Origin of the sequence: Rhodococcus chondri, assembly GCF_036327435.1 — a bacterium.
Lineage (GTDB): Bacteria > Actinomycetota > Actinomycetes > Mycobacteriales > Mycobacteriaceae > Rhodococcus > Rhodococcus chondri.
Genome location: NZ_JAUZMZ010000008.1, coordinates 1 through 57,143, shown reverse-complemented (window position 1 = coordinate 57,143; position 57,143 = coordinate 1). Strand labels below are relative to the sequence as shown.

General features: G+C 67.1%; 55 protein-coding genes and 2 pseudogenes (1 of these 57 running past the window's edge). 16 read left to right on the top strand and 41 right to left on the bottom strand.

From position 1 onward, the window contains the following. The 3 genes from hflX to miaA form a co-directional block, all read right to left on the bottom strand. On the bottom strand, window positions 1–969 hold the 5' portion of the coding sequence (gene hflX, locus Q8814_RS02955) for a GTPase HflX (protein ID WP_330150506.1). It extends 498 nt beyond the left edge of the window; 969 of the gene's 1,467 nt are visible here — the first part of the coding sequence; the start codon lies at window positions 967–969; its stop codon lies off the left edge, out of view. A gap of 70 nt (window positions 970–1,039) precedes the next feature. Then, complete coding sequence (gene dapF / locus Q8814_RS02950; protein WP_330150505.1) at window positions 1,040–1,906, bottom strand: diaminopimelate epimerase; 867 nt, start codon at window positions 1,904–1,906, stop codon at window positions 1,040–1,042. A gap of 5 nt (window positions 1,907–1,911) precedes the next feature. Next, a complete protein-coding gene (gene miaA, locus Q8814_RS02945; protein ID WP_330150504.1) occupies window positions 1,912–2,859 on the bottom strand; it encodes a tRNA (adenosine(37)-N6)-dimethylallyltransferase MiaA in 948 nt (315 codons plus the stop codon). Between the two features lie 861 nt (window positions 2,860–3,720). On the opposite strand from miaA, the gene Q8814_RS02935 reads away from it, so the two are divergent. Beyond that, window positions 3,721–5,163 carry a DUF349 domain-containing protein gene (locus tag Q8814_RS02935; protein ID WP_330150503.1) on the top strand — a complete coding sequence of 481 codons (1,443 nt, stop codon included), beginning with the start codon at window positions 3,721–3,723 and terminating at the stop codon, window positions 5,161–5,163. Between the two features lie 102 nt (window positions 5,164–5,265). Here Q8814_RS02935 and Q8814_RS02930 read toward each other — a convergent pair whose 3' ends face one another. Together Q8814_RS02930 and miaB are read right to left on the bottom strand one after the other, a co-directional pair. Then, window positions 5,266–5,850 carry an Rv2732c family membrane protein gene (locus Q8814_RS02930; protein ID WP_408015810.1) on the bottom strand — a complete coding sequence of 195 codons (585 nt, stop codon included), beginning with the start codon at window positions 5,848–5,850 and terminating at the stop codon, window positions 5,266–5,268. After that, complete coding sequence (gene miaB / locus Q8814_RS02925) at window positions 5,838–7,361, bottom strand: tRNA (N6-isopentenyl adenosine(37)-C2)-methylthiotransferase MiaB (RefSeq protein WP_330150513.1); 1,524 nt, start codon at window positions 7,359–7,361, stop codon at window positions 5,838–5,840. Before miaB ends, Q8814_RS02930 begins: the two co-directional genes overlap by 13 nt. A 225-nt stretch (window positions 7,362–7,586) precedes the next feature. Here miaB and Q8814_RS02920 point away from each other — a divergent pair, with 225 nt between their 5' ends. The 4 genes from Q8814_RS02920 (at window position 7,587) to Q8814_RS02905 (ending at window position 10,921) form a co-directional block, all read left to right on the top strand. Then, window positions 7,587–8,315, top strand: a complete 729-nt coding sequence (locus Q8814_RS02920) for an amino acid ABC transporter ATP-binding protein (RefSeq protein ID WP_330150512.1) — start codon at window positions 7,587–7,589, stop codon at window positions 8,313–8,315. A gap of 92 nt (window positions 8,316–8,407) precedes the next feature. Continuing rightward, the gene (locus Q8814_RS02915) at window positions 8,408–9,241 is read left to right on the top strand and encodes a glutamate ABC transporter substrate-binding protein (RefSeq protein ID WP_330150501.1); all 834 of its coding nucleotides are present in this window, start codon (window positions 8,408–8,410) and stop codon (window positions 9,239–9,241) included. Window positions 9,242–9,341: 100 nt separating this feature from the next. After that, window positions 9,342–10,022, top strand: a complete 681-nt coding sequence (locus Q8814_RS02910) for an amino acid ABC transporter permease (RefSeq protein WP_330150500.1) — start codon at window positions 9,342–9,344, stop codon at window positions 10,020–10,022. Continuing rightward, the gene (locus tag Q8814_RS02905; protein WP_330150499.1) at window positions 10,019–10,921 is read left to right on the top strand and encodes an amino acid ABC transporter permease; all 903 of its coding nucleotides are present in this window, start codon (window positions 10,019–10,021) and stop codon (window positions 10,919–10,921) included. The genes Q8814_RS02910 and Q8814_RS02905 overlap by 4 nt, the downstream gene beginning before the upstream one ends. A gap of 12 nt (window positions 10,922–10,933) precedes the next feature. On the opposite strand, the gene recX is transcribed toward Q8814_RS02905, so the two are convergent. The 6 genes from recX to Q8814_RS02875 all read right to left on the bottom strand — a co-directional run bounded on the left by recX (window position 10,934) and on the right by Q8814_RS02875 (window position 15,328). Continuing rightward, window positions 10,934–11,554, bottom strand: a complete 621-nt coding sequence (recX, locus tag Q8814_RS02900; RefSeq protein WP_330150498.1) for a recombination regulator RecX — start codon at window positions 11,552–11,554, stop codon at window positions 10,934–10,936. A gap of 106 nt (window positions 11,555–11,660) precedes the next feature. Continuing rightward, window positions 11,661–12,704 carry a recombinase RecA gene (gene recA / locus Q8814_RS02895; RefSeq protein ID WP_330150510.1) on the bottom strand — a complete coding sequence of 348 codons (1,044 nt, stop codon included), beginning with the start codon at window positions 12,702–12,704 and terminating at the stop codon, window positions 11,661–11,663. Window positions 12,705–12,907: 203 nt separating this feature from the next. Then, entirely contained in the window at window positions 12,908–13,102 is a 195-nt protein-coding gene (locus tag Q8814_RS02890) for a DUF3046 domain-containing protein (protein WP_330150497.1), read from the bottom strand. Window positions 13,103–13,149: 47 nt separating this feature from the next. Next, a complete protein-coding gene (locus Q8814_RS02885) occupies window positions 13,150–14,295 on the bottom strand; it encodes a glycosyltransferase (RefSeq protein ID WP_330150495.1) in 1,146 nt (381 codons plus the stop codon). A gap of 59 nt (window positions 14,296–14,354) precedes the next feature. Beyond that, a complete protein-coding gene (locus Q8814_RS02880; RefSeq protein WP_330150494.1) occupies window positions 14,355–15,074 on the bottom strand; it encodes a PIG-L deacetylase family protein in 720 nt (239 codons plus the stop codon). Window positions 15,075–15,151: 77 nt separating this feature from the next. Next, a complete protein-coding gene (locus Q8814_RS02875; RefSeq protein ID WP_330150493.1) occupies window positions 15,152–15,328 on the bottom strand; it encodes a hypothetical protein in 177 nt (58 codons plus the stop codon). A 234-nt stretch (window positions 15,329–15,562) separates the two neighbouring features. On the opposite strand from Q8814_RS02875, the gene Q8814_RS02870 reads away from it, so the two are divergent. Genes Q8814_RS02870 through Q8814_RS02860 form a run of 3 tightly spaced genes read left to right on the top strand, consistent with a single transcriptional unit; the run spans window position 15,563 to window position 17,458 of the window. Beyond that, window positions 15,563–16,159 (top strand): biotin transporter BioY, encoded by a 597-nt coding sequence (locus Q8814_RS02870; protein ID WP_330150492.1) that lies wholly within the window; start codon window positions 15,563–15,565, stop codon window positions 16,157–16,159. A gap of 16 nt (window positions 16,160–16,175) precedes the next feature. Beyond that, window positions 16,176–16,856, top strand: coding sequence for an energy-coupling factor ABC transporter ATP-binding protein (locus tag Q8814_RS02865; protein WP_330150491.1), 681 nt, complete (start codon window positions 16,176–16,178; stop codon window positions 16,854–16,856). After that, the gene (locus Q8814_RS02860) at window positions 16,853–17,458 is read left to right on the top strand and encodes an energy-coupling factor transporter transmembrane component T family protein (RefSeq protein ID WP_330150490.1); all 606 of its coding nucleotides are present in this window, start codon (window positions 16,853–16,855) and stop codon (window positions 17,456–17,458) included. The genes Q8814_RS02865 and Q8814_RS02860 overlap by 4 nt, the downstream gene beginning before the upstream one ends. A 34-nt stretch (window positions 17,459–17,492) precedes the next feature. Here the strand turns inward: Q8814_RS02860 and pspM are convergent, their stop codons facing one another. The 5 genes and pseudogenes from pspM to pgsA all read right to left on the bottom strand — a co-directional run bounded on the left by pspM (window position 17,493) and on the right by pgsA (window position 21,000). After that, window positions 17,493–18,338 carry a phage shock envelope stress response protein PspM gene (pspM, locus tag Q8814_RS02855; RefSeq protein WP_456239105.1) on the bottom strand — a complete coding sequence of 282 codons (846 nt, stop codon included), beginning with the start codon at window positions 18,336–18,338 and terminating at the stop codon, window positions 17,493–17,495. Next, window positions 18,335–19,147: a PspA/IM30 family protein gene (locus Q8814_RS02850; protein ID WP_330150488.1), complete on the bottom strand. Its 813-nt coding sequence runs from the start codon at window positions 19,145–19,147 to the stop codon at window positions 18,335–18,337. The genes pspM and Q8814_RS02850 overlap by 4 nt, the downstream gene beginning before the upstream one ends. 202 nt (window positions 19,148–19,349) lie before the next feature. Next, a pseudogene (locus tag Q8814_RS02845) lies at window positions 19,350–19,708 on the bottom strand (helix-turn-helix domain-containing protein). Between the two features lie 102 nt (window positions 19,709–19,810). Beyond that, window positions 19,811–20,317 (bottom strand): CinA family protein, encoded by a 507-nt coding sequence (locus Q8814_RS02840; protein WP_330150487.1) that lies wholly within the window; start codon window positions 20,315–20,317, stop codon window positions 19,811–19,813. Beyond that, window positions 20,314–21,000, bottom strand: coding sequence for a CDP-diacylglycerol--glycerol-3-phosphate 3-phosphatidyltransferase (gene pgsA / locus Q8814_RS02835; RefSeq protein ID WP_330150486.1), 687 nt, complete (start codon window positions 20,998–21,000; stop codon window positions 20,314–20,316). The genes Q8814_RS02840 and pgsA overlap by 4 nt, the downstream gene beginning before the upstream one ends. A gap of 43 nt (window positions 21,001–21,043) precedes the next feature. On the opposite strand from pgsA, the gene Q8814_RS02830 reads away from it, so the two are divergent. Both Q8814_RS02830 and Q8814_RS02825 read left to right on the top strand, forming a co-directional pair. Further along, window positions 21,044–21,571, top strand: coding sequence for an amino-acid N-acetyltransferase (locus Q8814_RS02830; protein ID WP_330150485.1), 528 nt, complete (start codon window positions 21,044–21,046; stop codon window positions 21,569–21,571). A gap of 34 nt (window positions 21,572–21,605) precedes the next feature. Beyond that, a complete protein-coding gene (locus Q8814_RS02825) occupies window positions 21,606–21,890 on the top strand; it encodes a YciI family protein (protein ID WP_330150484.1) in 285 nt (94 codons plus the stop codon). Here the strand turns inward: Q8814_RS02825 and Q8814_RS02820 are convergent. The 6 genes from Q8814_RS02820 to thyX form a co-directional block, all read right to left on the bottom strand. Then, window positions 21,880–22,863 (bottom strand): TerC family protein, encoded by a 984-nt coding sequence (locus tag Q8814_RS02820; RefSeq protein WP_330150483.1) that lies wholly within the window; start codon window positions 22,861–22,863, stop codon window positions 21,880–21,882. The two genes, Q8814_RS02825 and Q8814_RS02820, sit on opposite strands and share 11 nt — an antisense overlap. Window positions 22,864–23,031: 168 nt before the next feature. Continuing rightward, the gene (locus Q8814_RS02815; protein ID WP_330150482.1) at window positions 23,032–25,752 is read right to left on the bottom strand and encodes an FtsK/SpoIIIE family DNA translocase; all 2,721 of its coding nucleotides are present in this window, start codon (window positions 25,750–25,752) and stop codon (window positions 23,032–23,034) included. A 121-nt stretch (window positions 25,753–25,873) separates the two neighbouring features. Then, on the bottom strand, window positions 25,874–26,497 hold the full coding sequence (locus Q8814_RS02810; protein WP_330150481.1) for a TIGR03085 family metal-binding protein: 624 nt from the start codon (window positions 26,495–26,497) through the stop codon (window positions 25,874–25,876). 49 nt (window positions 26,498–26,546) lie between these two features. Next, window positions 26,547–28,352 (bottom strand): ribonuclease J, encoded by a 1,806-nt coding sequence (locus Q8814_RS02805; protein WP_330150480.1) that lies wholly within the window; start codon window positions 28,350–28,352, stop codon window positions 26,547–26,549. Further along, window positions 28,352–29,257, bottom strand: coding sequence for a 4-hydroxy-tetrahydrodipicolinate synthase (gene dapA, locus Q8814_RS02800; protein WP_330150479.1), 906 nt, complete (start codon window positions 29,255–29,257; stop codon window positions 28,352–28,354). Before dapA ends, Q8814_RS02805 begins: the two co-directional genes overlap by 1 nt. Before the next feature lie 60 nt (window positions 29,258–29,317). Beyond that, the gene (gene thyX, locus Q8814_RS02795; RefSeq protein ID WP_330150478.1) at window positions 29,318–30,073 is read right to left on the bottom strand and encodes an FAD-dependent thymidylate synthase; all 756 of its coding nucleotides are present in this window, start codon (window positions 30,071–30,073) and stop codon (window positions 29,318–29,320) included. Window positions 30,074–30,192: 119 nt separating this feature from the next. On the opposite strand from thyX, the gene Q8814_RS02790 reads away from it, so the two are divergent. Then, window positions 30,193–30,792: a toxin-antitoxin system HicB family antitoxin gene (locus tag Q8814_RS02790; RefSeq protein WP_330150477.1), complete on the top strand. Its 600-nt coding sequence runs from the start codon at window positions 30,193–30,195 to the stop codon at window positions 30,790–30,792. A gap of 65 nt (window positions 30,793–30,857) precedes the next feature. Then, window positions 30,858–31,298, top strand: coding sequence for an SRPBCC family protein (locus tag Q8814_RS02785; RefSeq protein ID WP_330150476.1), 441 nt, complete (start codon window positions 30,858–30,860; stop codon window positions 31,296–31,298). A gap of 22 nt (window positions 31,299–31,320) precedes the next feature. Here Q8814_RS02785 and Q8814_RS02780 read toward each other — a convergent pair whose 3' ends face one another. The 13 genes and pseudogenes from Q8814_RS02780 to Q8814_RS02720 form a co-directional block, all read right to left on the bottom strand. Beyond that, window positions 31,321–31,779, bottom strand: coding sequence for a flavodoxin family protein (locus Q8814_RS02780; protein WP_330150509.1), 459 nt, complete (start codon window positions 31,777–31,779; stop codon window positions 31,321–31,323). 52 nt (window positions 31,780–31,831) lie between these two features. After that, window positions 31,832–32,305: a hypothetical protein gene (locus Q8814_RS02775; RefSeq protein WP_330150475.1), complete on the bottom strand. Its 474-nt coding sequence runs from the start codon at window positions 32,303–32,305 to the stop codon at window positions 31,832–31,834. Then, a complete protein-coding gene (gene dapB / locus Q8814_RS02770; RefSeq protein WP_330150474.1) occupies window positions 32,302–33,057 on the bottom strand; it encodes a 4-hydroxy-tetrahydrodipicolinate reductase in 756 nt (251 codons plus the stop codon). The genes Q8814_RS02775 and dapB overlap by 4 nt, the downstream gene beginning before the upstream one ends. Window positions 33,058–33,156: 99 nt before the next feature. Then, on the bottom strand, window positions 33,157–34,503 hold the full coding sequence (locus Q8814_RS02765) for a M16 family metallopeptidase (RefSeq protein WP_330150473.1): 1,347 nt from the start codon (window positions 34,501–34,503) through the stop codon (window positions 33,157–33,159). A 144-nt stretch (window positions 34,504–34,647) separates the two neighbouring features. Next, window positions 34,648–35,382, bottom strand: coding sequence for a respiratory nitrate reductase subunit gamma (gene narI / locus Q8814_RS02760; protein ID WP_330150472.1), 735 nt, complete (start codon window positions 35,380–35,382; stop codon window positions 34,648–34,650). A 2-nt stretch (window positions 35,383–35,384) separates the two neighbouring features. Next, a complete protein-coding gene (narJ, locus tag Q8814_RS02755) occupies window positions 35,385–36,071 on the bottom strand; it encodes a nitrate reductase molybdenum cofactor assembly chaperone (protein WP_330150471.1) in 687 nt (228 codons plus the stop codon). Next, window positions 36,068–37,738: a nitrate reductase subunit beta gene (gene narH, locus Q8814_RS02750; protein ID WP_330150470.1), complete on the bottom strand. Its 1,671-nt coding sequence runs from the start codon at window positions 37,736–37,738 to the stop codon at window positions 36,068–36,070. Before narH ends, narJ begins: the two co-directional genes overlap by 4 nt. Before the next feature lie 34 nt (window positions 37,739–37,772). Next, entirely contained in the window at window positions 37,773–41,471 is a 3,699-nt protein-coding gene (locus tag Q8814_RS02745) for a nitrate reductase subunit alpha (RefSeq protein WP_330150469.1), read from the bottom strand. Next, window positions 41,468–42,664 (bottom strand): nitrate/nitrite transporter, encoded by a 1,197-nt coding sequence (locus tag Q8814_RS02740; protein ID WP_408015809.1) that lies wholly within the window; start codon window positions 42,662–42,664, stop codon window positions 41,468–41,470. The genes Q8814_RS02745 and Q8814_RS02740 overlap by 4 nt, the downstream gene beginning before the upstream one ends. A gap of 310 nt (window positions 42,665–42,974) precedes the next feature. Further along, window positions 42,975–45,264: pseudogene (locus tag Q8814_RS02735) on the bottom strand (polyribonucleotide nucleotidyltransferase). Window positions 45,265–45,590: 326 nt separating this feature from the next. Then, the gene (gene rpsO, locus Q8814_RS02730; protein ID WP_330150467.1) at window positions 45,591–45,860 is read right to left on the bottom strand and encodes a 30S ribosomal protein S15; all 270 of its coding nucleotides are present in this window, start codon (window positions 45,858–45,860) and stop codon (window positions 45,591–45,593) included. 169 nt (window positions 45,861–46,029) lie between these two features. Continuing rightward, window positions 46,030–47,421, bottom strand: coding sequence for a DUF1298 domain-containing protein (locus Q8814_RS02725; protein ID WP_330150466.1), 1,392 nt, complete (start codon window positions 47,419–47,421; stop codon window positions 46,030–46,032). 86 nt (window positions 47,422–47,507) lie between these two features. After that, on the bottom strand, window positions 47,508–48,473 hold the full coding sequence (locus Q8814_RS02720; RefSeq protein ID WP_330150465.1) for a bifunctional riboflavin kinase/FAD synthetase: 966 nt from the start codon (window positions 48,471–48,473) through the stop codon (window positions 47,508–47,510). A 130-nt stretch (window positions 48,474–48,603) separates the two neighbouring features. Between Q8814_RS02720 and Q8814_RS02715 the strand changes: the two genes are divergently transcribed. The 4 genes from Q8814_RS02715 to Q8814_RS02700 are packed head-to-tail and all read left to right on the top strand — an operon-like array spanning window position 48,604 to window position 51,843. Beyond that, window positions 48,604–49,482, top strand: a complete 879-nt coding sequence (locus tag Q8814_RS02715; RefSeq protein WP_330150464.1) for a metal ABC transporter substrate-binding protein — start codon at window positions 48,604–48,606, stop codon at window positions 49,480–49,482. Next, window positions 49,479–50,261 (top strand): metal ABC transporter ATP-binding protein, encoded by a 783-nt coding sequence (locus Q8814_RS02710; protein WP_330150463.1) that lies wholly within the window; start codon window positions 49,479–49,481, stop codon window positions 50,259–50,261. Before Q8814_RS02715 ends, Q8814_RS02710 begins: the two co-directional genes overlap by 4 nt. Next, on the top strand, window positions 50,261–51,130 hold the full coding sequence (locus Q8814_RS02705) for a metal ABC transporter permease (RefSeq protein WP_330150462.1): 870 nt from the start codon (window positions 50,261–50,263) through the stop codon (window positions 51,128–51,130). The genes Q8814_RS02710 and Q8814_RS02705 overlap by 1 nt, the downstream gene beginning before the upstream one ends. A 20-nt stretch (window positions 51,131–51,150) precedes the next feature. After that, window positions 51,151–51,843, top strand: a complete 693-nt coding sequence (locus Q8814_RS02700) for a metal-dependent transcriptional regulator (protein WP_330150461.1) — start codon at window positions 51,151–51,153, stop codon at window positions 51,841–51,843. A gap of 4 nt (window positions 51,844–51,847) precedes the next feature. On the opposite strand, the gene truB is transcribed toward Q8814_RS02700, so the two are convergent. The 6 genes from truB to Q8814_RS02670 form a co-directional block, all read right to left on the bottom strand. After that, the gene (truB, locus tag Q8814_RS02695; RefSeq protein ID WP_408015808.1) at window positions 51,848–52,759 is read right to left on the bottom strand and encodes a tRNA pseudouridine(55) synthase TruB; all 912 of its coding nucleotides are present in this window, start codon (window positions 52,757–52,759) and stop codon (window positions 51,848–51,850) included. A 25-nt stretch (window positions 52,760–52,784) separates the two neighbouring features. Continuing rightward, window positions 52,785–53,447, bottom strand: a complete 663-nt coding sequence (npt, locus tag Q8814_RS02690; protein ID WP_330150508.1) for a 4'-phosphopantetheinyl transferase Npt — start codon at window positions 53,445–53,447, stop codon at window positions 52,785–52,787. Between the two features lie 41 nt (window positions 53,448–53,488). Beyond that, window positions 53,489–54,442 carry a metallophosphoesterase family protein gene (locus Q8814_RS02685; RefSeq protein WP_330150459.1) on the bottom strand — a complete coding sequence of 318 codons (954 nt, stop codon included), beginning with the start codon at window positions 54,440–54,442 and terminating at the stop codon, window positions 53,489–53,491. Window positions 54,443–54,447: 5 nt separating this feature from the next. Further along, entirely contained in the window at window positions 54,448–55,812 is a 1,365-nt protein-coding gene (locus Q8814_RS02680; RefSeq protein ID WP_330150458.1) for an MATE family efflux transporter, read from the bottom strand. Between the two features lie 5 nt (window positions 55,813–55,817). Beyond that, entirely contained in the window at window positions 55,818–56,825 is a 1,008-nt protein-coding gene (locus Q8814_RS02675; RefSeq protein ID WP_330150457.1) for a DHH family phosphoesterase, read from the bottom strand. A gap of 7 nt (window positions 56,826–56,832) precedes the next feature. Next, window positions 56,833–57,143 (bottom strand): ribosome-binding factor A (locus Q8814_RS02670; RefSeq protein ID WP_330150456.1); only part of this gene is annotated, 311 nt, incomplete at its 5' end.

Below are 57,143 nucleotides of genomic sequence, written 5' to 3'. Positions count from 1 at the left end.
GAACCCGACCGTGTCGGTCAGGACGTATTCGCGGCCGTCGGGCAGCGCCGCGCGACGGGTGGTCGGGTCCAGTGTCGCGAACAACGCGTTCTGCACCAGCACCCCGGAGCCGGTCAGTGTGTTGAGCAGACTCGACTTACCTGCATTGGTGTAACCGACGATGGCGACGGACGGGATGTTGCTGCGGAGACGCCGGGTGCGCTTGGTGTCGCGGGCGGACTTCATCTCCTTGATCTCGCGACGCAATTTCGCCATGCGCTCACGGATCCGCCGCCGGTCGGTCTCGATCTTGGTCTCGCCGGGGCCACGCAGACCCACGCCACCGTTGCTCCCCGCACGACCACCGGCCTGCCGCGACATCGACTCGCCCCAGCCACGCAGCCGCGGAAGCATGTACTCCATCTGCGCGAGCGAGACCTGTGCCTTGCCCTCACGGGAGGTGGCGTGCTGGGCGAAGATATCGAGAATCAGCGCGGTCCGGTCGATGACCTTGACCTTGACGATTTTCTCCAGGGCCGTGAGCTGGGCGGGGGTGAGTTCACCGTCGCAGATCACGGTATCGGCGCCGGTCGCCAGAACCACCTGGCGGAGTTCGTCGGCCTTGCCGGACCCGATGTACGTCGAGGCATCCGGGCGGTCGCGGCGTTGCACCAGCCCTTCCAGCACCTCCGACCCGGCGGTTTCGGCGAGGGCTGCGAGCTCGGCGAGGCTCGCCTCCACCTGCGCAGCCGTGCCGCCGGTCCAGACGCCGACCAGAACGACTCGTTCGAGGCGCAGCTGACGGTATTCGACCTCGGTGATGTCCTCGAGTTCGGTGGACAACCCGGAGACGCGACGCAGTGCGCTGCGGTCTTCGAGTTGCATCTCGCCGATCGAGGGATCGTCGGCGGTCCAGCCTCCCTGTCCGTCGTGTTCGGCCTCGGAGGCGGCGTGTGTGATGTGGCGGCCAGTGCGCGATGTGTTCGTCATACGGTTCCATGATCCCACGAAGCGCGAATCGATGCATTCGAGTTTTCCGGACATACCGCCACGGCCGTTCTCACGCGAGTGCCGACCACCAGTCGTCGTCGATCGTGCCGGTCGCCACCAGTACCGACGGGCCCCGCAACCAGGCCCGGCCGGCCTCCACTCGCACCTGGACCGCACCGCCCGGAATGCGCACCTGCACGGTGCCCTCGTCCACTCCGTCGTACTTCAACGCCGCGACCGCGGCAGCCACGGTTCCGGTGCCGCACGACCGCGTCTCCCCCACCCCGCGCTCGTAGACCCGCATGTCGACGGAGCCCGAGGTCAGCGGGGTCAGGAATTCGATGTTGACGCCGTGCGGGAAGAACCCGGGATCGAAACCGGGTGAGATCAGGTCCAGGGCCGCGAGGGCCGCGCCCGTGAAGTGTGCGTCGACGCATGCCAGGTGCGGGTTACCGACATCGATGCCCAGACCCGGATAGACCCGGCCGTCGAGCGTTGCAGATGATTCACCGAGTTGATGCACGACACCCATGTCGACGGTGACCTCGCCGGACACCGGCCCGCTGGTGTGCACCTGTACGGGCTTGCCGCCGGCGCGGCTTCCGACGACGAAGTCGCTCCGGGTCTCGAGGCCGTGGGAGGTGAGGTAATGCGCGAACACCCGCACCCCGTTGCCGCACATCTCCGCGATCGAACCGTCGGCGTTGCGGTAGTCCATGAACCAGTCGTCGGCGCCTGCGCCGTCGGGAAGGGACTCGAGCACCCCGGCGTCGAGGAGCGCGCCCGTCCGAGCGACACGCAACACCCCGTCGGCGCCGAGTCCGCGTCGCCGATCGCACAGCGCGGCGACCCGTGCCGGCGCGAGGTCCAGCCGGACGTCGGGATCGGGCAGGATCACGAAATCGTTCTCGGTGCCGTGCCCTTTGCTGAACTCCATGACCGTCACCTTATCGAGGAGTCGTCGGTGGCCGCCGCCCGCAGGGCCGCCGCGGTGAGTTGCGGATCGGCGCCGTCGAGCCAGTGCACCCGCGGATCCCGCCGGAACCACGAGCGTTGCCGCCGCACGTAGCGGCGGGTCCCGATGAACGTCCGCTCCCGTGCATGGTCGAGGTCGTATTCACCGTCCAGGTACGCGAGCACCTGCGCGTAGCCGATTGCGCGGGGCGCGGTCACCCCCTCACGCAGTCCGCACCCGATCAGCTCCCGCACCTCGTCGACGAGCCCTTGTTCGAACATCCGGGCGGTGCGCCGGGCGATACGTTCGTCGAGTTCGGAGGTGTCGCGGTCGACGCCGAGGATCGGCGTGTTCCAGCGCGGGGTCCCGATGCGCGGCTGGGACGCCGCGAAGGGTCGTCCAGTGAGCTCGACGACCTCGAGCGCACGCACCATGCGCCGCCCGTCGGTGGGCAGGATCGTCTCTGCGGCCACCGGGTCGGCGCGTCGCAGCGCCTCGTGCACCGCGGCCGGTCCTTCCTCCACGAGCAGTCCCTCCCACTTGGCGCGAACGCCGGGGTCGGTCGCGGGAAACTGCCATTCGTCGAGCAGTGCCTGCACGTACATCATCGAACCGCCGACGATGACGGGAACGGCACCGCGTGCGCGAATCGCCTCGATATCCGACACCGCTGCCTGCTGGTAACGCGCGACCGTCGCGGTCTCGGTGACGTCGAGGACGTCGAGTTGGTGGTGCGGGATCCCCCGGCGCTCGGCGACCGGAAGCTTGGCGGTGCCGATGTCCATGCCGCGGTACTGCTGCATGGCGTCGATATTGACGATTTCGCCGCCGAGCGTGTCGGCGAGATCGAGACCGAGATCGGACTTGCCTGTCGCGGTCGGGCCCACCACCGCGATCGGCCGCGGACCGGTTTGCTGTTCGCCACCAGTGGTCACGGGCGCCAGAGCCCCACGTGGTAGCCGACTCCGTAGGGCGCGGCGGCGTACGTGACGGTCGCGGACGAGGGCGCCTTACCGAATGCGGCAGCGAGAACTTGCCAGGCCGCTCGCCCGTCGAGCCCGATCTTGCTGCACAGCACCGGATCGAGCGCATCGAGCGACTGCGGGTCGCCGGCGGCGAGTGCGGCGCCGAGGGCGGATTCGACTGCTTCGGACCGGGGATCGTAGGCGCCGGGCGCTTTCTCGGTGAGTGTCGCCGCGCCGTCTGCGACGATCAGCAACGCTCGCGGAACCGGACCGTCGTCGAGACGGGCGCGTAGCTGTGCGCCGAGGGCGACACATCCGGCCCGCTCGGCGGCGGGCGGCAGGACCTGCACCTCGGCGCGGGTGCGAGGTGCAGTCCGTTCCCGCACCCAGGCGGCCACGAGCGCCGCCAGCGGCAGGGCCGGATCGGGCTCGCCCGATGATCCGGGCCCGAGGGACACGACCGTATCGACACCGAAGCCCCGGAAGGTACCCACCGCGGTCGCGGGTATCACGGCGGCGGCCCGGTCGACCCCGATCACCGTCCACTCGGCCGCCTCGGCGAGCTCGCTTCCGACGTCGAGAACGGCACTGCGCAACTCGTCGGTCTCCGCGGCGGCGAGGCCGTTGAGCTCGGGCACGAGCAGGGGCGGNGAGGGCACGAACGCCGCGGCGATCAACACACGCGTCACGGTAGTCGACCGGACCCGGCGCCCCGCAGCCGTGCGACCTGTTTCAATAGTGGGCGGACGTGGTCTCGTACGACCCGCGACCCGACCTGCGGTAAACCGATGCGACCAGGCAGCCGTGCCGCGCGGCAGAGATGAGGTACCGATGACCGACCCCAACGCTCAGGATCGGACAGCAGAACGACGCCCCGGCGCCGTCCCCGGCCCCGCGACCCCCAAGCCCGGTGGTCCCCGGCCGGGTGGTCCCCGACCGGGTGGTCCGCGTCCCGGTGGTGTCGAGTCCGCCGCTGCGCACGCCCAGGATTCCGACGCCCACCCGAAACCGCATCCGGTGTCCTCCGTCACGCATCCGCACATTCCGGCGGTTCCGGCGAGCGACCCGAGTCTGTTCGGGCGTGTCGACGAGGACGGCACGGCATGGGTCAGGACCGCCGACGGTGAGCGCTGCATCGGTTCCTGGCAGGCCGGCAATGCCGCGGAGGGTCTCGAGCACTTCGGCCGGCGCTACGACGACCTCGCCACCGAAATCGCGCTCCTCGAAGCCCGATTGAGTTCGGGCGCCGGAGATGCGAAAAAGACCCGCGCGGCGGCCCAGGCCCTCGCCGAGTCCCTCCCGACGGCCGCGGTGATCGGCGACCTGGACGCACTCGCGGCGCGGCTCACCGCGATCATCGAGGAGTCCGAGAAGGCTGCCGTCGCGGCGAAGCAGGAGAAGGAACAGCAGCGCGCGGAGAACACCGCGCGCAAGGAAGCACTCGCCGCGGAGGCCGAAACGATCGGTGCGGAATCCACCCAGTGGAAAGCCGCGGGCGATCGTCTGCGCGAGATCCTCGACGAGTGGAAGACGATTCGCGGTGTCGACCGCAAGGTCGACGATGTGTTGTGGCGCCGGTATTCGAAGGCGCGGGAAGCGTTCAACCGTCGCCGGGGCGCGCACTTCGCCGAACTCGATCGGGAGCGCGCGTCGGCCAAGACCCACAAGGAAGAGCTCGTCGCCCGCGCGGAAGCCTTGCAGGATTCGACGGACTGGGGGACCACGTCCGGCGCGTTCCGTGATCTGTTGGCCGAGTGGAAGGCGGCCGGCCGGGCTCCCCGGGAGGCCGACGACCAGCTCTGGAAGCGGTTCAAGGGCGCACAGGACGTGTTCTTCGCTGCCCGTAATGCGGCAGCGGCCGATCGTGACGCGGAGTTCGAGGAGAACGCCCGCGCGAAAGAAGCTCTCCTCGAGGCGGCCGCGTCCATCGACCCGTCTGCAGATCTGGAAGCCGCCCGCACACAGCTGCGCGAACTGCAGGACAAGTGGGAGGCATGCGGCAAGGTTCCTCGTGACCGGATGCACGATCTCGAAAGCCGGCTCCGGGCGGTCGAGAAGCGCGTTCGCGATGCCGCGGATTCGGAATGGCGGCGTACCGATCCCGAGGCTCTTGCCAGGGCGGCGCAGTTCCGCGAGCGGGTGCAGCAATTCGAAGAACAGGCAGCGAAGGCGACGGCGAACGGCCGCGCCAAGGAAGCAGAGAAGGCACTCGCGCAGGCACAGCAGTGGCGTGAGTGGGCCGAGGCCGCGGAAGGCGCCCTCGACCAGCGCTGACGCACCCCGCGCCGAACGAACGAGCCCCGCTCTTCCCTTCCGGGGAGGCGGGGCTCGTTCGCTGCGGCGACGGGTAGCTCCGTCGGTCGAATCCCTCGGGACTCAGCGCCCGTCGCCGAACAAGCCCTTGCGTTCCTCCTCGGCAGCGGCCTGCCGCAGTTTCTCCTCGGCGGCGAGTTGCACCGAAGTGCGGGCCCACACCACCCGGGCCCAGTGGAAGGTCAGGACCATCACCGTGATCCAGCCGAGAATGATCCCGACGCCGGGGCCGGCGGCGTCGGAGTCCACGGGAAGCGTCTGCCGCGACCACACCGAGAGCATGCCGAACACGATCGAGACGGCCGATCCCGCCAAGGCCAGCCAGGCCACGGTCCATTTGCGGGTCAGCAGCGCCAGCATCGACGCGAGCGCACCGAACACCGCGGCGAGCCACACGAAGATCCGCGACGGCAGCGCGATCTCCTCCGCGGTCGCGTCGGGAGAGAAGGCCAGAACATCCCATCCGTTGGCGGCTCCGGCGTGCGGAAGGCTGAAGGAGACGAGCAGTATCAGAACGGCGATCGCGACAAACATCGCGCGTGCGCCCGGATCGATCTCGCTCGCAATCTTGCGTTCGGCCGCTTCGAGGTCTGCGCGGACCTCGTTCATCGGGTCGTCGGCGCCATCGGGCCTACTCATGCGTTGCATCCCATCTGTGTCGGAAGCGGTTCGGGCGCACCAATTTTCGGCAGGCCCAGCCCGACTCCGATCGGCGGTGTCCTGGGCAGACGGCCCTGTTCGAAACGATCGCCCGCGCCGGTGCGGCGGTGCGTGAGGATCGGGGTGTCGGCGACCAGGTGATGCGGGGCGGCTTCGCTGACGACGATGGTGATGACATCGCCCGGACGCACCGCCGTGTCGATGTTGCCCTCCGGACGGAAGTGGACCAGACGCCCGTCGCGGGCCCGGCCGCTCATGCGCGCGGTCGCCGAGTTCTTACGCCCCTCGCCCGCGGCGACCAGCAGTTCGACCTCGGAGCCGACGAGCTTGCGGTTCTCCTCGAGCGTGATGCGCTCCTGCAACGCGATGAGTCGTTCGTAGCGCTCCTGGACGACGGCCTTCGGGAGCTGTCCGTCCATCTCGGCGGCGGGCGTACCCGGCCGCTTCGAATACTGGAAGGTGAAGGCACTGGTGAACCGGGCCTTCTCGACTACGTCGAGCGTTTGCTGGAAGTCCTCCTCGGTCTCCCCCGGGAATCCGACGATGATGTCGGTGGTGATCGCCGCGTGCGGCATCGCTGCCCGCACGCGCTCGATGATGCCGAGGAATCGGTCCTTGCGGTACGAGCGACGCATGGCACGCAGCACCCGATCGCTACCGGACTGCAGCGGCATGTGCAGCTGCGGGCACACATTCGGTGTCTGCGCCATCGCCTCGATGACGTCGTCGGTGAACTCGGCCGGGTGCGGCGACGTGAAGCGGACCCGTTCGAGGCCGTCGATGTCGCCGCACGCGCGCAGCAACGATGCGAATGCGCCGCGGTCGCGGGGCTGGTCGGGATCGGCGAACGACCGTCCGTACGAGTTGACGTTCTGCCCGAGCAGGGTCACCTCGAGCACGCCCTCGTCCACGAGAGCCTGAACTTCCGAGAGGATGTCGCCGGGACGCCGGTCGACCTCCTTGCCGCGCAGAGCCGGCACGATGCAGAACGTGCATGTGTTGTTGCAGCCGACCGAGATCGATACCCAACCCGCGTACGCGGATTCGCGCCTGGCGGGCAGGGTCGACGGAAACGCGTCGAGGGACTCGAGGATCTCGACCTCGGCGCGGCGGTTGTGCCTGGCACGTTCGAGGAGCGCCGGAAGGTTTCCGATGTTGTGGGTGCCGAAGACCACATCGACCCAGGGCGCCTTCTTCACGACCGTGTCGCGATCCTTCTGAGCGAGGCAGCCTCCGACCGCGATCTGCATGTCGGGGTGTTCGTCCTTGACCGGGCGCAGGTGACTCAGGTTGCCGTAGAGCTTGTTGTCGGCGTTCTCACGCACCGCGCACGTATTGAAAACCACCAGGTCGGGTGAATCCCCCGGGGCGGCGCGAGTGAACCCGGCGTCCTCGAGCAATCCGGAAAGACGCTCCGAATCGTGGACGTTCATCTGGCAGCCGTAGGTGCGGACCTCGTAGGTCCGGACGTCTGCGCGGGAGGAGGCTTCGTCGATCATTGACACGTCTCAGGGTAGCTCACCGCGCGGAACTGCCGGATCGGCGGTGACCGGCGGGACTGCCGGACGGCCCCGGGTGGACCGGCGGGGTAAAAATTTCGCTCCGGACCCGCAGTTCGGGTTCTGAAATGCGGAGTATAGCGGCCGACACCACATATGGTTCTGATCATGACACCAGCGACAGCCGGGTTGGAGAAGCCCTCCGAGGGAGCAGGCGCCTCGTCGATGATCTCGATGTCGAATGTGAACAAGCACTTCGGTGCCCTCCACGTGCTGCAGAACATCGACATCGAGGTGCCCCGCGGCCAGGTGGTTATCGTGGTGGGTCCGTCCGGCTCCGGAAAATCCACGCTGTGCCGCACGATCAACCGCCTCGAACCGATCGATTCGGGGGAAATTCGGGTCGACGGAACACTCCTGCCCGCCGAGGGCAAAGCTCTCGCCGCGTTGCGCGCCGACGTCGGCATGGTGTTCCAGTCCTTCAACCTTTTCGCCCACAAGACCATCCTCGAGAACGTCATGCTCGGCCCGGTCAAGGTGCGCAAGGCCAAGAAGGAAGCCGCCCGCGAAAAGGCCTATCGGCTGCTCGACCGGGTGGGTATCGCGAACCAGGCCGACAAGTATCCCGCGCAGCTCTCCGGTGGCCAGCAGCAACGGGTCGCGATCGCGCGGGCGCTGGCAATGAACCCGAAAGTGATGTTGTTCGACGAGCCGACCTCCGCGCTGGACCCGGAGATGGTGCAGGAGGTGCTGGACGTGATGACGTCCCTCGCCAAGGAAGGCATGACCATGATCGTGGTAACCCACGAAATGGGCTTCGCCCGCAAGGCCGGCGACCGGGTGCTGTTCATGGCCGACGGTCTCATCGTCGAAGACACCGATCCGGATACCTTCTTCACCGCGCCCGAATCCGAACGCGCCAAAGACTTCCTCGGCAAGATCCTCAGTCACTGAGCGGCCGCCGGCCGCGCCGCACAGTCCCACTACGGTGCCGGTACCGGCGCCGCAGGCCATTCTCGATCGAATCCCACAACCGGAGGTACACGATGAAACTGTCCCGTTCGATCCGCCTGGGCATCGGCACGATCGCCGTAGCCCTGGCCGCCACGGCGTGCGGTGGCGACGAAACCCGCAGCGTGTCGACCTCCGCCGAGAACGGTTCGCTGACCGTCGGCATCAAGTTCGACCAGCCGGGTCTCGGACTTCGCAACCCGGACGGCAGCTTCAGCGGATTCGACGTCGAGGTTGCCAAGTACGTCGCCCAACAGCTCGGAGTTCCGGCGGAGAACATCGAGTTCAAGGAAGCCCCGTCGCCGCAACGCGAAACCCTCATCCAGAACGGCGAAGTCGACTACATCGTCGCGACGTACTCGATCACCGACAGCCGCAAGGAAAAGGTCGACTTCGCGGGGCCCTACTTCGTCGCCGGTCAGTCGCTGCTCGTGCGGGCCGACGAAACCGAGATCACCGGCCCGGATTCGCTGTCCGGCGGCAAGCGACTGTGCTCGGTGGCAGGGTCGACGCCCGCCCAGAACGTCAAGGAGAACTACGCGCAGGACGTGCAGTTGCAGGAGTTCGATACGTACTCCGCGTGCGTCGAGGCGCTGCGCAACCGCGCGGTCGATGCGGTGACCACCGACGACATCATCCTCGCCGGCTACGCCGCGCAGAGCCCCGGCGACTTCAAGGTCGTCGGTGAGCCGTTCACCGAGGAGCGGTACGGCATCGGCCTCGCCAAGGGCGACGACGAATCCCGCAACCGGATCAACGATGCGATCGAACAGATGGTGTCGAGCGGGGCATGGGAGGCCGCGTTCCAGGAGACCGTCGGCGCTTCCGGTTATCCGCTGCCGGACGCGCCCCAGGTCGACCGGTACTGATATCCGATTTTCTGCGCCGGTCCGGCCGGTCGTGGCCCAAAGCCTCGACCGGCCGGACCGCCCTCCTCGATTCCCGCCCCCTCGATCCCGGAGTTGACCTGTGGATCTGTTGAGCAAGTACGGCAGCCAGTTACTCGACGCGTTCTGGACGACGATTCAGCTCACCGTCCTGTCCGCGGTCGGCGCGCTCATCCTCGGAACGATCCTCGCCGGGATGCGCGTCTCCCCCATCCCGGTCGCCCGCGCGATCGGTACGGCGTACGTGACGATCTTCCGGAATACGCCCCTGACTCTCCTCATCATCTTCTGCCTGTTCGGGCTGTCGCAGACGCTCGGCGTGAGCCTCGCGTCGCAGAGTTCACCGACGTTCTTGGTGGACAACAACTTCCGGCTGGCTGTCCTCGGGTTGAGCGTGTACACCGCCGCATTCGTGTGTGAGTCGCTGCGCTCGGGCATCAATACCGTCCACCTCGGGCAATCCGAAGCGGGACGCTCGCTCGGACTCACCTTCGCCCAGAACCTGACCCTGATCGTCCTGCCGCAGGCATTCCGCGCCGTCATCGCGCCGCTCGGCTCGGTTCTCATCGCGCTCACCAAGAACTCGACGATCGCCTCGGTGATCGGCGTCTCGGAGGCGTCGTTGCTCATGAAGACGATGATCGAGAACGAAGCCGCCATCTTCGTCATCGGCGGAATCTTCGCGCTCGGCTTCGTCATCCTGACTCTCCCCACAGGCCTGCTCTTCGGCTGGCTCAGCAAACGATTCGAGGTGGCGCGGTGAGCGAGCGCGGAACGGTACTGTACGACGCGCCCGGCCCACGCGCCCGGGCCCTGCACCACGTGTTCTCGGTTCTCGTCGTGCTCGTGGTCGTTGCGGCCGCCTATTTCGTATACGACGCGCTCGACTCCAAAGGACAGCTCACGTCCGAGAAGTGGGAGCCGTTCCTCGAATCCACGAGCTGGACCACCTACCTGATACCGGGCATCGTGGGCACCCTCGTCGCCGCGGCTGCGTCGATCGTGCTGGCACTGGTCCTGGGTGCCGTACTCGGTATCGCTCGCCTGTCCGATCACCGATCGATTCGGATCGTCGCGGGCATCATCGTCGAGTTGTTCCGTGCCGTCCCGGTGCTGATTCTCATGATCTTCGCGTACCAGGTGTTCGCGGAATACCGCGTATTCCAGTCGAGCTATCTGGCCCTCGCGGCGGTCATCACCGGCCTGACCCTCTACAACGGATCGGTCATCGCGGAGATCGTCCGGGCCGGCATCAATTCCCTGCCCCGCGGTCAGACGGAAGCCGCCAAAGCGATCGGCATGCGCAAGGGCCAGGTCATGCGGTTGGTCCTCCTGCCGCAAGCGGTGACGGTGATGCTGCCTGCGATCGTGTCGCAGATGGTGATCGCGCTGAAGGACTCCGCGCTCGGTTACCTCATCGGCTATGTCGAGGTGGTGCGTTCCGGCCAGCAACTCGGTGCGTTCTTCGGCAACTACCTTCCCGCACTGCTCGTGGTGGCAGCGATCATGATCGTTCTCAACAGCGCGCTCACCCGTTTCGCGACCTGGCTGGAGAAGCGGTTGCGCTCGGGCCGGCGACGGAAGGGCGCGGTGACACCGGAGGCTCCGCAGACCCTGCCGGTGATGGCGGTACCCGGTATGGACATGACGCGGCGGGATTAGGAAAGACGACGGTCACTCGATCGCCGGATCGGGGGCGTCCGCACCGAACACCGCCAACTCCTCACGAACGACATCGAAAGCCATTCCCTGCGGATAACCGCGGCGGGCCAGCATGCCGACCAACCGTCGCACCAGTTTGTCGCGTTCGGCGGCGATCTCGCGGCGATCGCCCTCGGTGGGCAGCGGTCGCTGGGTGCGCAGCTTTCTGCGGACCAGATCGGCGGCGCGGTCGCGTTCGGCGGCACTGTCGATCCCGTCGAGCGCTGCGGCGGCATCGTCCGGGTCGATGCCCTTGCGGCGCAGCTCCTGCGCGATTGCGCGTTTGCCCCTCCCGGAGTGCAGGTGCCGCGACTGCGCCCACTGCTGCGCGAAGTCGGCGTCGTCGATCAGCCCGACCTCGGTGAGCCGATCCAGGGCGCGTCCCGCAACGTCTTCGGCAAACCCCTTCTGCTCGAGTTTGGCCGCCAGTTCGGCGCGACTGCGGGCGCGGTCGGTCAGCAACCGGAGGCACACGTCCTTCGCTTGGGCTTCCGTGCCGCCGCCGGCCTGCGGCTCTGTCTGCCTGCCCTTCCGCCTCCGCGAGGAACCGGCCCGGTCGTCGGGGCGGTCGGGGTTGCCGCTGGTCTGGTCCATAACGCGGAGACTAGACGAGGCCACCGACGAACCGCCGGTCCCGGAATTTTCGACAGGTAAGGGCGCGGACCACGTCCGCGCCCTTACCTTCGTTCTCGCTGTCGACTCAGAAGTCGGCCGGCGCGTCTTCCGCCGCAGGGTCGGTGATCACCGCACCGATACCCAGCTTCTCCTTGATCTTCTTTTCGATCTCGTCGCGGATGTCGGTGTTCTCGAGCAGGAATTTGCGGGCGTTCTCCTTGCCCTGGCCGAGCTGATCGCCCTCGTACGTGTACCAGGACCCCGACTTACGGACGATGCCCTGTTCGACACCCATGTCGATCAGCGATCCTTCCTTGCTGATGCCCTGACCGTAGAGAATGTCGAATTCGGCCTGCTTGAACGGCGGCGAGACCTTGTTCTTGACGACCTTGACGCGGGTGCGGTTACCCACGGCGTCGCCGCCGTCCTTGAGCGTCTCGATGCGCCGCACATCCAGTCGAACCGAGGCGTAGAACTTCAATGCCTTACCACCCGTTGTGGTTTCGGGTGATCCGAACATCACGCCGATCTTCTCGCGCAGCTGGTTGATGAAGATCGCGGTGGTGCCCGAATTGCTGAGTGCGCCGGTCATCTTGCGCAGAGCCTGGCTCATCAGCCGGGCCTGCAGACCGACGTGGCTGTCGCCCATCTCGCCCTCGATCTCGGCGCGCGGCACCAATGCCGCCACCGAGTCGATCACGAGGATGTCGAGGGCTCCGGAGCGGACCAGCATGTCGGCGATCTCGAGTGCCTGCTCGCCGGTGTCCGGCTGCGATACCAGCAACGCGTCGGTGTCGACGCCGAGCTTGCGCGCATACTCGGGATCGAGCGCGTGCTCGGCGTCGATGAACGCTGCGATACCGCCTTGGGCCTGAGCGTTGGCGACCGCGTGCAGCGCGACCGTCGTCTTACCCGACGATTCCGGACCGTAGATCTCCACGACACGGCCACGCGGAAGACCACCGATCCCGAGAGCGACGTCCAGTGCGATCGAGCCCGTCGGGATCACCGCGATCGGCACGTGGGATTCTTCCCCCAGCCGCATCACGGAACCCTTGCCGAAATTCTTGTCGATCTGCGCGAGGGCGAGCTCGAGCGCCTTCTCACGATCGTGTGCCTGTGCTGCCATCATGGTCCCCTTAATCGAGTCTCGTCCTGCTTGCCGACGACGTTAGAACCCGGTACCGACAAGTTCGCTGCCGCGAGGGCACAACAGCCGGATGCGTGGGCGAATCCGCCACCAGCAGACGACCTCCGCCACGGTCCGATCACCTCAGCATAGGGGAACAATTGTTCGAACGTCGCGTTCGTCGACCGACTCGAACGGCGTGGTCAGCGGCGAACCGGCGGGACGTCGAACTCCACGCACAATGCCCTCCACACCTCACGAGGCTCCTGACCTGCTTCGATCGCCTGTGCAGCGGTGCGTCCATCCAGGTCGAGCAGCACATGATCGTGAAGCAGCGCATCGCCGCGCATCTGGCCGAATTCGTTTCGGACGAGCTCGTGGAATTCCGTCAATCGCACTCCGCCCACGGTAGTGGACCTCACAGCAGTCCGCTTCCGCCGGTCGCTCAGCGCGTCGCCGCCACGCAGATCTCCACCGGGTCTGCCACCTGCTCCGCTGTGGCTGCGGCCCGCCGCGCCGCGGCGCCGAAACCGGGCCGGGTCAGAACCGTCTCCACCGCCGCGCGCACCGCGCCCGGATCCATTGGGCGGACCACCACGGCGCTCCCCTGGCGCGCTGCCCGATTCGCGAGCTCCCACTGATCCCCCGCGCCCGGTACGACCACGGTCGGCACACCGGCGCGTAACGCCTTGGCGAGCATCCCGTGGCCACCTCCACACACCACGACGTCGGCCTCACGCAACAGCAGATCCTGCCGCCCCCGCCCGGCCACCGCCCAGTCCGGCAACGTGTGCTGCGGCGGGTCGAGCATGGTCGCCGCTACTCGCATGCCGGCACCGTCCAGTCCCGCACACACGGCCTCGACCATCCCGAGCACCCCTGTTGCCGCGGTCGAGGGAGCCACCATCACCAACGGACCGTCCCCGGCCGGGGGCGTGAGCACCACCTCGGTGGGCTCCCACAACAGCGGACCGACGACATGCGCCTCCTCCGGCCAGTCCGGCCGGGGCACCTCCAGAGCCGGCAGGGTCGCGACGAGCCGCGCCACCGGACCCGGGTCGTGCTCGGGCAAACCGATACCGGCGCGGGCCGCCGCGCGCTCGCGGTCCCCCTGCCGCAACGACCGCGCGGTCAGTGAGCGCAGCACGGCGTCACGAGCACGTCCGCGCAACCCGGCACCGACAGCGAGGCCGCTGCCGATGGGCGGCAGTCCCTTCGACGGTCGATACAGCGGATGAGGTGAAAGTTCGACCCACGGAATCCCCAGACGTTCGGCCGCCATGCCACCACCGGCGGTCAGCACATCGGAGACCACGAGATCCGGTAGCAGGGCACTGAGATCCGGCAGCATCTCGGTGGCGATATACGCGGCCCGCGCATGGATCTTCGCTCCCGCGTCGGTGTCGTCGTCGTCGCGCCGAGGAGTCAGCCCCTTCAGTTCGGCGACGGTCACGCCCGGGACGTCGGCACCGAGCCAACGTTTTCCGGTGAACAGAACGGCCTCGTGCCCGGCATCGGCGAACAGCCGGCACAGCGCGATCGCCGGGATCGCATGTCCGGCATCCGGTCCCGCAACCACTGCCACCCGCATCGGCTCAGCCTGCCACAGCCGCGCCGCGATGCGGGCATCGACAGTCCCGACGGCCGGGGCTACACCCCGAAGGTATACAGCTCGAATCCCGCCGCGCGCTCGGCCGGGAACCCGGGCAGAGCCGCCGACGTCAGCTCCACCTGATTGCGCGCCTGCTGCGCGACGGGGACGTCGCTCAACGCCTCGAGGTACCGGCGGTGCGCGGCGAGGGAGTCGACGGCCACCTCGACGGTGTCGGTGATGTCGACCGCGTGGGTAGGCATGGTGGTGTTCACCGCCACCCATCGCACGCCCGGCCAAGGGGCGAGACCCTGCTCCCCGAGATCCGGGAATATCCATTCGTCGGCGGCATCCGCGACCGCATCGAGCACGCTGAGGCCGAGTGCGCGATGGTCGGCGCTGTTCAGGACGCCGGGGAACCACGTGAGACCGAAATGCCCGGTCACCACCATCTCGGGCCGGTGCCGCCGGATCGCCGCGGCAAGATCACGACGCAGCTCCGGCCCTGCGACCAGGCGCCCGTCCGGATGACCGAGAAACTCGACCGCTTCGACGCCGACGATGCGCGCGGATTCGCGCTCCTCGGCCTCGCGCAACGGCGCACACTCGGCCGGCGGGAGTCCGGCGATGCCGGCCTCGCCGCTCGTGGCAAGGACATACCGTATGTCCTTGCCCTGCCCCGTCCAGCGGGCAATCGCCGCTGCCGCCCCGTACTCGATGTCGTCGGGATGGGCGACGATGACGATGCCGCGCTGCCAGTTCTCCGGTACCGGTTCCATGTCGTCCACTATGGCGCGAACTCCGGCTCGTGACAGGGAGTTGCCGAGCGCTCGTCGCAGAGCACCGCCTGCCCGCCTCAGATACGAGTGATGTCGTCGTGCTTGTCGCTACCCGCGATCGCTTTGTACAGCAGGTAGCCGCCGAAGATCACCGCGCTCAACACCAGGATGCCGAACAGGTGATCGAACAGGGCGCCGATCACGGCCAGTGCAACCCACACCAGCGCCACCATTCCTACGATCTTCCAGAACATTGTGTTCTCCCGCCTCGTGCCGTGGGGCACGGTTTCTGTGCTACAGCGTCGATCCTGACATGGCAGGATCGAGAAAACACCAGTTCACAGCGCATTTCAGGGAAAGATGGGGGTATACCCGCAGCCGTCCGTGCCCCCTCTCGGGGTTCACTCGGCGCAGGGGTGGCGACGCGCAGCACGTCCCCGCCGCCTACGCTCAACAGGTTCGCTCCCCTTGTCAGAAGGCTGAAAAACGTGTCCTCGAACCGTCGCACTCCCGCACGCGACCTGGCCCAGATCGCCGTGTTCGCCGCCCTGATCATCGCCCTGGGTCTGCCCGGCCAGATCAGCATCGGCTCGTCGGGGGTCCCGATCACTCTCCAAACACTCGGCGTGATGCTCGCCGGTGCACTCCTCGGAGTGCGCAAGGGCGTGCTGTCGGTTGCGACGGTGATCGTTCTGGGCCTCGCGCTTCCGGTTCTCGCCGGTGGGCGCACCACCTTGACCTCGCTGGCCGGCCCGACGGTGGGTTTCCTGCTCGGCTGGCTCCCTGCGGTCGCGGTCATCGGCTGGCTGTCGGCACGAATGCTGCCGCGGTACCGGATTCTCCCGGGAGTCGCGGCCAACGTTCTGGGTGGCATCGTGGTGCTGTATCTGTTCGGCATCGCGGGCATGGTGCTGCGCACCGATTTGACGGTATGGGCGGCGGTCGCCGCGAACGTCACGTTCCTGCCCGGCGATCTTCTCAAGGCAGTGGTGGCAGCGGCGGTTGCGGCGCAGGTGCATCGGGCATATCCCGCACTGCTCGCCTCGGCCGGGCCTTCCCGGGCCACCGCAGACCCCGCACACTGATGCGCCGGTCCGTCCGATGAGCGAGATCCGCTTCAGGCAGGTCCGTCACGCATACGGCGAGCGGACCGTCCTCGACTCCGTCGACGTGACCCTCACCGAGAAGCGGATCGGCATCGTCGGTGCCAACGGCAGCGGGAAGTCCACGCTGGCCCGGATGATCAACGGTCTCGTCGTGCCCACATCCGGCACGGTGACCGTCGACGGATACGACACGTCCCGCAAAGGCCGGGAGGTGCGTCGGCGGGTGGGATTCGTCTTCACCGATCCCGACCACCAGATCGTCATGCCCACGGTCGCGGAGGACGTCGCGTTCTCGCTGCGGCGCAGCGGGCTCGGCAAGACCGAGCGCGCCGAGCGTGTGCGGCAGATGCTCGCGGAGTTCGGGCTCGCCGGTCACCACGACCACCCCAGTCACCTGCTCTCCGGCGGACAGAAACAGCTGCTGGCGCTCGCGGCCATCATGGTCACCGATCCTCGGGTGCTCGTCGCGGACGAGCCCACGACCCTGCTGGATCTGCGCAATACCAAACTGATTTCCCGCACGTTCGCGGCGATGGAACAGCAACTGGTGGTGGTCACCCACAATCTCGAACTGCTCACCGATTTCGATCGGGTGCTCGTCGTCGATTCGGGTCGCATCGTCGCCGACGACGCCCCCGGCCCCGCGATCACCTTCTACCGGGACCTGATCGGATGACGACGTTCGGCCTCTACCATCCCGGAACGTCGCCGCTGCACCGCGCGGCCGCGGGTTCCAAACTGCTCGCCGCGGCCGTCTCGATCGTGGCACTCACGCTGTGGATTCGTCAGCCCTGGCAGTTGCTTCCGGTCGGGGCCGTAGTCGTCGCCGCGTACGGTGTGGCACGGATCCCTGTTCGGCTCGCGTTCGTTCAGCTGCGGCCGCTGCTGTGGATGTTGGCCTTCGTCGGCGCGTTCCAGTGGCTGGTCGCGGGATGGCAGCGTGCACTCGTGATCTGCGGAACGTTGTTGCTGGCGGTCTCACTCGCCGCGCTGGTCACCTTGACGACGCGGACCACGGACATGCTCGATGCGATCGTGACCGCAGCGCGGCCACTGCGCCGGGTGGGCGTAGATCCGGATCGGGTCGGTCTGGTGCTCGTGATGACGATTCGCTGTATCCCGCTGCTCGGCGAAATCGTGACCAGGGTGACCGACGCCCGCAAGGCTCGCGGACTCGGTTTCTCGTTGCGTGCGCTGGTGGTCCCGGTGGTGGTGGGGGCGCTGATGACCGCCGAGGCGATGGGTGAGGCGCTGGCCGCGCGCGGCGTCGACGACTGAGCCACGGACCGCCGGGCCACGGAGATCGGCCGCCTCAATGCTGGTAGCGTTCCTCGATCCGAGCGACTTCACGCCAGGACTGCGCCCAGCTCTCCAACCTGTCCGACGTCGTGATCAGTTCGGCGCGATGCTGCTCGAGCAACGCAAGGGACCTGTTGCCCTCCGGCGCCGCGGCGAGTTTCGCGGCGGCGGCGACGAGTTCTTCGAACTGGTCGACTCCCGATTCGAGGCGCTCACCGGCCGCAGCGATGGCGGGACCGAGTTGAGCACCGGCGGCGACGCTGCCGTAGGCGGCCGATTCGAGGGCCACCACGTCCTGCACCACACCTTCGAGTGCGGTGCACGCGGCCCGTGCCGCTTCCCCGATCTCGTCGAGATCGTCCGGTGCGACGGTTCCCGAGCGGGCGATCACGGTCAGCAGCCGTGCCAGGCTCTGCTCGTTGCGGGCGAGGCGTTCCATCGGTGGACGCGCCACCGACGCGACCGGCGGCAAGGCCCGCCTGCCGGGGGTCGGTGGGGGCAGCGGAACCGCGTCGAGCCGGCGAAACGTCCGGAACGCCATGACCGCCGGGACTGCGCACACCGCGGCAGCGCCGCCGCTCGCCACGACGGTCCAATCCGGTGCGGACGCGGCGAGCAGTGTCGCGGTGCCGACACCCCAGGTTCCGGTGGCAGCACCGAAGATGCGGGTGCGCCGCTGTGCACGACGCTTCTTCCGCCGCAGCTTGTTTGCCGGTTCGCGCCAGCGCCGGGCAGCCTCCACGGCGGCTCCGGTGGCGTCTCTGAAGGCGGCAACGGCCGAGCCGGGAGTATCCCCGGCCCGGCCGTTTCCTGCGGTGTGTCGTCCGATGGGGGCGCACCCCGATGCGAGCCCGATCACTGGGTGCCGGCACTGCCCGCTGCGCTCGGAGGCTCCTTGCTCGTGTTGACCGCCGGATTCGCCGCGGCGCCTCCGGGAAGCGCTTCACCCTTCATCGATGCGCGGATCTGCTCGAGTCGGCTGTGGCCGGCCATCTGCACGGTGGCCTGCTGCACCTCCATCATCCGGCCCTGCACCGAATTCTGTGCCAGTTCGGCAGAGCCGAGCGCGGTCGCGTAGCGCCGTTCGATCTTGTCGCGCACCGCATCGAGGCTCGGCGTGGTGCCGGGCGCCGACAGCGTCGAATCCATCGATCGAAGCGACTCGCTGACCCGCTCCTGCATCTTCGCCTGCTCGAGCTGGCTGAGCAGCTTGGTGCGCTCGGCGACCTTCTGCTGCAGAGCCATCGCGTTCTGCTCGACGGCCTTCTTCGCCTGGGCAGCCGCTTGCAGCGACTGGTCGTGCAGAACCTTGAGGTCTTCGACCGACTGCTCCGCCGTGACCAACTGTGCGGCGAAGGCTTCGGCGGCGTTGGTGTACTGGATGGCTTTCTCGGTGTCGCCTGCAGCGCTGGCCTGATCGGCCATCATGACGGCCTGTCGTGCACTCGAGTTGAGCTTCTCGATCTCGTCCAGCTGGCGGTTGAGCTTCATCTCGAGCTGCCTCTGGTTTCCGATGACGGACGCGGCCTGCTGCGAAAGAGCCTGGTGCTGACGCTGGGCGTCCTCGATCGCCTGCTGAATCTGGACCTTCGGATCGGCCTTCTCATCGATCTTGGAGTTGAAAAGCGCCATGAGGTACTTCCAACCCTTGACGAACGGATTAGCCATGGGTGTGATCCCGCCTCCATCTGGTACGCCGCGCCGAACGCGACCCGATGCGCGGCCCTCGCGCACCGGTTCCGGACCGCCGTGCTTGTCAGCCTCCACCCGGCCGGTCCTACCTGCCGAGCCCGAGTCACCCCCCGGAACGGTGACCCACGCTTGTCGCTTTCGTCCGCATCCGGCATGGCCGACGCGTCCGAGGTCCATGTTAGGCGGCGGCGAGCTCCCTCGCTGCCGGTGCCGGAATCACCACGCGGGTGTCCTGGGCAATCCGGGTGCGTCTGCCGTCACCATGTCCGATCCCGCAGTGTCCGCGCCGTTACGCCGTGGTGCGGTGTCGGCCAACGACACACTGACGTCGGACAGCACGTCGGACAGGGGAACGTCGAGTGCATCACAGATCGCGGCCAGCAGCTCGCTGGATGCTTCCTTGCGGCCCCGTTCGATCTCGGAGAGGTAGCCGAGGCTGACCCGGGCGCTGCTGGAAACCTCGCGCAGCGTTCGGCTCTGCGAAACACGGGTGCGCCGAAGGCTGTCACCGAGTGCCTCACGCAACAACAGCGCCATCGCGTCCTCCTTCGTCCGTCGTGCCTTCACCCCGACAACGTGCGACGACGCTGCGAGGTTCCCGCGTATCGCTTCGGACTTCGATACCGCAGTGCACAGACATTACAACGCCGACGGTGATTCCAGTCGGGCGAGTAGCCCCGACACGGCGGCAGCTGCCGCGCCGAGCCGGATCTGCCACCGATTGCCGGTCACGTGGGGACGCGCCACGACCGTGCCGGACGGCCCGCTGATTCCGAGGAACAGCGTGCCGGGGCGATGACCGTCCTGTTCGTCCGGCCCGGCGACCCCGGTCAATCCGATCCCCCACGTGGCGCCGCAACGCCGTACCGCGCCCAGCGCGAGGGCCGCGGCTGTGGACTCGGCCACCGGGCCGTCGCGCTCGAGTGCGCGCACGTCGACGTCCGCCAGCGACGCTTTCAAATCGGTGGCATAGACCACCAGTCCACCCCGAAGGACGAGGCTCGCCCCGGGAACGCCCGCGATCGTCGCGGCGAGCAGCCCGGCGGTCAACGACTCTGCGGTGGCGACGGTCTCCTGCCGTGCCGTGAGCACGGCAACGAGGTCCGCGGCGCGAGTTGCTGCCACGAGAGGATCGGGACCGCTCACGCCGGCCGATCCTCGTTCTCCGGTTCGTCCCGTTCGTGTTCGTGTTCGGCGCGACGCACCCCGGCCCGGAGCCGCACGGCCTGCACCACATAGTCGAGTCCGGTAACCACGGTGAGCGCGACCGCCAGCCACATCAGCGTCGCAGCGATCGGCGTCGCTCCGTCGGGCAGCGGAAGCAGATAGACACCGATCGCGAGGGTCTGCACGAACGTCTTGGCCTTGCCGCCGCGGCTGGCCGGGATGACGGCGTGTCGCAGGACGGCGAACCGGAGCGCAGTGATGCCGAGTTCACGGGCGGCGATGATGCCCGTGACCCACCACGACAGGTCGCCGAGCAGCGACAGCCCGACCAGCGCCGCACCGATCAGCGCCTTGTCCGCGATCGGATCGGCGAGTTTCCCGAAGTCGGTGACCAGACCGTACCGGCGTGCGAGCTGACCGTCGATGCGATCGGTGATCGCCGCGACAGCAAACACTGCGGTCGCTGCGATGCGCCACGCGGAGTCGTGCCCGTCGTCGACGAACAACAGGACCAGGAACACCGGAACGAGCGCGATACGCACCATCGTGAGGATGTTCGCGATGTTCCACAACGGCACCGGATCGTGTGCGGCACCGGCGTTCGGTCCCGGGGCGGCGCCGCTCCCGCCCGATGCGGCGACATGCTGGCGGGGCGTGCTCATGGGCCCCACAATATCGGTAGATTCACGCGCTAATGTTCACCGCATGACTTCACCGGCGACGGACCAGGACCCGAACGATCGGATAGTCGTGCGACGCGCCCGAACCTCCGACGTTCCGGAGATCAAGCGGCTCATCGATATCTACGCCGGCCGCATCCTCCTGGAGAAGAATCTCGTCACCCTTTACGAGTCTGTACAGGAGTTCTGGATCGCCGAACTCGGCGACCTCGTCGTGGGCTGCGGTGCTCTGCATGTGCTGTGGTCGGATCTCGGTGAAGTGCGAACCGTCGCTGTCGATCCGCGGGTCAAGGGCCGTGGCGCCGGACATCTGATGGTCTCGAAGCTGATCGGCGTGGCCCGCGAGCTCGAACTCGAACGTCTGTTCGTATTGACGTTCGAGGTCGATTTCTTCGCCCGACACGGTTTCACCGAGATCGACGGCACCCCGGTCACCTCCGAGGTCTATACCGAGATGTGCCGGTCGTACGATACGGGCGTCGCCGAGTTCCTCGATCTGAGCTACGTCAAACCCAACACGCTCGGCAACACCCGCATGTTGCTCACTCTGTGAGCGGCTCGACCCGACCAGTCACGAGTGAGGGAAAATGGCGCTGTTTGCCGTCGAATACACATACTCCGACAAGACCGCCGGGGCCCGCGACGAGCGTCGCCCCGACCATCGTGGCTGGTTGAGCGGTCTGGTCGCGGACGGCACGGTACTGGCGACCGGTCCGTGGACCGACGGCACCGGCGCTCTGATCGTGATCGATGTCGCCGACGAGGCGGCCGCGCGGGAGCTGATGGCACAGGATCCCTTTGCGCAGGCCGACCTCATCGACGCGGTGCGCATCACCGGCTGGCTGCCGGTGATGGGCGTGTTCAACGACTGACGGTGTCCTTGTTGCGACCCGAGGCGAGCAGGCTCGCGATGGTCGTGACGGCGAGGACTCCCACGATCACGATCAGCGACATGCTCGTGGAGATCTCGGGGACCGCCACATGCTCGCCGCCGTTGATGAAGCCGAGTGTGTTCTCGTGCAGTGCATGAAGTACGAGCTTGACGCCGATGAACGCCAGGATGATCGACAAGCCGTACGAGAGGTAGATGAGCCGTTCGAGCAGGCCACCGATCAGGAAGAACAGCTGACGTAGACCCATCAGGGCGAAAGCGTTGGCGGTGAACACCAGGTAGGGCTCTTCGGTGAGGCCGTAGATCGCGGGGATGGAATCGAGCGCGAAGAGGATGTCGGTGAAGCCGATGGCCACGAGCGCGAGCAGCATCGGCGTGACCATCTTCCGGCCGTCGATACGCGTTACGAGCTTGTCGCCGTCGTACTCGTCGTGAACGGGGAGGAATTTCCGGGCGAGGAGCACCATCTTGTTGTCCGAGACGTGCTCGGTGGTCTCACCGTGGTCGCGGACCAGCTTGATCGCGGTGTAGAGGAGGAAGAACCCGAAGAGGTAGAACACCCAGCTGTAGGCGTTGATGGCGGCCGCACCCACAGCGATGAACGCGCCGCGCATCATCAATGCGAGCACGATGCCGATCGTGAGTACCTTCTGCTGGTACTCCCTGGGCACCGCGAAGGTCGCCATGATGATCACGAAGACGAACAGGTTGTCGACGGACAAGGCCTTCTCGGTGATGTATCCGGCGAAGTATTCGCCACCGTAGGTCGGGCCCCAGACCGCGAAGACGACAGCGCCGAACACGAGGGCGATACCGATGAATACCGCCGACCAGAATCCTGATTCCCGCAGGCTCGGCGCGTGGGGTTTGCGGACGTGCGCGAAGAAATCGAACACGAACAGTGCGGCGATGACGGCTATGGTGATCAACCAGGTCGTCAATGTGACGTGCATGGGCACTTCAACCTTCCGGTAGGTATACCAACCTGCCGGAGGTCTCTCCCGTCCGGAACCTGTTCCGGACCGACAGCCCGGAACGGCAATGGTGCCGTACGTGTTGACGGGACTGCCGCAAATCAGGGGATACTCCCCTCCACAGCTGCCCCGATTCTGCCACACGCATCAGGAATCGACCGATTCGGACTCGGCGGGACCGCCGCCGCGGATCGAGTACAGCAGTCCGTCCAGCTCTTCCGGCTTCACGAGCACGTCCCGCGCCTTGCTGCCTTCGCTCGGCCCGACCACTTCGCGGGTTTCCATCAGATCCATCAACCGCCCGGCCTTCGCGAAGCCGACCCGCAGTTTCCGCTGCAGCATCGACGTCGAACCGAACTGACTGGACACCACCAGCTCCACCGCCTGCAGGAAGAGGTCGAGATCGTCGCCGATGTCGGGATCGACGTCCTTCTTCTCTCCTGCCTTCGGGGCGGTGACACCCTCGGTGTACTCGGGCTCGGCCTGGTTCTTGGCGAAGTCGACGACCGCCGAGATCTCCTCGTCGGTGATGAAGGCGCCCTGCATGCGCAGCGGCCTGCCGGCACCCATCGGCAGAAACAGCCCGTCGCCCATACCGATCAGCTTCTCGGCGCCCGGCTGATCCAGGATGACGCGCGAATCGGTCAGCGAACTCGTCGCGAACGCCAACCTCGACGGAACATTGGTCTTGATCAGGCCCGTGACCACGTCGACGGATGGCCGCTGGGTGGCGAGCACGAGGTGGATACCCGCGGCACGCGCCTTCTGCGTGATCCGGACGATGGCATCCTCGACGTCGCGCGGCGCGGTCATCATCAGGTCGGCGAGCTCGTCGACGATCGCGAGGATGTACGGGTACGGGCGGTAGACACGTTCGCTGCCCAGCGGCGCGGTGATCTCTCCCGACTTCACCTTCGAATTGAAATCGTCGATGTGCCGCACCCGGTTGGCCTGCATGTCCTGGTAGCGCTGTTCCATCTCCTCCACGAGCCACGCCAGAGCCGCCGCCGCCTTCTTCGGCTGTGTGATGATCGGCGTGATCAGGTGCGGGATGCCCTCGTAGGGGGTGAGTTCGACCATCTTCGGGTCGATCAGAATCATCCGCACTTCCTCAGGGGTCGCGCGAATCAGCAACGACACCAACATCGAGTTGACGAAACTCGACTTGCCCGAGCCCGTGGAACCGGCAACCAGCAGATGAGGCATCTTCGCCAGGTTCGCCGAGACGAAGTCGCCCTCGATGTCCTTCCCGAGACCGATGACGAGCGGGTGGTGATCCTTGCGTGTCGAGGGCGCAGCCAGGACATCCGAGAGCCGGACGAGTTCCCTGTCCGAGTTGGGAACCTCGATACCGACCGCGGACTTGCCGGGGATGGGAGCGAGCAGCCGTACATTGTCCGTGGCAACGGCATAGGCGATATTCCGGGCCAGGGCGGTGATCTTCTCGACCTTGACTCCGGGACCCAGCTCGACCTCGTAGCGCGTCACTGTCGGGCCGCGGGTGAACCCGGTCACCGCCGCATCGATCTTGAACTGTTCGAGGACCTCGGTGATCGACTCGATCATCTCGTCGTTGGCGGCGGAGCGCTTCTTGGGCGGGTCGCCCTGGACCAGCAGCCCGAGCGACGGCAGTTTGTAGTCGCCGTCGACGACCCTGTCGGGCACCATCGGCTCGAGCGCCTCCGGGGCCGGCTTCTCGACGGCGAGTTCCGGGGCGGCCGGCGCCGGCTTCGCCTTCGCGCGAGCCCGCGGCTTCACGGGTTCGGGTTCGACGACCTCGGGTTCGGCGACGGGGACCTCGTCCGCCTTCTCCTCCCACAGCGGTAGCACCTCGGTGCGGGCGTCACCGTCGAACTCGTCGGTCGGATAGTTCTCGACGGGTGTGCGCCGGCGCTTCGAACGCGACGTCGGTTCTGCGTATCCACCGGCATCGAACGGAGCACCGTCGTCGTGCTCGTCGGCACCGTCGTGCGCCGGGTCGTAGTCGTAGTCCCCGTATTCGTCGTCGGCGCGGTAGTGGAGACCGAAGTAGTCGCGGAACAACTCCGGTAATTCGCGCACAGTGGTTCCCGTGAGCAGGAGGATGCCGAATCCCGCGGCGAGCAACATGAGCGGGACGGACAACCACACGGTCAGGCCCGCAGTCAGCGGCCCGCCCACGGCGGCACCCACGAATCCCGCACCTGCGGAGCGGCCCGGGGCATCGGTCGGGGAGCCGGAGGCGATGTGCCACAGGCCGAGTGCCGGCAGGGCGACCAGCAGCGAACCGAGGATCAATCGCGGCCGGATCTCGGGGAACGGCTCGGTTCTCATCAAGGTGATCGCGATGCCGATGGCGACCAGTGGAAGTACCGCGCTCGCTCCCCCGGTGACCGCACGCACACCGGTCTCCACCCAGGCGCCCACCGGGCCGCCGACGCCGAACCATACGGTGCCCGCGACGACAACCGCGGTGGCGACGAGCCCGAGAGCGATCCCGTCGCGGCGATGTCCGTGCTCGATGTCGGTGGCCATGCCCATCGTGCGGATAGTTGCGCCGAGACCGCGAGCGAGCATGAACCAGCCGGCACCGATGCTCTTACCCAGCGCCGTCAGCACCCCGCCGGAACTGCGCCTGGGCCGCGCGGCCGGGCGGGGCCGTGCCGTCGCGGTCCGCTTCCTGGGCGCGGCCTTCGTACCTCGTGCCGTGGAGCCGGTGCGCGCCCCGGACGCTCGGGGCTTGCGGGCCCCGGAACCTGACTTCTCGGCCGTGGCAGGCTTGGACCGGGTGGTCTTGGCGCGGCTCGCACCTCCCGCCGAGGCGCGCGTTCCCGACCGCGACCGAGAGGTCGTGGACGACGATGCGCGGCTTCCCGACTTTCCTGCCATACAGCCCAGGTTAGCCGCACACGCCTCTGACGAACCATCCGCAACACCGGCATCGGGCGGCGGCACTGGTCACAGCTCCGACTCGCCGCTCCCGCGCACTCCCCTGCGCGGTGCTCACGTCTCAGAGACCGCGCTGCGAGGCAGTCAACTCGGCCACGTCCGCGGCGTCGCCGGAAGCTTCCACCCGAACCTCATCACGTCCGAAAGCATGCAGAAGCAGTTCGGACGGCTCCCCACGCAGGACGACGATCCGCGGTCCCCGTTTGCGCACCGTCGCCTGTTCACCGCCGGGGCGCTCGAAGATCACCGTGATATCGGTGCCCTTGTACCCCGCCCGCGCGATCATGCGCGCCAGACGCCAGAGCTGATCCTGCACATCGGCGGGCAGTGCACGTGGCTCCCATCCCGGGGTACCGCGCCGCACGTCCTCGTGGTGGACGAACATCTCTGCAGCGTTGGCCACGGAGTCGAGCAGGTAGAGCGGCGACCATTTGGGAGGCCCCGACTCGATATCCGCGAGCAGATGTGCCCACTGACGATCGGTGGCGTCGCGACGCACCCGCTCGGTGTGAGCGGCGAGCGGCGGGATCATGATGCCGGGCATCGTGTCGACCCGCCGTTCGCGTACCAGCAGATGCGCCGCGAGATCGCGGGTCGTCCAGTCCCCACAGAGTGTGGGTGCGTCCGGTCCGACCTCCGACATGGTCCGGACGAGAGCGTGTCGTTCGCTACGGGCAAGACTCATTGCGCCACTCTAACGAGCCTGCGCCCCGGCGGCGACGGAGTCGTGACGGTCAGGACACCGCGATAACGGTCGGAACGATCATCGGACGCCGCCGGTACGTGTCGGCGACCCATCGGCCCACGACACGCCGAATACCCTGCGCGATGCGGTGGGTTTCCGTAATACCTTCCGCCGCAAGCTCATTGAGGGTCTTGTCGACGAGTTGCGCGGCTTCGGTGAGCGCGGTCGGATCATCGGAGAACCCGCGACCCGACACTTCCGGGGTGCTCACTGCACGCCCCGTGGTCGCGTCCACCGCCACCGAGATGGAGATGAACCCGCCCTCGCCGAGGACCAGACGGTCCGACAACGTCGATTCCCCGACATCGCCCACCGACAACCCGTCGACGTAGACGTGACCGACCGGAACCCTGCCCACGATCTCGGCAAGTCCGTCGACCATGTCGACGACCACGCCGTCCTCGGCCAGGACGATCCGCTCCTTCGGCACACCCGTCGCCTCCGCAAGCGCCGCATTGGCACGCAGATGCCGCCATTCACCGTGCACCGGCATCGCATTGGTGGGCCGGACCGCGTTGTACAGATAGAGCAGCTCGCCCGCCGACGCGTGCCCCGACACGTGCACCTTGGCGTTCTGCTGGGTGACGACGGTGGCTCCCCGCTTCGCGAGTCCGTTGACCACCGTGAACACCGAGTTCTCGTTGCCCGGGATCAGCGACGACGCGAGAACGACGAGGTCGTCCTCCTTGATATTGATCTGCCGATGCTCACCGCGCGCCATCCGCGACAGCGCGGACAGCGGTTCACCCTGCGAGCCGGTGGAAACCAGGACGAGCCGGTCGTCGGGCAGTGACGCCGCGGTGTCGATATCGACCTTGAGCCCGTCCGGGACGTTCAGGTAGCCGAGATCCTGCGCGATCTGCATGTTGCGGACCATGGAACGGCCGACGAAGGCGACACGGCGGTTGTAGCGGTGGGCCACGTCGACGACCTGCTGGATGCGGTGGACGTGGCTCGCGAACGACGCGACGATGACGCGGTTCCTGGCCTTGCCGATCACATTGTCGAGGACGCCGCCGATCTCGCGTTCCGGGGTGACGAAGCCCGGAACCTCGGCGTTGGTGGAATCGACCAGGAACAGGTCGACGCCTTCGTCGCCCAACCGGGAGAATCCGGCGAGGTCGGTGAGCCGGTTGTCCAGCGGCAACTGGTCGAGCTTGATGTCACCGGTGTGCAGGACGAGTCCGGCCGGAGTGCGAATAGCGAGCGCGAGCGCATCCGGGATCGAGTGGTTGACCGCGAAGTATTCGCAGTCGAACGGCCCGTGCGTGGTGTGCTCGCCTTCGACGACCTCGACGAGATTGGGCCGCTGCCGGTGCTCGCGGCACTTCGCGGCGACCAGCGCAAGCGTGAATTTCGACCCCACGACCGGAATGTCGGGCCGCAGGCGCAGCAGGAACGGAATCGCACCGATGTGATCTTCGTGACCGTGCGTGAGAACGACCGCCTCGACGTCGTTCATCCGGTTCTCGATGTACCGGAAGTCGGGCAGGATCAGGTCGACGCCGGGCTGCTGATCTTCCGGGAACAGGACGCCGCAGTCGACGATCAGCAGTCGGCCCCGATACTCGAAAACGGTCATGTTGCGGCCGATTTCACCGATACCTCCCAGCGCCACCACCCGAAGCCCGTCGGCCGGCGCCTTCGGCGGGGTGCCCAGCCGGGCGGTCGGATCGACCTTCCTGCGGTCGGGTCGCTGGGTGCTCGCCGAGTTCTGGGCGACGCGGCGCGGACGGTTCACGGGAGGACCAGCGGTACGGGTTGCGCGGCCACGGCCACGAGAGGGGCGGCTCATCACAGCACCCCCGCTGCATGCAGGTCGGCGGCCAGGGCATCGATCTGAGCGGAGACCGGCGCAACCTGTGGCAATCGTGGCTCGCCTACATCTATGCCCATCAACCTCAGCCCGGCCTTCGATGCGCTCACTCCTCCCAGGCGGGCGACCGCGCGATAGATCGGAACCATCGACAGGTTGATCTTGCGGGCGAGTTCGAGATCGCCGGCCTCGAATGCGGTGTGCAGTTCGCGCAGACGTCCCGGCACCAGGTGACCGATGACGCTGACGAATCCGACGGCACCGACCGACATCCACGGCAGATTCAGCGGATCGTCGCCGGAATAGAACTTCAGGTCGGTGGTGCCGATCAGTTCCGCACCCGCATTGAGATCGCCCTTGGCGTCCTTGACCGCCACGATCCGTGGATGCTCGGCGAGCAGCCGCAACGTGTCGGTTTCGATGGGCACGACGGAGCGCGGCGGAATGTCGTAGAGCATCACCGGCAGATCGGTGGCATCCGCCACCGCGAGGAAGTGGGCGTAGAGCCCGGCCTGCGGTGGACGCGAGTAGTACGGGGTGACGACGAGCAACCCGTGGGCACCGGCACGGGCCGCGTCGCGGGCGAGTTCGACACTGTGCGCGGTGTCGTTGCTGCCCGCGCCGGCGATGATTTTCGCGCGGTCACCGACTGCGGCGAGGACCGCGCGCATCAGGTCCATCTTCTCGTTCTCGGTGGTGGTCGGCGATTCGCCGGTGGTACCGGCGAGAACCAGTGCGTCGCAGCCCCCGTCGACGAGGTAGGTCGCCAGACGCACACCCGCGTCCACGTCGAGCTTGCCGTCGGCAGTGAACGGGGTCACCATCGCAGTTGCGATGGTGCCGAACGGAAGCTCGACAGCAGTAGCGGAATCACCGTTGGTCATGGTCAGAAGGCTACCGCGTGTGGGCGCCCCCCGAACACATGGCCGTCGCTCACCGGCGCATCAACTGTCGGCGGCGAGCGCCCCGGATGCTACTTCGGTGCCATCGGGCAAGGTCGTGATCGTGAAGTCGGAGAACGCGTTCGGTGCCGCATCGCGCAGTTGCCGCAGGCACTCGACAGCAAGTCGCCGGATCTCGACATCGGCGTGTTCGGTCGCACGCATCGCGATGAAGTGGCGCCACGAGCGGTAGTTGCCGGTGACCACGATCCGGGTCTCGGTGGCGTTGGGCAGCACCGCGCGGGCGGCTTCCCGCACCTGCTTGGCGCGCAGCGGCCCCGACGGCAGATGCGCCATCTTCTCGTCCAGGGCTTCGAGCAGTTCGACATACGCGTCACGGCTGCGCTCGGCCGCGGCGAAGAACAACTTCTCGAGGTCCGGGTCTCCGGCAATCGCCGGCGGCACGACCACCGGAGCGTCCCCACCGGCCACGAACCGCTGGGACAATTGCGAGAACGAGAAGTGACGGTGCCTGATCAGTTCGTGCGTGCACGACCGCGAGATCCCGGTGATGTAGAAGGTGACGGTGGCGTGCTCGAGCACCGAGAGGTGACCGACCGTGAGCAGATGCCGCAGGTACCCGGTGTTGGTGGCCGTCCGAGGGTTCGGCTTCGACCAGCTCTGATAGCAGGCACGGCCGGCGAACTCGACGAGGGCCTCGCCGCCGTCCGCGTCGGTATCCCACCGGACGTCGTCGGGCGGAACGAATTCGGTCTTCGCGACGAGCCGGACCTCCAGCGTGACGGGTTCGGGAACCATGGCTTTCTCCTCCCGGTGGTGTGACCGCACCCTAGCGTGGAACCTCAGGTTCGCCCGCGTCACCCGTCGACATCATCATGACACTTGACTGACATCACAAATGACGTCACGCTGACATCATGAATATCGACACCTACACCGCTGCAATTGCCGACTCCGTGCTCGCGGCCGCCGAACTCGGCGACGAGCAGACCCGCCGAACCGCCAACGCCCTCGCCGCTGCGATTGCCGCACCGGCACGACTCGCCCTGCTCAGTGCGCTTTCCGACATGGCCACCGAGGTCACCGAGCAGCTCGGCGACCGGCGTGTCACAGTGCGCCTCGACGGCACCGACGCCGTTGTCGAGGTGCGCAGCGACACCTCTCCCCACGCCGAAGAGTCCACTCCGACGTTCGAGGAAATGACCGGCGACATCAGCCGCGTCACGCTGCGCCTCGTCGAGCAGATCAAGACCCGGGCCGAGGAGGCTGCCGCGCAGAGCGGGGTCTCCCTCAACTCGTGGGTGGCGCAAGCGGTCCAGGGGGCACTCAAGGACCAGAGGCGCTACCAGAAGCGCGCCGAGGAATGGCGTTGGCCCGGCACCAGGCCGGCCACTTCCGAGGCGACCACTTCCGAGGCGACCACTTCCGAGACGACCACTTCCGAGACGACCACTCCCGAGGCGACCACTCCCGAGACGTCGGCGTCCCGTGACGACGACAACGGCGACACCGCCTGAGAACGTCGCGCGTGCGGTAGATTCCCCGTCGCACCAGACACGGGACCGAAAGGGACAGTGAACCGATGGCAGTGAGCAGCACCAGAAGCTTCGAGATCAAAGCAACACCGGAGCAGGTGATGGCTGCCATCGCCGCGGTGGATCGCCTCCCCGAGTGGTCCTCCACCCACAAGTCGGTCGTCGTCGAGACCACCCATCCCGACGGACGACCGCACCGTGTCCGGATGACCGTGTCGATCATCGGACTCACCGACGAACAGATCGTCGACTACGCATGGAACGGCGACGAGTCGATGTCCTGGACGCTCGTCGAAAGCAGCCAGCAGGCGCAGCAGGACGGCACCTACACCCTGACGGCGAGCGACTCGGGAACCCAAGTCGAGTTCGGCCTGACCATCGATCCCAAGATCCCGCTCCCCGGATTCCTGGTGCGGCGGGCCGAGAAGACCGCGATGGACACCGCAGCCAAAGGACTGACCAAGTTCGTCGAGGAGAACTTCCGCTGACGGTCGCCGAAGGGGACGGCGCTCACAGCGCGCCGGACACCGTCACCGCCACGGTCCCGCCGAGTTCGTAGCCCTGCTCGCGCACTCCGGCATCGATGGGTCCGGTGACCTCCAGGTCTGCGGCGGCCTGCACCAGCCCCAGCCCCGTCGCGAGTCTGCGAACCGACGACACCGCTCCCGCGGTGTCGTTGTTGCCGTGCACCCACAACCCGTACGGGCGGCCGGCCACGGCATCGAGACACGGGTAATAGACGGTGTCGAAAAAGTGCTTGAGCGCACCCGACATATAGCCGAAGTTGGCGGTGGTCCCGAACAGGTATCCATCCGCGGCCAGCACGTCGGGGACGGTCGCGCCGAGCGCCGGCACCGCACGCACTTCCACACCGTCGATCTCCGGGTCGTTTGCTCCCGCGAGCACCGCCTCGAGCAATTCACGCGTAGACGGCGACGGGGTGTGGTGGACGACGAGCAGCGTCCGCACACCGGACGCGGATTCTTGGATCACCCCCGCAGACTACGGAAGTTTCCGCGTCCTACGCCGTGCCGTGCCGTTCGCGTCGCTCCAGCTCGACAGCGCGCCGCATGGTGTCGCGGGCACGGCCCCGATCCCCGGCGTGGTCGTAGGCACGGGCCAACCGGTAGGAGTTCCGCCAGTTGTCGGGGTCGGCTTCCCACTCGAGCTTGACCTTCTCGAACAGCGCGTCGGCGGCGTCGCGATCGAGTTTCCCCGACGGTCGCCGCGGCAGGTCGGTCACGTCGAGTTCGAGGCCTTCGGCGTGGATGCGGCGCGCGAGGTGCTGATGCTGGAGCCCCGCACGCAGACTCGCGTACAGGATCCACACCCCGACCAGCGGCAACAGCAACACACCGATGCCCAGGCCGATCGCTGCACCGCTACCCGAGCGCACGAGTTCCACCCCGCGGGTACCCAGCAGCACGAAGTAGAAGATCAGCGCGATCACGATGAAGGTGATCGGCGCGAGAACCTTGAGCAGATCTTTCCTCACAGGTCGAGCAGCGGGTCGATGCCGACTGTCAGGCCGGGGCGCGATCCGATCTCCCGGATGCCGAGAAGCACACCCGGGGCGAACGACGACCGGTCGATCGAGTCGTGACGAATGGTCAGGGTCTCCCCCTGGGTTCCGAGCAGCACCTCCTGGTGTGCGACCAGACCGGCGAGGCGCACGGAATGAACACGCACACCGTCGACGTCGGCGCCGCGTGCCCCGTCGAGCTCGGTGCTGGTGGCGTCGGGACTGCGGCCCACGCCGGCGGCCGCACGGGCTTCGGCGATGAGAGCGGCCGTGCGGTAGGCGGTGCCGGACGGTGCGTCGGCCTTGTTGGGGTGGTGCAACTCGATAACCTCGACGGAGTCGAAGAACCGGGCCGCAGCCTGCGCGAACCGCATGGACAGTACGGCGCCGATGGCGAAGTTGGGGGCGATGAGCACACCGACCTCCGGCTGCGCGGCGAGCCGGCCGCGCACCTGATCGAGGCGTGCCTCGTCGAATCCGGTGGTGCCGACAACCGCGTGGATGCCGTGCTCGATGAGGAACTGCAGGTTGCCCATCACGACATCCGGATGCGTGAAGTCGACGACGACCTGCGCGCGGGACGTCACGAAGTCCTCGAGACTGTCGTCCTTGTCCACGGCGGCGACCAGGTCGAGGTCTGCGGCGGCGTCGACTGCCGCGCAGATGGCCTGGCCGACCTTGCCCTTGGCACCGAGCACACCTACTCGAACAGTTGCTGCGTTCACTTTTCGTCCACGCCCTTTCGCCGTCGTCGCGGAAAGCCTACGCAATCCGCTCCCCAGGTCGGGTGAGCGGCCTGCTCGTCTCGTCCGATCGGAACGTCCTCAGCCCACGATGTCGCGTACCGCGGCGGGCAGATCGCGTGGGCGGCGGTACGGGCCCACCACAGCGGCCGCGAAGGGGCGGTGCAGCAACTCACCGGCGACCTCGCGTACCTGTTCGGAGGTCACCGTGGCGATGCGTTCGAGGGTCTCGGTGATGCTCCAGTGCCGGCCGTAGTTCAGTTCGCTGCGGCCGATGCGGTGCATCCGGGCCCCGGTGTCCTCGAGCCCCAGCACGAGACCGCCGCGCAGCGCCCCCTTCGCACGCGAGCACTCGGCATCCGTGATGCCGTGGTCGGCGACATCGGCGAGGACCTCTCGGATCACCGTCGTCACCTCGGCGAGGTTCTCCGGCTGGCACCCTGCGTACACAGAGAACGCACCGGTGTCCGCGAACGTATCGATGCCCGAGTACACGGAATACGCGAGACCGCGCTTTTCGCGCACCTCCTGGAACAACCGCGAGCTCAGGCCCCCGCCGATCGCGGCGTTGAGCACCGACAACGCCCAGCGCCGCCCGTCGTGCCGGCCGAACGCGCGGACCCCGAAGCTCAGATGCGACTGTTCACCGTCGTGATCGTTGATGCTCAAGGTCGGTGCGGTGCGCAGCTTCAACATCCCGTCGCGGCGCGGTGCCGGTTGCGCCGCGGCATCGAGATGACCGGCGAACGCGCGGCGTACGAGTTCGACGGTGTGCTCGTGGTCGACGTTGCCGGCCACCGCGACGACCATCCGCTCGGGGGTGTACCGGCGCACATGGAACGAATGCAGCTGGTTGCGGGTCATCGCTTCGATCGAGTCGACGGAGCCGATGATCGGCCGACCGATGGGGTGATCGCCGTACAACGCGGTCAGCAGCGCGTCGCCCAGCAGATCTTCGGGATCGTCGTCGCGCATCGAAATCTCCTCGAGCACCACCTGACGTTCGACGTCGACGTCGGCACGTCGGCACCGGCCGCGCAGCACCACGTCGGCCACGACATCAACCGCGAGGGGCAGGTCGTCGTCGAGTACATGCGCGTAGAAACAGGTGTGTTCCTTGCTGGTGAACGCGTTGAGTTCACCCCCGATTCCGTCCACGAGCTCGGCGATGTCGAGTGCCGTCCGGGTGGGAGTCGCCTTGAAGAGCAGATGTTCGAGGAAGTGGGCGGCGCCGGCCACGGACGGCTGCTCGTCGCGGGAACCGACACCGACCCACACACCCACGGCGGCGGAACGCACGCCGGGGACGTGCTCGGTGACGACACGCACCCCTCCCGGGAGCACCGTGCGCCGAACACCCGGGTCCGCAACGACGGCGGGTGCGACAGCGGTCCGAACGACAGACGAGACGGGCTGGGTGGAAGCCATATGGTTGTTCAACGGTCCTGGCGGTAGAGGTGCGAGCGGTAAGGGTACGAACGCGGAATGTCCGTCCGGGAACGGAACATCACACAGTACATGCGTACCCGAATACCGCTGTCGCCACCAACGCTGCCGTCACCGATGCTGTCGTCACCAACCGCCGCGACGTCGAGGCTGCGAACCCATCAGCTGCCCCGTGCGCGCTTCGTCCCGACCGCGATAGACGACGTACGGGCGGAACAGATACCCGATCGGTGCGCTGAACGCGTGCACGAGCCTGGTGAACGGCCAGAGCGCGAACAGCACCAGACCGATCATCGTGTGGATCTGGAACGACAGTGGCGCCTCGACCATCAGATCGCCGCGGGGCTGCAGAATCCAGATGGAGCGGAACCACGGCGACACGGTTTCGCGGTAGTTGTGCTCCTCCCCGATCACTCCGGCGCCGATGAACGTCGTCGCCAGACCCGCGACTATCGCGGCGACCAGCACGAGGTACATCACCTTGTCGTTGACGGTCGTCGCCGAGAAGACCGGCCCGTTGGTGCGGCGCCGGTAGATGAGCAGTATGACCCCGGCGAGCGTCGAAAGACCCGCAACAGTGCCGAGCGTGATCGCCTGGATGTGGTAGGTGTGCTGGCTCATGCCCACCGCTGCCGTCCACGACTGCGGAATCACCAGACCGATGATGTGCCCGACGATCACGACGAGGATGCCGAAGTGGAACAGCGGGCTACCGATCCGCAGCAACCGGCTCTCATACAACTGCGACGATCGTGTCGTCCAGCCGAATTTGTCGTACCGGTACCGCCACCACGTTCCCACGACGAGGATCGCGAGCGACACGTACGGCACGATGTCCCAGAAAATTGCCCCCGCGTCCATGGCTACAGGTCTCCTTCTCGTGCCGACTGCTCGTCCTTGCGCGGTGGAACCGTGAGGGTGAACGGCTGCAATCCGATGGCCTCGGCCGGCGGACCGGCCTGCGCCAGCTGCCGGGCGTGCTGTTGCTGCTGGTCGCTGACCGACGGCAGTGTCGCGCACACTGCCGCGATGGTGTCCGCGTACACCGATTCGCTCTCGACGAGCGCCCCATGCAGCACATCGAGCGGGATCCGATGCGCGGCGAGCAGCTGCTCACCCACCTCCGGAGCGACAGTGGCGGCGAATTCGAGTACTACGGGCAAGTGGTCGGGCGCCTCCCCGACCGGAGGTTCCGCGCCGGCCTCGAGATATGCACGCACGAACGCGTGGATCTCCGTGCCCCGGTTGCGGGTGTCGCCACCGGTCCAGTAGGTCAGGTACATCGTCGAGCGACGGCGCATGTCGAATGTGGCGACATAATCCTGCTCCGCTTCGAGCAGGCCGGTGCGGCGCAGGTGCGCCGCCGTTCGGGCGAGCTGCTCTCGTTCCGGTCCGTCGATGTGATCGAGCAACCGGTCGACGATGTCGAGGCGGCTGTGCAGCTGCTCGTCCGGGTAGGCGAGCAACAGCGAAGCGGACTGCCGGATCAGCCGATGCTGTAGTTGCCGGGCGGCGGTGTCGCGGCGCGAGGGCCGGCGGAGCAGTTTCACGAGTGTTCCTCCTCGTGCCGGTGACCGCCGGGGAACATGCCGGTGGGTACGCCCTTGCCGTCCCAGTTGAGCAGGTTCACCCGCGACGGATGGCTCTCGTTCGCTGCCATTCCCTCGGTGGTCTGCCGTTGTTTGAGTGCGTGGAAGGTCTCGACGGCAACCGGCACCGGTCCGCCGCTGGATTCGCCGAACGGACCGGATTCGTACATGCCCGGGCCGCCTTCGAACGACAACGAGCACTCCGTGGCCGTCTCCTCGAGCTGGTGTCCTTCGGCGGCGTACGCCGTCGGAATCACATACCGCTCGTCGTATTTGGCGAGGGCGAGAAGACGGTACATCTCGTAGATCTGTTCCTCGGTCATGCCGACCGCCTGGGGGATGTGCGGCTGGGTATCGCGACCGAGGTTGATGTCGCGCATGTAGGAGCGCATCGCGGCGAGCCGCCGCAGCACCCCCTCTACGACCGCAGTGTCACCGGCGGTGAACAACTCCGCGAGGTACTGGATGGGGATCCGCAGCGATTCGAGCGCCCCGAACAGGTTGCCGAGATCTTCACCGTCGTGGCCGTCGCGGCTGACCGCGTCGACGACGGGCGACAGCGGCGGCACATACCAGACCATGGGCATGGTGCGGTATTCCGGATGCAGCGGCAATGCCACCTTGTAGACGTTGATCAGCGAGTAGATCGGCGAGCGCTGCGCCGCGGCGATCCATTCGTCGGAGATCCCCTCGGCGTGGGCGGCGGCGATGACTTCCGGGTCGTTGGGGTCGAGCAGCACCTGACGCTGCGCCTCGTACAGGTCCTGTTCGTTCTCCACCGACGCCGCCTCGAGGACGCGGTCGACGTCGTAGAGGACGAGACCGATGTATCGCAAGCGTCCGACGCAGGTCTCGGCGCACACGGTCGGCAGACCCACCTCGATGCGGGGATAGCAGAACGTGCACTTCTCGGCCTTGCCGGTCTTGTGATTGAAGTACATCTTCTTGTACGGGCACCCGGAGACACACATCCGCCAGCCACGGCACTGGTCCTGATCGACGAGGACGATGCCGTCCTCTGCGCGCTTGTAGATCGCGCCGGACGGGCACGATGCCACACACGAGGGGTTGAGGCAGTGTTCGCAGATGCGCGGCAGGTAGAACATGAAGGTCTCTTCGAGCTGAAGTTTGACCTCGTCGTTGATCTTTTTCAGGATCGGGTCGTTCGGCACGATCTCCGTCGAGCCTCCGAGATTGTCGTCCCAGTTCGCCGACCACTCCACCTTCATCGGCTTGCCGCTGATGAGGCTGCGCGGCTGCGCGACGGGAATGTTGTCGCCGAGGGGCGCATTGGTGAGGTTCTCGTAGTCGTACGTCCACGGCTCGTAGTAGTCGTCGATGGACGGCATCTTCGGGTTGGAGAAGATCCGGGTGAGCTTGTGGAGCCGGCCACCGTCGCGCAGCCGCAGTCTGCCCTTCTTGTCGCGGACCCATCCGCCGCGCCACTTTTCCTGATCCTCGTAGGTGCGGGGATACCCCTGCCCGGGCCGGGTCTCGACGTTGTTGAACCAGACGTACTCGGTACCGGACCGGTTGGTCCATGTCTGCTTGCAGGTGACAGAGCAGGTGTGGCACCCGATGCACTTGTCGAGGTTCATCACCATTGCCATCTGGGCCATTACCTTCATGATTGCCTCGCTTCGCAACGCTCGCTCGTGTACATCAGTACGTCACCTCCTGCGACCGGCGGCGCACCATCGTCACCTCGTCACGTTGATTGCCGGTGGGCCCGAGATAGTTGAAGGCATACGAGTTCTGCGCGTATCCCCCGGCCATGTGGGTCGGCTTGATGAGGATTTTCGTGATCGAGTTGTGGATACCTCCACGCTTGCCCGTGGTTTCGGTGAGCGGCACGTCGATGGTGCGCTCCTGCGCGTGGTAGACGTACACGACGCCTTCGGGCATCCGGTGCGACACGATCGCGCGGCACACCACCACACCGTTCCGGTTGACGGCCTCGACCCAGTCGTTGTCGCGCACCGAGATCTTCGCAGCATCGGCCGGGCTCATCCACATCGTGGGCCCCCCGCGCGAGAGCGAGAGCATGAACAGGTTGTCCTGGTATTCCGAGTGGATCGACCACTTCGAGTGCGGCGTCAGATATCGCACGGTCAACCCGATTCCGTCGGTTTCGCCGATCCCCGGCTCGCCGAACAGACGGGACATGTCGAGCGGGGGACGGTAGGTGGGCAGTTGCTCGCCCACCTCCTCGATCCAGTCGTGGTCGAGGTAGAAGTGCATCCGGCCGGTGAGGGTGTGGAACGGTTTGAGTTCTTCGATATTGACGGTGAACGGGGCGTAGCGCCGCCCCCCGGTCTCGCTGCCGGACCATTCGGGGCTCGTGATCACCGGTACCGGGCGCGCCTGAGTGTCGGCGTAGGTGATACGTCGTTCCTCACTGCCCTCGGCGAGGTGGACGAGACGACGTCCCGTGCGCTTCTCGAGTTCGCGGAAACCTTCGACGGCGAGCCGGCCGTTGGAGGTTCCGGACAGCGCCAGGATCACATCGGCCATCCGCTCCGCCGTCGTGACCGCGGGACGGCCTGATCCCGCACCGGAATCCATCACACCGAACTTGGCCGCGAGTTCGGCAACCTCCTCGGTGGGATGGGTGGTGACACCCTTCGTGGTCACTCCCAGTGTGTCGACGAGCGGGCCGAGAGTGGCCCACTTGTCGGCGATCGCGGCGTAGTCGCGCTCGACCACCGCGAGCGGTCCCATCGTCTTCCCGGGAACGGGTACCTCTCCGGTCTTGCGCCAATCATTCTCGGTGCCACCGGGATAGGCCATGGCAGCGGGAGTGTCGTGCTGCAAGGTGCCCATCACGATGTCGGTGCGGGTGCCCAGATGTGCCCGGGCGAGCGTGCTGAATGCCTTCGCGATCGCACCGAATGCTTCGTAGTCCGACCGTGTTTCCCACGGCGGGTCGATCGCGGGGCTGAACGCGTGGATGTAGGGGTGCATGTCGGTGCTCGACAGGTCGCCCTTTTCGTACCAGGTCGCGGCCGGCAACACGACGTCCGAGAACAGCGTTGTCGACGTCATCCGGAAATCTATCGACATCAGCATGTCGAGCTTGCCTTCCGGAACATCGTCCGGCCACTCGACCTCGTTCGGACGCATCCCCTGGGTGGTCTGTGCGCCCTGGATGTTGGAGTCGGTACCGAGCAGGTGCTGCTGGAAGTATTCGTTGCCCTTGCTCGACGACCCGAGCAGGTTCGAGCGCCATACGCTCAGTACCCGCGGCCAGTTCCGCGCGTTGTCCGGGTCCGTGACGGCAAGCTTCAGTTCACCGGCGGCGAGTTGCTCGGCCACGTAGGCGGGGATTTCCCTGCCTACGGCGCGCGCCTCGTCCGCGACATCGTGGGGATTGCGGTCGAACTGGGGATAGAACGGTGTCCACCCCATTGCGACCGCGGAGGCCATCACATCCATCGTGTGCTTGTCGCGGAACCGTCCCCGCCCCAGCGGGCTCGCCAGCGCGTCGGCGCGGTAACCGTCGTAGCGCCACTGGTCTGTGTGCACGTACCAGTAGGAGGTACCCGCCATCTGGCGCGGCGGCCGGCTCCAGTCCGTTCCCATGGCCATCGCGGCCCACCCCGTGACGGGCCGGCACTTCTCCTGGCCGACATAGTGTGCCCAGCCGCCGCCGTTGCGTCCCATCGATCCGGTGAGCATGAGCATCGCCAGCACCGCGCGGTAGGTGGCGTCACCGTGGAACCACTGGCAGATCCCGGCTCCCATGATGATCATGGATCGGCCACCGGATTCCTCGGCGTTGCGAGCGAACTCCTTCGCGATCCGGATCGCCTGTCCCGCAGAGACTCCCGTGATGGATTCCTGCCACGCCGGGGTGTACGGCGAGGTCGGATCGTCGTAGCCGGTGGGCCACTGCCCCGGCAGGTGCAGATCGGCGCGTTCCACACCGTACTGGGCGAGCATGAGGTCGAACACCGTACACACCAGGTGCTCGCCCACCCGCCGCACCGGTACGCCGCGCTCGATGCTCTCGCCGTGGCCGTCGACGGTGTCGAAGCTCGGCAGGTGCACCGCGGCGGATTCCCCGGCGCCGCCCGCCGGGGTGGCCACCGTCAGTGCCGGTACGAGATCACCCAGGTCGAGGTTCCACTTGCCGATGCCCTCGTCGCCGTACCGGAAACCGAGCGAGCCGTGCGGCACCGCCACGGTGTCGGTGGCGCCGTCGAGCAGCACCGGCTTGAACGCCGAGTTCTCGGTGCTCTGCCCGAGATCGGCTGCTGTGAGGTTCTTTCCGGGGATCAGTTTGCCGTCGCGCTCTTCGAGTTTCACGAGGAACGGCAAATCGGTGTACTGACGGACGTAGTCGACGAAGAACGGCACCCGTTGCTCGACGTAGAACTCCTTGAGCAGTACATGCCCCATCGCCATGGCCAGCGCGCCGTCGGTGCCGGCGGCGCACGGCATCCACTCGTCGGCGAACTTCGTGTTGTCGGCATAGTCGGGGCTGACCGACACCACCTTGGTACCGCGGTATCGGACCTCGGCCATCCAGTGCGCGTCGGGTGTGCGCGTGACCGGGACGTTCGAACCCCACATCATCAGGTAGGACGCATCCCACCAGTCCCCCGACTCGGGTACGTCGGTCTGGTCGCCGAAGACCTGCGGGGACGCCACCGGAAGGTCGGCGTACCAGTCGTAGAACGACGTCATGACGCCACCGACGAGTTCGATGAACCGTGATCCGGCGGCGAACGACACCATCGACATCGCCGGGATGGGTGAGAATCCGGCGACCCGGTCCGGGCCGTACTCCTTGATGGTGTGCACGTGCGCGGCGGCGATCATCTCGGTGGCCTCGGCCCAGCCGACGCGCACCAACCCGCCCTTGCCGCGCGCCCGCTGGTAGCGGCGGCGGCGTTCCGGATCGTTCTGGATGTCCGCCCATGCCAGAACCGGGTCGCCGAGTCGCTGTTTGGCCTCGCGGTACATCTCGACGAGTACCCCGCGTGCATACGGGTAGCGAACGCGGGTCGGCGAATACGTGTACCAGGAGAAGGCCGCCCCGCGAGGGCAGCCTCGGGGCTCGTACTCCGGCCGGTCCGGTCCGACGCTCGGGTAATCCGTTTCCTGCGTCTCCCAGGTGATGATCCCGTCCTTGACGTAGATCTTCCACGAACACGACCCGGTGCAGTTGACTCCGTGGGTCGAGCGCACCACCTTGTCGTGACTCCACCTGTCGCGGTAGAAGATGTCGCCGTCCCGGCCTCCCTGGCGCATGACGCTGCGGGTGTCGGTGGACGTTTCGCCCCGAGTGAAGAACCGACCACTACGGACCAGAAGTTCTTCGAGCGATCCCCCGATAGCCGGTTCCTGGGTGGTCACTTGTTCTCCTCCTGTCGAGGCTGCATCGCCTGAGTCGCTGCGGCATTTACGGGTTCGTGTGTCTTCAGGGCAAAAGCTGTGTAGAGCAACGCCACCACTGCGCACGCAACCAGCAGCAGCAGCCCTACGGTGTAGTCGTTGTCGACCGGGTCGTAGGTCGCGCCCATCACCAAGGGCGGGAAGTATCCGCCCAGACCGCCTGCCGCGGCGACGATCCCGGTGACACTGCCGACCGACTTCGCGGGCGTGCGCCGAGCCACCCAGGCGAACACACCGCCGGTGCCGATGCCGAGGAAGATTGCCATGGTGATGAAGTCGGCCGCCGACCACACATCCGGTGGTGGTTTCTGGGTCGCGACGAGTGCGGTGACCGCGGTCCCCGCGAAGGCGGCGAGCACGACATACTTCGGCGGTATGCGGTCGGACAACGCACCACCGATCGGGCGGGCGACGACCGCGGCGAGCGCGAACCCGGCGGTCCGGGTGCCCGCGTCGACGGCAGAGAAGTCGTAGATCGTCTTGATGTAGGTGGGCAGATAGTTGCTGAACGCGACGAACCCGCCGAAGACGATGGCGTACAGGAACGACATCTCCCACGTCACCCGAAGTTTGCAGGCCGCCAGGAATTTCGGCACGACCGGGTCGGTGTTGGGAACGAACGCGGGAGCGTTCCGCATTGCCACCACGCACACCAGTGCGGTGAGCGCCAGGGCGATCGCGACGATCACGTGCGTCACGATCAGACCGAACCAGTTCACGAAGCGCGGAGTGAAGAACGCGGACAGGGCGGTTCCGACCATGCCCGCGCCGAAGACGCCGGTTGCGAACCCCCGCCTCGAGGCGTCGTACCAGTTGTTGGCGAAGGGAATCCCCACTGCGAAGATGGTGCCCGCGATGCCGAGGAAGAAGCCGAAAACCAGAAGCATCGGGTAGGAGCCGGCGTTACCGGCGAAGCCCACGGCCAGCACCGGCAGGATCGATGCGAGGCTGATCGCGATGAACATGATCCTGCCGCCGTAGCGGTCGGTGAGAGATCCCACCGCGATCCGGCCGAGCGAGCCCACCAGGATCGGGGTCGCGACGAGCATCGACGCCTCGGAACTACTCAGCGACATCTCGCCGGCATATGTAGTGGACAGAGGGCCGATCATGTTCCAGGCCCAGAAGTTGATGGCGGATACCCAGGTAGCCAACGCGAGATTGACTCCCGGCCGTGCACCGATTCCAGCAGTCGCGACCGTGTTCACTCCCCTAGGTAACCACCCCAAGAAGAACCCCCGCGCAACTTTGGAGAAACGCTACAGTCGGGGTCGGATTGTGAGTTGAGGCGGCGGCCCGAAAGACTCCATCCACGCCGATGGTTACCCGCCTAGTAGCCCCGGATCCCCTGCAACCTGCGGAAACGACAGCACCCGCGCATCGCGCCCTTCTCGGAGGAAGAGGCGATGCGCGGGTGCGTCGGCGCCGGAGCGCCGGCCGATACCGGGCTCCGGTACTCGTGGGTCAGGCGTCGCTGGCGTCACCGGCATCGGCGGCTGCATCGGCCGGTGCGGCGGCGGAGTCGTCCTCCACCGGCACCAGGCTGATCTTGCCGCGATTGTCGATGTCGGCGATCTCGACGCGGATCTTCGATCCGACGTTGACGACGTCCTCGACCTTGGCAATACGCTTGCCGTTGCCCAGCTTGCTGATGTGCACCAGGCCGTCGCGGCCGGGGAGCAGGGAGACGAACGCACCGAACGCCGTGGTCTTGACCACGGTGCCGAGGAAACGCTCGCCGACCTTCGGCAGCTGCGGGTTGGCGATGGCGTTGATCTTGTCGATCGCAGCCTGCGCGGACGGGCCGTCCGCCGCACCGACGTAGACGGTGCCGTCATCCTCGATGGAGATGTTCGCGCCGGTCTCCTCGGTGATCGAGTTGATCATCTTACCCTTGGGCCCGATGACCTCGCCGATCTTGTCCACCGGAACCTTGATGGTGGTGATCCGCGGTGCGAACGGGCTCATCTCGTCCGGAGCATCGATGGCCTCGGCCATGACCTCGAGGATCGTGGCGCGCGCGTCGTGTGCCTGCGACAGGGCGCCCGCGAGCACCTGCGACGGGATGCCGTCGAGCTTGGTGTCGAGCTGCAGCGCCGTGACGAAGTCCTTCGTACCGGCAACCTTGAAGTCCATGTCGCCGAATGCGTCCTCGGCGCCGAGGATGTCGGTCAGGGCCACGTAACGGGTTTCGCGGGTGCCGTCTTCGAGCTCGATCTCATCGGAGACCAGGCCCATCGCGATACCGGCGACGGGAGCCTTGAGCGGCACACCGGCGTTGAGAAGCGACAACGTCGACGCACACACCGAACCCATGGACGTCGAGCCGTTGGAGCTCAGCGCCTCGGACACCTGACGGATGGCGTACGGGAACTCCTCCTGGCTCGGCAGCACCGGCATCAAAGCGCGCTCGGCGAGCGCACCGTGACCGATCTCGCGACGCTTCGGGGAGCCGACACGGCCGGTCTCACCGGTGGAGTACGGCGGGAAGTTGTAGTGGTGCATGTAGCGCTTGCTGGTCTCGGGACCGAGCGAGTCGACCTGCTGTGCCATCTTCACCATGTCGAGGGTGGTGACGCCCATGATCTGGGTTTCGCCACGCTCGAACAGCGCCGAGCCGTGCGCGCGCGGCACCACGGCGACCTCGGCCGACAGCGCGCGGATGTCGGTGATCCCGCGGCCGTCGATGCGGAACTGATCGCGCAGGATGCGCTGACGCACCAGCTTCTTGGTCAGCGACCGGAAGGCGGCGCCGATTTCCTTCTCGCGGCCCTCGAAGTTCGGGGCGACCTGCGCGAGGATCTCGACCTTGATCTCATCGGTGCGATCGTCGCGCTCCTGCTTGCCGGCGATCGTGAGGGCCTCGGCCAGCGCGGTGGATGCGGCGGACTCGACGGCGGCGTACACGTCGTCCTGGTAGGGCGGGAACACCGGGAAGTCGCCGGTGGGCTTCGCGGCCGCGGTGGCGAGCTGCTGCTGCGCGATGCACAGGCGGGCGATGAACGGCTTGGCCGCTTCGAGTCCTTCGGCCACGATGACCGCGGTCGGCGCCGTCGATCAGTGCAATGACGTTGTCGGTGGCCTCGGCCTCGACCATCATGATCGCGACGTCGGCAGCGTCCGGGTTGTCGGCACCGGCGACGATGCGGCCCGCGACGACCATGTCGAACACGGCGTTCTCGAGCTGGTCGACGGTCGGGAACGCGACCCACTGGCCGGCCTTGTTCTCGTCCGAGGTGATGAGCGCGACGCGCACACCGCCGACGGGTCCGGAGAACGGCAGACCGGCGATCTGGGTGGACGCGGACGCGGCGTTGATCGCGACGACGTCGTACAGGTCGTTCGGGTTCAGGCTCAGGACCGTCACCACGACCTGGATCTCGTTGCGCAGGCCGTCGACGAACGAGGGGCGCAGCGGCCGGTCGATCAGCCGGCAGGTGAGGATCGCGTCGGTGGAGGGGCGGCCTTCACGACGGAAGAACGAACCGGGGATGCGGCCCGCGGCGTACATGCGCTCTTCGACGTCCACCGTCAGCGGGAAGAAGTCGAAATGTTCCTTCGGCTGCTTCGATGCGCTGGTGGCGGAAAGCAGCATGGTCTCGTCGTCCAGATAGGCGACGACGGCGCCGGCGGCCTGCTGAGCGAGGCGACCGGTCTCGAATCGGATCGTGCGGGTGCCGAACGCACCGTTGTCGAGCGTCGCGACGGTCTCGTAGACACCTTCGTCGATCTCGACTGCGGAATTGCTGGTCATCTTTATGGTTTCTCTTCCCTCTTCGTCTTCGCCGTACCCGCGCGGGCTCCGCGGCCCCCTTGGCCACGGTTGCGCACCGACTCGCGGAGGCGGTCGTCGATCGAAACCCTCCGGCAGGGCGTCGTTCGGAGACGACATCGCGCCTGAACCGGAAGGTCACTACCGAGGACCGACACCGTCGGTGCATACGGTCACCGCCGTCGGCGGTATGGTGCGCCGGCTATTGCGGCGCAAACACCGATAGCCAACGAGGCCCAGTGTAGTGGGTGCCCCGTTGGCTACCGGAAAAGATCAGCGGATGCAGATCGTGTCGCGTTTCGGCTGCGTCAGCGACGCAGGCCCAGACGCTGGATGAGCGAGCGGTAACGCTCGACGTCGAGCTTCTCGACGTACTTGAGCAGCCGGCGACGACGACCGACCAGCAGCAGCAGGCCGCGGCGGGAGTGGTGATCGTGCTTGTGCTGCTTGAGGTGCTCGGTCAGATCGACGATGCGCTTGGTGAGCATGGCCACCTGCGCCTCGGGGGAACCGGTATCGGTCTCGTGGAGGCCGTACTCGCCGAGGATCTGCTTCTTCTGTTCGGTGGTCAATGCCACTGGATACTCCTGAACAACTGACGTCCGCGCGACAGAAAGCGGACCGGGTCCGCCGGTGCGGCCACCGCGAACCGCAGCGCACACCAGCGGATGAGATTACCAGATGTTCACCCGGTGACTCACCGCCGGTCGCTTGTCCCCCGCATTTTCGATGCCGCGACCCGTTGCTCTACCCCACGATGGTGTTCGCCCCGTCCCAGCATTCACGCAGCAGTTCGACGTAGCGGTCGACTCTGGCCGCCCCGTCCGACTCCCCTGCGTGCAGACGGCCCATCACCGTCACAGCGAACGCATCGCCGGCGCGGATGAAAGTGTGCAGAAACTCGGTTCCCGGCGCGAGAGACGGCACACCGGCAGTGAATCGGAACGAGCCCCACGGCAGCGACCACTGCACATCCGCCCCGCAGTTGACGCTGCTCACCACCGTTTTGACACTCGGCACGGTTCCCGCGCGGAGCACGTCGTCGACCATGTCCAACTCGCGTCGATGCCACGGGTACGCTTCCCTGCCGTTGCGGACGAGTCCGCCGATCGCGGTAGGCGATGAGGCCCGCGCTCGTTCGCCGGCCAGGGCCTGCTCGATCGCGGTCATGCGCTCCTCCATATCCGGGACACCCAGATGAAGATCCACCAGCGCTCTGGCAAGCCTGTTGACACCGAGGGCTCCCGCATCCTCGCCGAGGGCCACAGGCACGGCCGCCTTCGAGGTGAGGGCAGGATACGGCTCGTCGCGCTCGTGGTAATACCGCTCCAACGCGAACGACACGGCGGTCAGTCCGAGCACGGTGACGGTCCGAGGCCGTCCGCGCGCCCGACCGAGATCAGGGTGGATGACCCGGATGTGCCGGTCGGGAATCGGATTCCGGCCCTGTCCGGCAATGCCCGGAAGTGCGCCGGGGCTCTGCGCCATGGATCGGAGGGCACGACGCGTAGCCACCAGTCCGATCGCTGCGGGGATCGATCGTGCCGACGCCCGGACGAGTCCGTATGCGGCAGCCGCGACGGGATGCGGACGGATTGCGGGCGGCGGAAGCCCCTCGATGACGAGCGGCCGCGCGTCCGGCGCGAACAGCGTGTCGAACAACGTCCGCAGAGACGCGCCCACCAGCATCGCGTGGCTGGCCTGAACCACAACGACGGTCATAGCGCCGGGAGTGCCGACGGGAGCGGGAACCCCCGGAAAAACGTGGATTCGCCATGGATGCTGCCGGGAATCGAGGCCGCACGCACTGCGCTGCGCCATCTGGTCGAGCCAGTGGTCGAAGCTGCGCGAGGGCTCGTCGTATACGGCGACCACGTCGTCGACAGACATGTCGGTCCGAACCCAGTACGGGTAATCCAGGCCGGCAGGTGCATCGACGACACGGCGCGCAAGCGTGCTCAGGAGCTTCAGACGGCCGTCGAAGTACTCGCGAATCTCCTCGTGACCGGGGCTTCGTCCCTGATCCTCGGCGAACGCGACGAACGACCACGAGTCGGTCGAAAGGCCCCGGGTCGATCCGTGGTAGTTGCCGGCATCGGCCCACGAGAGGCGCGCCTGTCGCCAATCACGAAACAACATGATCCCGATTGTGGTCGACGGCACGGGGATATGCGGCCCACACTCGAAGATTCATCCGAACGGACTACGGACTGCATGCCCGTGACCTACACGTCGCGGACCAGGAGGTCGCGCGCTCGATCCGCGTCGCGGTGCATCGCCGAGATCAGCGCTTCGACCGAATCGAACTTCTCCATCCCTCGGAGCCGGTGCACGAAATCGACCGCGACGTGCTGTCCGTACAGGTCGGCTTCCTCGTCGAGCACAAAAGCTTCGACGGTGCGCGCGCGACCGGAGAACGTCGGGTTCGTCCCCACCGACACCGCCGCCCGATAGCGGTCACCGACGGAGAGCCCCTCCATCGGCGCCCCCGAACCGAGCACCGTGAACCACGCTGCGTACACGCCGTCCGCGGGAATCGCCGCATACATCGGTGGCGCCACGTTGGCGGTGGGAAAACCGAGCCCCCGGCCGCGGCCGTCGCCGTGCACCACGACACCCTCGACACGATGCGGGCGGCCGAGAGCATCGGCGGCGGCCTCGACATCCCCGGCATCCACGCACGAGCGGATGTACGTCGAGGAGAAGGTCACGGCATGCTCCGCGAGGAGAGTGAGGCCCTCGACCGCGAAACCGAAGCGTTCGCCGATCGACCGCAGCATCTCGACGTTGCCGGCGGCCTTCTTACCGAAGGTGAAGTTTTCCCCCACCACGACCTCGGCGACGTGCAGTCGCTCGACGAGGATCTCGTGCGCATACCGCTCGGGCGAGAGTTTCATGAATTCGGGAGTGAAGGGCATGACACAGAAGACGTCCACCCCGAGTTCTTCTGCCAATTCGGCACGCCGCGCCAGGGTGGTCAGCTGGGCCGGGTGGCTCCCCGGCCGCACGACCTCCATGGGATGGGGATCGAACGTCATCAGCACGCTCGCGATGCCCCGTTCCTTCGCGGACTTCACCGCGCGTGCGATCAGTTGCTGGTGGCCGCGGTGCACACCGTCGAACACGCCGATCGTCAGTACACAACGTCCCCAGTCCGCAGGTATCTCGTCCAGACCTCGCCATCGCTGCACATCCGGCAGCCTACGGCTCCGGCGCCGACCGGTCATCCCGACCCGTCTCCAGGGGGTCGCGTGGACAAGTCCGCCGAGCCGGCGGCATAATTTCGGGGTGCCGAACTTTTTCGTTGGATGGGTCAAAATAATGGTGGCAGCCACCGCTGCCGCCGCACTCGCCGCATGCTCCACGTCGAGTACCCAGGAGGACGACGAACCACTCGTCCTGACCACGTTCACCGTGCTCGCCGACATGGCGCGCAACGTCGCCGGCGACCACGTGCGCGTCCAGTCGATCACCAAGCCCGGCGCCGAAGTACACGGCTACGAACCCACCCCCGGCGACCTGCGGGCCGCGTCGTCGGCCGACCTCGTTCTCGACAACGGCCTCGGTCTCGAACGATGGTTCGAACAATTCCTCGCCGACACCGATGCCGCGCACGTCGTGCTCAGCGAAGGAATCGAACCGTTGCCGATCACCGGCGACGCCTACGCCGGACAGGCCAATCCGCACGCGTGGATGTCGCCGATCAGCGCCCAGATCTACGTCGACAACATCGCCGCCGCGCTGAGCGACCTGGTGCCGGAGCATGCCGAGGACTTCGCAGCCAACGCCGCCGCGTACAAGTCCGAACTGCAGGCCATCCACGACGAACTCGTCACAGCTCTGGCCACCCTCCCGGAGAATCATCGGGCCCTCGTGACCTGCGAAGGCGCATTCGCCTACCTGGCCCGCGACGCGGCCCTGCGCGAGGCATACCTGTGGCCGGTCAACTCCGATCAGCAGGGCACCCCGCAACAGGTCGCCGGCACAGTGGATTTCGTGCGCAACAACCGCGTGCCCGCGGTGTTCTGCGAATCGACCGTCTCCGATCGCGCCCAACGCCAGGTCGCCCAGGACACCGGCGCGCGTTTCGGCGGCATCCTGTACGTCGACTCGCTCTCCGAACCCGACGGGCCGGTCCCGACCTATCTCGACCTCCTGCGCCACGACGCCGCAACCATCATCGAGGGACTGAACTCATGAGCATCCCCACGTCGAACGCCGCCCTGCGAGTCACGAATGTCACCGTCCGGTACGGCAGCGTCACGGCCCTCGAGGGCGTCACCTTGAACCTCGAACCGGGACGGGTGTGCGGTCTCGTCGGAACCAACGGGTCCGGCAAATCCACGCTTCTCAAGACCGTGATGGGGATGGTCCGACCCGTTGTCGGCGCTGTGTCCATCGGTGGCGCCGACCCGGCAGCCGCCCGCCGCGCGGGCGCCGTGGCCTACGTGCCGCAGACCGAGAACGTCGACTGGGAATTCCCCATCAGCGTCCGCGAGGTCGTGATGACGGGTCGCTACGGTCATCAGGGCTGGATGCGGCGGCCCCGTGCCGCCGATCATGCGGCAGTGGAATCCGCGCTCGATCGCGTGAAGATGAGCGAGTTCGCCGAGCGTCAGATCGGGCAGCTGTCGGGGGGCCAGCGCAAGCGGGTGTTCGTCGCCCGCGCGATTGCGCAGGGCGCGTCGCTGCTCCTGCTCGACGAACCGTTCGCCGGGGTCGACAAGACCACCGAAGCGGCGTTGACCGTGGTCATCCGCAGCCTTGCCGCAGCCGGACACACCGTCCTCGTGGCCACCCACGACCTGGCGGGACTGACCTTCCTGTGCGACGAGGCCGTCCTCCTGCACCGCCGCGTACTCGTGCACGGCCCCCCGGAGGACATTCTCCGGCCCGAAAACCTCGCCCTGGCATTCGGCGTGAATCCCCATGAGGCCGATGTTCTCGACGGTGACGTGCATCAGCGGCAGGTGTCGTGATGCTCGATCTGCTCCTCGAGCCCTTGCAGTACGGATTCATGCAGCGCGCACTCGTTGTCGCGGTCGCCGCGACCCTGGTGTGCGCACTGCTGAGCTGCTGGCTCGTCCTGATCGGATGGTCGCTGATGGGCGACGCCGTATCGCACGCGGTGCTCCCAGGCGTCGTTCTCGCCTACCTCGTCGGCGCCCCCTTCGCACTGGGCGCGTTGCTGTTCGCCGGCATCGCGGTGGCCCTGATCGGCCTGGTCCGCGAGACCAGCAGAGTCAAGGAGGACGCCGCCATCGGCGTGGTGTTCACGACGCTCTTCGCTCTCGGAGTCGTCCTGATCTCGAAGAACCCCAGTCAGGTGGATCTACATCACGTGTTGTTCGGCAACCTGCTGGGACTGTCCACCTCCGACCTGTGGCAGGTGTCCGCCCTCGCCGCCGTGGTCTTCGTCGTCCTCGTCGTCAAACGTCGCGACCTCACCCTGTTCGCCTTCGATCGGGTGCAGGCCCACGCCCTGGGTATCTCCCCCGCCCGGTTGTCGGCGCTCCTGCTCGCATTGCTCGCCGTCACCATCGTGAGCGCGATCCAGGCGGTCGGAGTGATCCTCGTGGTCGCGATGCTCATCATTCCCGGCGCCACCGCCTATCTGCTCACCGACCGCATGTCGCGGATGCTGGTCATCGCGCCGGTGGTGGCTGTCGTGAGTTCGGTGGTCGGCGTCTATACGAGCTACTACACCGACGCCGCCACCGGTGGCGTCGTCATTCTCGCGCAGGCAGCCGTCTTCGCCGTCGCGTATCTCTTCGCGCCGCGACACGGAGTCGTGACCACGGCGCTGCGGCGCAGGGCGCAAAACCCGGGGAACGTGATTCCTCAGTGATCCTTACCTAAGCTGGACGCGTGCCTGACAGGAGCGAGACCCCCACGGCGACCGAGGCGTTGTCCTCCGTCGCCCAGGATTATCTGAAGATCATCTGGACCGTCCAGGAATGGTCCGGCGAGAAGATCTCCACCAAGCTCCTGGCCGAGAAGCTCGGCGTATCGGCATCGACGGTATCCGAGGCGGTGCGCCGGCTCGCCGACCAAGGCTTCGTCGATCACGCGCGCTACGGATCGATCTCCCTCACCGAGACCGGCCGCGCCGCCGCCGTGGCCATGGTTCGCCGGCATCGGCTGATCGAAACCTTTCTGGTCAGCGAACTCGGATACAGCTGGGACGAAGTCCACGACGAAGCCGAAGTGCTCGAACACGCGGTGTCGGAGCGGATGGTTACCGCCATCGACGCGAAACTCGGCTATCCGGAACGCGATCCGCACGGAGATCCCATCCCGTCCCAGGACGGTTCGATCCCTTCACCTCCGGCGCGCGCACTGAGCGGATTCGACGCGGGGCAGCACGGCCGCGTCGCGCGGATCTCCGACGCAGACCCCGCAATGCTGCGGTACTTCGACGAGGTCGGGATCGCATTGGACACCGAGATCGCGGTCGTCGAACGCCGCGACTTCGCGGGCACTGTCGCGGTGCGTATCGACGGCGCGGGCAACACCGTCGACCTCGGCCACCTCGCCGCGGACGCGATCTGGCTGGTCTAGCCGATCACATGTTCGCGGGACGCACCACGAACACCGACGACGCACGCTGGCCTTTTTCCTGCAGCAGGGCCGCCGCACGCCCGCGGGAGTCGATCGCGGCGTACACACCCGAGATACCCACCGGGTCGAGCCAGCGGCCGTTGGCGAGAATCACGGCTTCGTCGTCGGTGACGGAACGGCACTCGAATGCCGCCCGGATCGCGGCGTCGATGCCGAGACTCGGCGAGGGATCATCGGCGAGCTGCGCGAGCGTGCGCGCATGCTCGAGCCCGAACGGTCCTACCTGGGTGCGGCGCAGTGCCGTGAGATGCCCCCCGACCCCGAGCGCCGCACCGAGGTCGCGGGCGAGTGCACGGATGTAGGTGCCCGACGAGCAGTCGACCACGACGTCCAGGTCGACGAACCCTTCGTCGGGTACATCACGACGGCCGAGCACCGCGAACCGCGAGACCGTCACCGGGCGCGCAGGAAGTTCGACCGTCTCGCCCTCACGCATCCGCGCGTATGCCCGTTTGCCGTCGATCTTGATGGCGCTCACACTCGCGGGAATTTGTTCGATGTCCCCGGTCAGCGCCTGCACCTCGACGGCGATCTGCTCGTCGGTCACGTGCGAGGCGTCAACGGTGTCGACGACCTCGCCCTCCGCGTCGTCGGTCACCGTCGTCCGTCCGAGCCGGATGGTCGCCGTGTACGACTTCGTGGTGAGCGCAAGCAACCCGAGGATCTTCGTCGCACGTTCGACCCCGAGTACCAGCACCCCGGTCGCCATCGGATCGAGAGTGCCTGCGTGGCCGATCTTCCGGGTGCCCAGCAGCTTCCGGCATCGGGCAACGACGTCGTGGCTGGTCATGCCCGCATCCTTGTCGACGATGAGCAGGCCGGCGCGAGCCAGGGCGGGATTCTCGGAGGCAGACACGTGGGCCGATTCTGCCATCAGCCCCTCAGCGGACCGTGATTGCGGTGAGCACCAGACCGTCGGCGACGAGCCAGCGTCCGTCGAACCCGGCCAGCGGGGGGCCGTCCAGGGTGTCGCCGGGCACCAGAAGCCGGGAGTGGAACGAACCGGACACCGCGTCGAAACTGTCGCGCTCGAAGGTTATGTGCGCGTCCTCGAAGCCCAGCCAGCGATGGGTGAGGGGGAACCATGCCTTGTAGGTTGCTTCCTTCGCACAGAACAACAGTCGGTCCCAGTGCACGCCGGCCCCGGCGGTTCCCGCGAGCCAATCCCGCTCGGGCTCCAGACTCACCGCGTCGAGCACACCGTCGGGCAGCCTGTCGTGCGGCTCGGCGTCGATACCGAGTGAACGCACCTGCAACGCGTATCCGAGCACGGCACCGCGATAGCCGTCGCAGTGGGTGAGGCTGCCCACCACGCCACGCGGCCAGACCGGAGCGCCGCGCTCGCCCTTCAGCACCGGGGCGGGGTCGACGCCGAGCCGGCGCATGGCCTCGCGGGCGCAGTGCCGGGCTCCCACGAACTCCCGGCGGCGTTTCTCGACGGCCCGCGCGATGAGCGGTTCCTCCTGCGGGTGCGGCCGCAGGCCGGGGGGATCGGTGAACATCTCGGCGGCCGCGACGCCGTCCGGCACGATCCGGGAGATCAGTCCCTCACGTGTATCGGCCGGTTCGTGGATCGTCGGTCCCGTCACCGCAACTCCCTGTCTCTCAGAGCACTGTCCCGCTGTGCCCGCATCTTTTCTGCTTCGGCTTCCATCTCGGGTGTCACCGTGAAATGACCGCCCCACTTGTTGAGCGTGCCCGGCGGGTAGTCCGGCACGGGCAGGATCTGCCGCAGAATCCGATCCGGAAGCCCGCGACGCTGCCATTCGCGCGGATAGCCCACCGACACCTCTTCGAACCGGACGCCGTCGTAGTACGTGGTGCGGGGAATGTGCAGATGCCCGTACACGCTGCACAGGGCCCGGTAGCGCAGATGCCAATCTGCGGTGTCGGTGGTGCCGCACCACAGGGCGAACTCCGGATAGAACAGCATCCGGGTGGGTTCCCGCACGAGCGGGAAATGGTTGATCAGCACCGTGGGCAGCGCCGGGTCGAGAGCATCGAGACGCGCACGGGTCTGTTCGACGCGCACCCGGCACCACGTGTCGCGGGTGATGTACGGGTCGGGGGCGAGCAGGAACTCGTCGGTCGCGACGACGTTGCGTTCCCGGGCGAGCGCCAGCCCTTCGGCCTTGGTGGTCGTGCCGTCGGGCAGGAACGAGTAGTCGTACAACAGGAACATGGGGACGAGCACCACCGGACCGTCCTCACTTTCCCAGATCGGATACGGGTCCTCGGGCGTCAGCACGTCCAGTTCGCGGCACATCGTCACGAGGTAGTCGTACCGGGCGACGCCGTGCATCTGAACGGGATCCTTCGCGGTGGTCCACAGTTCATGGTTGCCGGGCACCCAGATCACCTTGGCGAACCGGCTGCGCAGCAACTTCAGGGCCCACCGGATGTCGTCGGTCTTCTCCGACACGTCACCGGCGACGATCAGCCAGTCCTCCGGGGACTCGGGGAACAGGTCCTCGGTGACGGGCCGGTTGCCCCGGTGCGCCACGTGGATGTCACTGATCGCCCACAGTTTTGCTGCCACCTACGCTAACCTCCCGTTTCGTCGTGCACGCGCACCTGCCGGTCCGCGCCTGTCACCGCCCAGCGCCCCGAGAGGGTTCGCCACACGACGGCGATCATCCGGAGCACGATAAACACCGTAAGCCCCGTCCAGATACCGCCGAGACCCCAGTCGAACGCGAGCGACAACCAGATGAACGGCAGGAACCCGACGAGCGCGGCGGTCAGGGTGGCGTTCCGCAGGAATGCGGCGTCGCCCGCGCCGAGCAGCACTCCGTCGAGCGCGAAGACCACCCCGGCGAACGGCATGATCGCGATGAAGAACCACCACGCGATGTCGATCTGGTCGAGCACCGCCGTGTCGTCGGTGAACAGTGCCGGGATCACGCTACGCCCGAGCAGGAACAGCCCCGCGAGAACACCACCGAACAGCGCCGACCAGGCGGTGATGCGCCACGCGAGGCGGTTCGCGCCCCGGCGCTCGCCGGCACCGAGCGCAGCGCCGACGAGGGCCTGCGCCGCGATCGCGAGGGAATCGAGGGTCAATGTGACGAAGTTCCACAGCTGAAGCACCACCTGATGCCCGGCCACTGCCGCGGCACCGAAGCGGGCGGCGACTGCGGCGGCCGATAGAAAGCAGGCCTGGAAGGCGAGACTTCGGGCGATCAGGTCGCGACCGAGCTGCAGTTGGGCGAGGATCACGCGGCGGCGCGGTCGCAGGGGGACGCCGGCGCGCAGCAGTGCCACGACAAACAGCGTTGCCGCGACGAGCTGCCCGGCGACGTTGGCGACGGCGGACCCGGCGAGTTCCCAGCGCGGTGCCCCCCACAAACCGTGGACGAGCAGCGGGCACAGCAGCGCGGACAACGCCAGCCCGGTGACGACGTACCGCAGTGGCCGGATGGTGTCCTGCACCCCGCGCATCCATCCGTTGCCCGCGAGCGCGACGAGGATGAGCGGTGCACCGAACAGCGCGATTCGCAGCCACGACACGGCAGCGGCCGCGATCTCGGCGTCGCCTGCGATCACCCCCGCGACCGGCACCGCGAGAAGCTGGCCGATCACCAGGATGAGCGTGCCGACGCCGACCGCGAGCCACGTGGCCTGCACACCTTCTTGAATCGCATCATCGTGCCGGTCCGCGCCGTGCAGACGCGCCGCCCGCGCCGTGGTGCCGTACGACAGGAACGTGAGCTGGGTGCTCACCTGCGCCAGAACGAGTCCGCCGATCGCGAGACCCGCGAGGGCGAGTGCACCCAACCGGCCGACGACGGCGATGTCGAAGAGCAGATACAGCGGTTCGGCGGCGAGGACCCCGAGAGCGGGAAGCGCCAGTCCGAGGATCCGCCGGCCGGATACAGCGGGTGCACCGGAGGTGTCGGACGACTGCATCCTCGTCACCCGAGGGTGCTGCGCAGTGCGGCCACGATCTCGTCGGGCTCGCCGTGCGCGGTGTAACCGGATGCGAATCGGTGCCCGCCACCACCGAGGGCTGTGGCGACGAGCGACACGTCGATCTCGGTCTTCGACCGCAGCGACACCGTCCAGGACTTCGGAGCGACCTCCTTGAAGACGGCCGCGACCTCGGCCTCGGCGGTGGTGCGGACGATGTCGATGATGCTCTCGATCTCTTCGGAGCCGAGGTGCGCAGAATCGGCGTGCCGCACGGTCGCGTACACCAGTCCCTTGCCGGCAGCAGCGTCGGGCACCAGGGTCGCCGATGCCAGGACCGCGGACAGCATCGGCAACCAGCCGAAGGGATGGGTGTCGAGCAGTCCCCGGGTGATGGCGGCACCGTCGATGCCGGTGGAGAGCAGCCGTTCGGCGAGCAGGTGGGTGACGGGTCGCACCCACCGGAACGATCCGGTGTCGGTGACCAGCCCGGCGTAGAGGCAGTGCGCCAGTTCCGCGTCGAGCTCGACACCCCACAGTTCGAACAACTCGGCCAGTACCACGGCCGTCGCTTCCGCCTCGATATCGATGAGGTTGTCGGTGCCGAACCGGGTGTTGGAGCGGTGGTGATCGATAACGAGGATGCGCGCGGCGCCGGCGAGCCGATCACGCAACCGGCCGAGACGGCCCGCAGTTCCGCAATCCACGGTGACGAGCAGATCCACCTCGCGGCGTACCGATTCGGCATCGGCGATCAGATGCTGTCCCGGCAGCGACCGCATCGAGGCCGGGACCGCGTCCGGTGCACCGAACGCGACCTGCACGGAAACGCCGCGTCGCTCGAGCGCGAGCCCGAGTGCCAGCCCGCTGCCGAGGGTGTCGGCGTCGGGCTGGACGTGGCACAACACGGTCGCCGAGTTGGCGGCCTCGAGCAACGCCACCGCTTCCTGCAGACCGACGGACGCGCCGACGACCGGTGCCGCCGGGGCAACCGGTGGACGAAGTTCCGGCATCGTGTCGCTACTCGTCGTCGCCGTCGTTGGAATCCCGCTCGCGCGGTTCCTTGTACGGATCGGGATCACCGGCGGGTACCGCGCCTTCGCGGGCCCGGGCCAGCTCGTCGTCCGCGGCGCGCGCACGCGCGAGGAGTTCCTCCATGTGGCGGGCGGTATCCGGAACGGTATCCGTGGCGAAGGTCAATGTCGGGGTGAACCGGACACCGGTTCCCGCACCGACCTTCGAGCGGAGCACGCCCTTGGCCTTCTCGAGTCCCGCAGCCGCGGACTCGAGGTCCGGCGCGGTGTCGAGATCGACGCCGCGCACGGTGTAGT

What these genes read in the sequence shown, in the direction of transcription:
- dapF (WP_330150505.1), bottom strand. Translation starts at nt 1,906, where the DNA reads ATGGAGTTCAGCAAAGGGCACGGCACCGAGAACGATTTCGTGATCCTG.
- Q8814_RS02935 (WP_330150503.1), top strand. Translation starts at nt 3,721, where the DNA reads ATGACCGACCCCAACGCTCAGGATCGGACAGCAGAACGACGCCCCGGC.
- Q8814_RS02930 (WP_408015810.1), bottom strand. Translation starts at nt 5,850, where the DNA reads ATGCAACGCATGAGTAGGCCCGATGGCGCCGACGACCCGATGAACGAG.
- miaB (WP_330150513.1), bottom strand. Translation starts at nt 7,361, where the DNA reads ATGATCGACGAAGCCTCCTCCCGCGCAGACGTCCGGACCTACGAGGTC.
- Q8814_RS02920 (WP_330150512.1), top strand. Translation starts at nt 7,587, where the DNA reads ATGATCTCGATGTCGAATGTGAACAAGCACTTCGGTGCCCTCCACGTG.
- Q8814_RS02915 (WP_330150501.1), top strand. Translation starts at nt 8,408, where the DNA reads ATGAAACTGTCCCGTTCGATCCGCCTGGGCATCGGCACGATCGCCGTA.
- recX (WP_330150498.1), bottom strand. Translation starts at nt 11,554, where the DNA reads ATGGACCAGACCAGCGGCAACCCCGACCGCCCCGACGACCGGGCCGGT.
- recA (WP_330150510.1), bottom strand. Translation starts at nt 12,704, where the DNA reads ATGGCAGCACAGGCACACGATCGTGAGAAGGCGCTCGAGCTCGCCCTC.
- Q8814_RS02885 (WP_330150495.1), bottom strand. Translation starts at nt 14,295, where the DNA reads ATGCGGGTGGCAGTGGTTGCGGGACCGGATGCCGGACATGCGATCCCG.
- Q8814_RS02880 (WP_330150494.1), bottom strand. Translation starts at nt 15,074, where the DNA reads ATGGAACCGGTACCGGAGAACTGGCAGCGCGGCATCGTCATCGTCGCC.
- Q8814_RS02875 (WP_330150493.1), bottom strand. Translation starts at nt 15,328, where the DNA reads ATGTTCTGGAAGATCGTAGGAATGGTGGCGCTGGTGTGGGTTGCACTG.
- Q8814_RS02865 (WP_330150491.1), top strand. Translation starts at nt 16,176, where the DNA reads ATGAGCGAGATCCGCTTCAGGCAGGTCCGTCACGCATACGGCGAGCGG.
- Q8814_RS02860 (WP_330150490.1), top strand. Translation starts at nt 16,853, where the DNA reads ATGACGACGTTCGGCCTCTACCATCCCGGAACGTCGCCGCTGCACCGC.
- Q8814_RS02850 (WP_330150488.1), bottom strand. Translation starts at nt 19,147, where the DNA reads ATGGCTAATCCGTTCGTCAAGGGTTGGAAGTACCTCATGGCGCTTTTC.
- pgsA (WP_330150486.1), bottom strand. Translation starts at nt 21,000, where the DNA reads ATGAGCACGCCCCGCCAGCATGTCGCCGCATCGGGCGGGAGCGGCGCC.
- Q8814_RS02830 (WP_330150485.1), top strand. Translation starts at nt 21,044, where the DNA reads ATGACTTCACCGGCGACGGACCAGGACCCGAACGATCGGATAGTCGTG.
- Q8814_RS02825 (WP_330150484.1), top strand. Translation starts at nt 21,606, where the DNA reads ATGGCGCTGTTTGCCGTCGAATACACATACTCCGACAAGACCGCCGGG.
- Q8814_RS02820 (WP_330150483.1), bottom strand. Translation starts at nt 22,863, where the DNA reads ATGCACGTCACATTGACGACCTGGTTGATCACCATAGCCGTCATCGCC.
- Q8814_RS02815 (WP_330150482.1), bottom strand. Translation starts at nt 25,752, where the DNA reads ATGGCAGGAAAGTCGGGAAGCCGCGCATCGTCGTCCACGACCTCTCGG.
- Q8814_RS02810 (WP_330150481.1), bottom strand. Translation starts at nt 26,497, where the DNA reads ATGAGTCTTGCCCGTAGCGAACGACACGCTCTCGTCCGGACCATGTCG.
- Q8814_RS02805 (WP_330150480.1), bottom strand. Translation starts at nt 28,352, where the DNA reads ATGAGCCGCCCCTCTCGTGGCCGTGGCCGCGCAACCCGTACCGCTGGT.
- dapA (WP_330150479.1), bottom strand. Translation starts at nt 29,257, where the DNA reads ATGACCAACGGTGATTCCGCTACTGCTGTCGAGCTTCCGTTCGGCACC.
- thyX (WP_330150478.1), bottom strand. Translation starts at nt 30,073, where the DNA reads ATGGTTCCCGAACCCGTCACGCTGGAGGTCCGGCTCGTCGCGAAGACC.
- Q8814_RS02790 (WP_330150477.1), top strand. Translation starts at nt 30,193, where the DNA reads ATGAATATCGACACCTACACCGCTGCAATTGCCGACTCCGTGCTCGCG.
- Q8814_RS02785 (WP_330150476.1), top strand. Translation starts at nt 30,858, where the DNA reads ATGGCAGTGAGCAGCACCAGAAGCTTCGAGATCAAAGCAACACCGGAG.
- Q8814_RS02765 (WP_330150473.1), bottom strand. Translation starts at nt 34,503, where the DNA reads ATGGCTTCCACCCAGCCCGTCTCGTCTGTCGTTCGGACCGCTGTCGCA.
- narI (WP_330150472.1), bottom strand. Translation starts at nt 35,382, where the DNA reads ATGGACGCGGGGGCAATTTTCTGGGACATCGTGCCGTACGTGTCGCTC.
- narH (WP_330150470.1), bottom strand. Translation starts at nt 37,738, where the DNA reads ATGAAGGTAATGGCCCAGATGGCAATGGTGATGAACCTCGACAAGTGC.
- Q8814_RS02725 (WP_330150466.1), bottom strand. Translation starts at nt 47,421, where the DNA reads ATGTTGTTTCGTGATTGGCGACAGGCGCGCCTCTCGTGGGCCGATGCC.
- Q8814_RS02715 (WP_330150464.1), top strand. Translation starts at nt 48,604, where the DNA reads ATGGTGGCAGCCACCGCTGCCGCCGCACTCGCCGCATGCTCCACGTCG.
- Q8814_RS02710 (WP_330150463.1), top strand. Translation starts at nt 49,479, where the DNA reads ATGAGCATCCCCACGTCGAACGCCGCCCTGCGAGTCACGAATGTCACC.
- Q8814_RS02705 (WP_330150462.1), top strand. Translation starts at nt 50,261, where the DNA reads ATGCTCGATCTGCTCCTCGAGCCCTTGCAGTACGGATTCATGCAGCGC.
- Q8814_RS02680 (WP_330150458.1), bottom strand. Translation starts at nt 55,812, where the DNA reads ATGCAGTCGTCCGACACCTCCGGTGCACCCGCTGTATCCGGCCGGCGG.
- Q8814_RS02675 (WP_330150457.1), bottom strand. Translation starts at nt 56,825, where the DNA reads ATGCCGGAACTTCGTCCACCGGTTGCCCCGGCGGCACCGGTCGTCGGC.